Raw genomic sequence first — 57,671 nt, 5'->3', positions numbered from 1 at the left:
CCAGAGGTAGTGAGTAGAATACGAAAATGATGGACAATGACGTGTGCAGTGGGCGCACTTCATTGTCTTTTTGTTATGAACTAGGTTAGATATTCACATCCTGTGATCGTTCACTGATACATCGACACGATTGTTCAAATTCTGAATATATACAACATCGTCCCAAATTTTCTCCCCTACCCATTTGATTCTACAGTTGATAAATTAGCTGTGAAGCAGATTGTAATCGCTTTCTGTTTCGGGATATTGGAGATACCGTCCCGTTTCACCATTCTATGTTAAAGGAGCTTACACATGGGAAAAAGAAAAACATGGGGTATCGGTTTACTTACGGTTGGTCTGGTTGCCTCTATACTCGGACCGATCACACCAGCTCAGGCAGCAGCGGAGCAGCTTACAGTCGACGTTTCGCAAAACACGGGGGATATTAAGCACGGCGCTTCTGGTTTTCTGTACGGGATCGGTAGCCCTGGCGTGCCCAATCTCAATATGCTGGCACCGCTAAGCCCGCAGGCGATCGCGCAAAAGGCTCCCGATGGTTTACAGCATCCCAATGGAGACGCGTTAAAAGTTGCTCCAGAATTTGTTGAAGCTGGCGGTAAGGAAATTCAGATCTATATGCAGGATATTTATAAAAACTGGCCTTATGAAAATCTGGGAATGGACGATTACTTATCCAAAATTGATACGATGGTACCTAAAGTAGTTGCTGATCCGAACCATTCCAAATTTGTATATGTTCCTTTCAATGAGCCTGACGGCATCTGGTACCAGGGTTTATTCCAAACAGGAAGTGATGCACAAAAGAAATTTTTCGCTGACTGGAAAACTGCTTACCAGCGCATCAGATCTCTTGATCCTAATGCTCGCATTGGTGGCCCGACAACGTCTGTCTATAACGCTAAGTTTATGGAAGACTTCATGAACTTTGCCCAGCAGAACAATGTAGTACCAGACGAGATCATCTGGCATGAGCTGAACAATGATTTCTTCACTGACTGGTACAATCACTACAATCATTATAGAGGCGTAGAGCAGAAGCTGGGTATTAGCAAGCTTCCGATTGCGATCAATGAATATGCACGCCCATCTGATCTGGGAATACCAGGTGAGCTTGTTCAGTGGGTAACCCGTCTGGAAAATAGCAAGGTCAACGGTATGCTCGCGTACTGGTCAGCCGCAGGCACATTGAATGATCTGGTCACGCAAAATAACAAGCCGACCGGCGGCTGGTGGCTGTACAAATGGTATGGCGAAATGACCGGACATACCGTAGCGACCACACCAACAGCAACAACAGGCTCGTTCCAGGGTCTGGCTACAGTCGATGACGCGAAAAAGCAAGTACGCGTGCTGTTCGGTGGCTCCTATCCTGACGATACGTACAGCACCAATATTGCTGTAAAGGGTCTGTCCGCCAATACGTACGGTCAGCGTGTACACGCAACGGTATGGGGTGTGGACAGCACAGGAACCTCACCTTCGAGTGGCCCTTATGTCGTGCAGGAAGGCGACTATAATATCTCTAATGGGCAGATTAATGTACCGCTGAGTAACTTGAAGGCAAAGTCTGCTTATCAGCTTATCATTACACCGGATACAAGCCAGTCAACCGTGAACAATGCGGGTCGCTACGAAGCGGAATATGCTAAAGTAGATGGTGCAGCAACCGTAGATTATGGTAATCGCACGGGTTATTCCGGTACAGGTTATGTAACACTTCCAGGATCACAGCAAGCTTCGACGCAATATGTTGTTCAGGTGCCTACGGATGGCTATTACAATCTGGATCTTCGTTATGCTGCAACAGGCAGTAATCAGGCGGATATTACGGTAAATGGAGAAGACTTAACGACCGTATCGCTACTGCCTACAGCGACATGGAACACGGAAAGTCTGACTGTGTACTTGCAGGCAGGAATTAACCGTATTGGCTATAGCCATGCAAGTGGCAATTCAGGCTCCACCGTGCTGGATTATCTAAATGTGTCCCAGGGCACAGGCGATGTGAGCTCCTATCAAGCTGAAGCAAGTGATAATACCTTATCCGGTACGGCAAAAGTGGAAAGCTCGTCCAGTGCATCCGGTGGACAATATGTAGGCTGGATTGGTAGCGGTACCAATAATACGCTTCAATTCAATAATATCAATGTACCGACAGCAGGTACGTATCGTATGGTGGTAACCTTTGCGAATGCTGAGGTGGAAGGTAATCACCAGTACAATACGAATGTGGTGGATCGTCTTGCGAACATTACAGTTAATGGTGATCAAACGCAGTCGCGTTATTTCCACAATACACGTAGCTGGAGTAGCTTCCAGACGACGACATTCGATGTACAGCTAAAGGCTGGCGCCAATACGATCAAGTTTGGCAATGCCGATGGCTATGTACCTAATATCGATCTGATTCAGATCGCTGCCCCATTTGTAACACCTGCACCAGTCGCTAGCAGTGTGACTGGCGATACGTATCCATCTGAAAATCAATAAATTACAGCTTGCTTTGCACCGATATAAAGCTATAAAGCGAGCAAATTGAATAGTACAGGGATGGATGCACAGCGTATACGGGTGCATCCATTTCCCGTAGGAATACATTATACATTCTGGCTGTACAATTCGAACGAGCGGGTGAAGCGAAATGAAGACGAGAAGGATACGCACAAAAATCGCACTGGCTATGCTACTCACGACGATCTGTCCATTATTACTCACATCGATCGTCATTTTATGGCAGGTATCTCAAAATATCGAACAAAATCGTCTGTTTGCACAAACCCGAATCTCGGAGGATTTACAGCTACAAATCCAGCAATATATGAATGAGATGCAGGAAACATCGTATCAAATTTATACCAATTATACGATGGTGCATAAGCTGTATAAGAGCGTACAGGAGCATCCCGGTGAGACGCCGAATTATGATGTGACCTTTCAGTTGAAGGAGTTTTATTTGAATACGTATAGTCGTCTGGAGGAAAAGGACATTAAGGGCATGTACATTCTCGATTTTGATGGTCATGTGTATGCTGACTTTTTCCCTTACTACTACTTACGGCTGAATCAGCAATATAACAAGGAGACAATCGCTCCCTTACAGGCACCTTATCAAAAGCCTACCTTTACGATTCATCAGGACAGCATCTACGGACAGCCCATTTTGCGTTATTTATATCCGATTAAAATGATCGGTCGCCCATTCGCGGTACTCGTCATTGATATGGATGAAAAGCCATTTGCTGAGCTAGTGGAGCGTTACAATATTTTTGAAAATGGGCAAATTACAATCTGGAGCCCTCAGCATGAGCTGATCTATCGTACGGCACAAACCAAGCCCTCCGCTGACTATTCCGAAACGATTCAGATTGATCTGCCAACGGGTGGCAATCAGCTGCGCTATGAATTCAATATTGCCCCGCATTTGCTATTTTTCCGTAGCTTTGCGATTGGGATTATCGCCTTCTCGGTGCTGCTAAGCATTATTTTAGCGACCTGGTTGAGTCATAATCTTACCCGACCGATTATCGAGCTATGCAGCAAAATGAATGATATTCGGCGTGGCAAATACAATGTGCGGGTACGTCTGTCCACAACGGACGAGATCGCTTTTCTCGGTAAGCAATTCAACGAAATGGCTCATCGTATTGAGCAGCATGTCGATCATGAATTAAAGCTACAGCTCAAAAATCAAGAGTCTCAGATCAAGGCACTACAATCGCAGATCTCACCTCATTTTCTATTCAATACCTTACAATTGATCTCGAATATTGCGATGGTGAATCAGGTGCCGGAAATGCGTTTTATATGCCAGTCGTTAAGCAATATGTATCGTTACAATATCGATATCAATCGCGAATGGGTGCAGGTCAAGGATGAAATCTCCCATGTGCGCAATTATATGCTAATCATCAACAAGCGTCTGCCAGATGGTATCAAAATCTCGATTCATCTGGAGCCGTCGATTCGTAATCTGTGGATTCCCAAGCTCATCCTGCAACCTGTCGTTGAGAACGCAGTCGAGCATGGACTACTACCATTACTACACGGGAAAAAACTGATGCGAATTAGCGCCTCAGCCGATTGGGAGCAGCGCACCCTCACTTTCCATGTGCTTGATAATGGCGTAGGTATTGATGAGGATGCGCTACAGAAGCTACGGCATTCGCTCAATCACGATGAGATTTTCTCACAGGCGACAGGTGCTTCGATCGGGCTGCTTAATATTCAGACGAGAATCAAGCTAATCTGTGGGACTAGCTATGGAATTGAGATTAGCAGTAAGCCGAATACAGGTACACTACTCACATTCAGACTACCATTGAAGGAGGTTGATCAGGCATGAAGGTATTAATTGTTGATGATGAAGTGACCATACACAGACAGCTGGAGCAATGCCTTGATTGGGCGCAATATGGATGGGAGATTGTCGGTCACGCCTACAATGGCGAGGAAGCCTGTCAGATCGTGGAGCAGCAGCAACCGGATGTGATTTTAACCGATATTCGGATGCCGCATATGGATGGATTGCAGTTTTTGACGTGGCTCAAGCAATCGCCGAGTCATGCGAAGGTTGTGGTGCTGAGTGGCTATGGCGATTATGAATACTCACGGGCTGCCTTTTTACTACAGGTGACCGATTATTTGCTCAAGCCAGTCAATGAGGCAGAGCTCCTGCATCTGCTCAGTCGGCTGGAGGTAGAATTGCTACAGGAATCGCAATCCCGATATCAGCATCGTGAGCAGCAGGTCGCGTTATATCAGGGCTTACAGCTGATGCAGGATGAATGGATCAGCCATCTACTGAATACGCACACACGGAATGAAAATGAGATTATCGTTGAAGCGGAACAGCTGAAAATTACAGTACCCGAGGAAGCTTATCATATCGTGATGATCAAGCTGCTGGATGTGAATTCTAGCATTGTCAGTCGCTATCAAAGTGATAAGGGCTCGTTTTATTTTGCCGTGCGCAATATCGTAAGAGAAAGTATGGCTGTCTATGATGAGCAGACAGATATTTTCCGCAATCTGAATGGGTATCATGAATTTCTATTTTTTCAGCCTGCGGAGAAGGATCGCCTGACCCTACAGCATATGCTGAAAAAGATACAGGTAGCGTTATCCTCGTATTTGCGCGTAAGCGTGAAGCTGGGGATCAGCGCGCGGAAAAAGCGTATTATTGCGATGGAAAGCGCGTATCAGGAGGCAAGACATGCAGTGAAGCAACTACGTCTAGGGGATCGGGATACGATTGCCTTTTATGATGAGCTGGCAGGGCCAGCAGCCGTATATCCTCATGCGGCGGCATGGGAAGAAGTACACGAATGGCTGCATATGATGCTCACTACCGGAGCGCTGCATAGCCAGATGTCATTAATCGATAAGCTGGACCAGCTATTAGAAAATAGCCAGCTGGAGCAGATGACGATCAATGAACTACAGACGAATATTACGCGATTACTCCAGCGCCTGGAATCCGAGCAAAAGGATGAGCATACACTCATGCTACTCGCACAGATTCGTTCCAGTATGCAGGAGCTTGATCTGGAACAGATGAAGCATCGTCTATATGAGCTGATCACGTATCATATGAACCAATCGTCCGAGCAAACTAAATCGAAAACGGCGCGTCAGTTAATTTCACAGATTAAACGCTATGCCAGCGAGCATTATTGCACAGTGACACTAGAGGAGATTTCACGTCGCTTTTTCATTAATAAAAATTATTTCTGTACCCTGTTCAAGGAGGAAAACGAGGAAAGCTTTCTGGAGTTTTTAACACGCATTCGGATGGAGCAGGCGAAAAAGCTACTGCTCAATACCGATCTGAAAACATACGAGGTGGCCGCCCGGGTTGGATATGCGGATGCACGCTATTTTAGTCAGGTGTTCAAAAGGGCAACCGGCATACAGCCAAGTCAATTCAAGCAGGAGCAGCTTGGGGGCAAGGATGGCGAAGTGTTGAATAATTTCAGAAGTGTTGAATAATTTCAACTATAATCTGAATTTCACCTTATCGGCATTGAAGCCTGTCCTGCATACAATAGAACTAGGCTAATAAGCCCGATCATGATGACGGCAATCAGAGAAAGGACGAAAACAATGAAACTAACCAAAGCGTGGAAGCTAACCATTGTTGCTGGAGTCGTACTCAGCCTGCTAGCGGGCTGTAGTAGCGGAAGCAGTTCATCGAACGGAGCAAGCAGCAGTAGCAATGAGAGTGCAGTAACAACACTGAACTTCTGGGCGGCACTTGATCCAAGCACGGATCAGGGCAAAGAAATTCAGCAACAGATTACACAGTTCAACAATGAACATAAAGACGTGCAGGTGAATATGCAGGTCATCTCCTATGATGTCATGCATCAGAAGCTGATTGCCGCTGTAACGGCAGGCGATGCACCGGATATGACATGGGGGCTGGGCGAATGGTTCGGTGAGCTGAATCAGATGGATGCACTGGCAGACCTGACCCCTTATGTAGACAAATGGACAGATAAAGATAAGCTGTACCCAAACATCATGCAAGGGCTTACCATTGATGGAAAAGTGAAAGCGCTTCCTAATTACATCGGTATCCGTGCATTACTCTACCATGACAATCTGCTCAAGCAAGCTGGCTATAATGCACCACCCAAAACATGGGATGAACTATTAAAAATGGGCCCGGTAATCAAGCAGAAAACAGGTAAATACGCCTTCGGCATTTCAGCGAGCGGCGTACGCTCCTCGCAGGAGCTGATGACGTATCTGGCGCAAAACGATGTGCAGCTTGTGAAGGATGAGGGTGGCGGCAAGTACAAAAACACCTGGCAGGAAGACTCGGATCAAATGAAAAAAGCGACGCAGGTATTCCAATTTTATAAAGACCTGCTCAGCAGCAATACGATTGATCCGAATGGAAAGACATGGGGCTGGGAAGAAGAGGATCAGAACTTCGTGCTCGCTCAGTATGCAATGGTTGTGAACGGTTCATGGATTGAGGGTCGTACGAATGAGAATCCAGAAGGCATGAAGGATGTCAAAATCGCACCACCACCATATGGCAGCAAGCCTGCTACATTCCTGGAAATTGCGCCACTGTATCTGTACAAATCCGATCATCTGGATAAAACATGGGAATTCGCTTCCTTCCTGATGAGTAAGGAATATCAATCCAAAGTTAATCCATCGTCTGCGCCACGTAGTGATGCTATTACAGGCGCATGGGGCAAGCAGTTCATGGAGCTGACTTCTCAAGGTGTGAACTTCCCACCGATCTCCCTTGGAGGCATAACACAGGCGATGCAGGATTCACTGGCACGTCTGATGCTACAAAACGATTCACCAGAGGCAGTAGCAGCATGGCTCGGTCAGGCGATTAACGATAGCTTGAAGGCAAGCGGGCAATTAAGCGGTAGCTAAACAATGGCTAAATGATAGCTGTAAAAGTAGCTAAACCATGTACCCATAGAATAGTGCAACAGATAGCTTCATTAGCGATATGGTCATAAATAGCTTCAGCACAAATCAACAAAGCTTAACAATGAACGAGAAAGACGATAGCAGTGTAGCTTTATGAAGGACGAAGAAACAGAAATAGAATAGAGCTAATAAAGCAGGCGGAGCTAGAGGATACTTGTTTTCGCTAAAGGACATTTGGCTCCGCTTGCTTTCATTACTCAGAAAAAGTGGTGAGTGGTGTGACTCTACGTGAGAAACGAATTCGAATGGTCGCTTATTATTTCGTTATTCCAGCGCTATTGTTTTTTATATTACTTAATGCGTACCCACTCATTACCGTGGTGTGGGACAGCTTTCAGCTCATCAATATGCTGAATAAAGCATTATCCGGCTTTGCAGGATTATCCAACTATGTAGCCGTCCTGCAAAATGAGAACTTTCAGGCGGCGCTGCGGCATACATTCGTATGGACGCTCCTATCTGTTGCTGGTGAATATGTATTTGGATTAATGACAGCGTTAGCCCTTAATCAGAATATTCGCTGTCGGGCATTGTTCCGCGGCATTATTATTATTCCGTGGGTCGTACCGATCGTGATCGCAGGTATGACATGGACATGGATGCTTGACCCGAACTATGGCATTATCAATTACTGGCTTGTAAAAATGGGCATCATTGCACAGCCGTACAACTGGTTGGGCGAGATGAATACCGCATTGTATACTGTCATTTTCGTGAACATCTGGCGCAGCTTCCCGTTCTATACGATCAGCTTACTGGCAGGCTTACAATCGGTATCCAAGGATATACTGGAAGCGGCTGCAATTGATGGAGCGGGTGTACGCGTGCGCTTCTTCCAGGTCGTATTGCCGCAATTGAAAAGTATATCGCTAACGATCATCTTCATTCACCTGATCTGGACAGCGATCAACTTTGACTTTATATGGGTGATGACCGAGGGCGGCCCACTGTACGCCACCGAAACACTACCGATCCAAATTTTCCGGTATGCGATGCAAACGTATAACTTTGGCTATGCGTCTGCGTTAGCATCAATGATGCTCGGGTTTATGATGACAGCGTTCTTGCTGTATTACTTTATGTCTGTTCGTAAAATGAATCGCTAATAGAGAGAAAGGAGAGCGCGCCATGCTGATGAGCAAGCAAAAACAGCTGTTTTTTCAAATCTTAACGTACGTCGTTTTACTCGGCTTTTCATTCTATTGTTTGTTCCCTTTTCTGTGGATGGTAGTTACCGCGCTGAAGCCAACCGATCAGATTCGCACGATCACGCCTAGCTTTATTGTGGCACATCCGACGATGGAGCATTTTATCAATGTGATTACGCAGTCGAAGTTTTTGACCTATTTTCGTAATAGTATATTCGTCTCGGTCGTTGTGACCGCATTATCCTTAATGATCTCGATTTTTGCTGGTTATGCGCTCAGCCGTTTCATTCGCTTCCGCGGAGTGAAATTATTCAGTGTAGCGATGCTACTATCACAGATGATTCCGGGCGTATTATTACTGATTCCACTGTACTTAACGATGAAGGATCTCGGACTTATTAATACGTACACTTCGCTTATATTGGCGTACACGACATTCACAGTGCCGCTATGTACATTTATGATGAAAGGCTTTTTCGATTCGATACCGATGGATATGGAGGAGGCGGCAGAGATCGATGGATGCTCGCGTGTATCCTTGATCTTTCGCATTCTGTTGCCTGTGTCGCTACCGAGTATGATTGCAGCAGGAATGTTTGCCTTTTTGAATTCGTGGAATGAATTTATGTTTGGATTTGTATTTATTAATGATGATGAGCATCGGACATTAACGCCGGGAATCTATCTGTTCAAAGGATTGTTTCAGACGGACTGGGGTAGCCTGATGGCGTCATCGGTGCTCAGTGTATTGCCAGTCGTGCTAATGTTTGTATTCATGCAACGATTCCTTGTAGAAGGAATGACGGCGGGATCGGTCAAGGGATAGGAGAAAGTACAACAGAAAGATGAGCACAAACTGGGGGATGTGCTCATCTCTGATACATATATAAAATAAATTTTAGTTCAGAGAACTTTTTCCATGATCATTACATCAATTAATTTCCCATCTAAAACGCCTTGCTTCTCAAAGGTACCTACTACACGATATCCTTGCTTTCGATATAAGCCTTGCCCGGCATAATTAAAAGGAAAGGTGAATAATATAATTTTGCGAAATTTATTTTCTTGAGCTACTTGTTCTAATGAGGCAAGGAGTTGACTACCAACTCCTGTTCCTCTAGCATCACGTGTAACATAAATAGATAAATCCGCTACTGCATCATAAGCGCATCGGTGCGAATATCGATTTATAGCAGCCCAGCCTACTGTCGTTCCATGACGCTGTGCGATTAATGCAGTATATCTATCCTGGTGCTCTTCAAACCATGCTTCTATATAAGATTGATCTTTCGTTTCCGATTCTAGCGTAGCAATACGATCTTCTATTCCTTGGTTATAAATAGTCAATATCGCAGGAAGGTCTTCTCTTTGTACGGCTCGAATATCTAAATTTATCGTGTGATCAATATGTGTCATCTTGATAAACCACCCTTCATTATGCCTTAACAGCCTGTATTACAGCAGATACGATATAATCTTCTATTGGTGTGTTAGGGAGCCATTCTTTTAAAAATTCCTTTGAGTCTTCTTTTGGTTGAATAAGGATATTCGTAAACCCACTCTGTTTCATCATAGTTGTAAGTTCTTCTATAGATGACGCCCCTGAAATACATCCACTGTACAAATCTTGAGTATCATTTTTGATAGCAAACGGCAATTCAGCTGTCGTTACAATATCAGAAATGGCTAATCGTCCACCAGAACGTAATACACGATATGCTTCCTGAAAGACTTGCTTTTTGTCTGGAGAAAGGTTAATCACGCAATTCGAAATAATTACATCAATGGTTTCATCAGCAACAGGCAAATGTTCGATCTCACCTAACCGAAAATCAACGATTGTATTTCCAGAATTTTCGGCATGTGTACGAGCTGCACTTACCATAGCCGGTGTCATATCTACACCAATAACTCTTCCATTTTCGCCAACTTGTCGTGCAGCAAGAAAGCAATCAAAACCAGCACCGCTCCCTAAATCAAGTACATTTTCACCAGGCTGTAAGCTAGCAATAGCTTGGGGATTGCCACATCCAAGTCCTAGATTCGCTCCTGAAGGTACAGATTGAAGTTCATCTTTAGAATATCCAAGTTGCGCTGAAACGTGAGCCACATCCTTAACTGGGTCATAGGATACTTTGGTTTGACAGCAAGAGCTAGTTAACTGACTCTGAGTAACAACTCCTTCATAATGTTCTCGAACATTTCGACGAATTTGATCATAGGTTGGTGTATTCAATGTTCTCCACTCCTTGAAATAGATAATATAAATATGCTTTTATAGTATTTGTTATTTGCAAGTAAATTAGTTCATTCTTCTCGGATAGGTGAACAGCAACGATCAGATTTTGCCATAGCTTCATTAAGTAACTGGATAGAATGAATAATCGTTTGTTGCTCAAACGGTGTTAAATAAGAAAAGACCTCGTCTAGATAGCTATTCATTTGTTGATTGATCGTGTTTGCTATATATTGTCCATCAGATGTCAAAATAAGCAGAGAAACTCGACGATCATTTGGATCAGCTTGCTTCGTCAAAAGCCCCATTTTAATCAAATTTTGTGCTTGTCGACTGAATGTCGTAATATCAGTTCCTAATATATCTGCAATTTGTTGCATGGAAGGATGATCACGCTGATCAATCTCGTATAAGATATGACTTTGTGCCACAGATATATCATGACCACCGATACTACAACAATTTTTATTTAATAAACCAAAACGCCGTGTCATGACTTGGAATAATTCTCTTTTGTTTTGCATTACCGATCACCTCTACTCTTTTATAAATGATTAATTTGCATATTGCAAGTTTTTTTATGGATAAATTACTTGATTATTGCACAAATATTCGCTAGCATATAAGCGTACAGTTATATAGAGACGAAGTTTATTATGGATCAACTTTATGAAGTAGCTCACTATCTTAAATTATTAGGGAATAAGACTCATCTAACAATGTTAGTACTATTAAAGGATCATTGCATTTTACATAATGATACGCTTAAATGCTGATCCTCAAAGGAGAGAATATAAATGTCTAAAAAAACGCTCTATTTTCTATGTACGGGCAATTCCTGTCGAAGCCAGATAGCTGAAGGCTGGGGAAAGAAATACTTGGGTGAAGAATGGAATGTATATAGTGCAGGAATTGAAGCACACGGATTAAATCCCAATGCTGTAAAAGCTATGAAGGAAGTCGGAATCGACATTTCGAAGCAAACTTCTGATATTATTGATCCTCAGATTTTGAACAATGCAGATTTTGTCGTTACATTATGTGGAGATGCCGCAGACAAATGTCCAATGACACCACCTCATGTCCGTCGTGAACACTGGGGGTTTGAAGATCCAGCCAAAGCACAAGGTACAGAAGAAGAAAAATGGGCTTTTTTCCAGCGTGTACGTGATGAGATTGAAGAGCGAATTAAGTATTTTGCCGAAACGGGAAAATAAAGAAAATGGAGCAGATACCTTCTGCTCCATTTTCTTTTAGTTAGAAATATAATATAGACGATGTAAACGAGATTAAAGTTGGTTGTAAAGGTACTAACATGTGTTTTCTTCATAATATAGTTATGAAGCATGTATTCATCTTGCTTCATTATAACTTGTATCTATCTCATACAATCGAGCCATTTTATTTTGCTTAAAGTTGAAATGGATCGTATTGCCGTGTACGTGATACGATGTATTTTCATCTTCTGCTGGATTCGGATAGAGCTGGGCAACGCTTTGGATCGATTGGGCAGAGCAGCTTGCGCTAAAATGATCATTCAAGCTATGTGTACGCCAGACAGCAAGATACAGACGGTCAGCTGTTTCGATGCCGAAGCTGAACCATTCGTCATCGATAAGTGGAATACCGGTCAGCCATACAGGGCGTCCCATTGGAATATAGGAACGAATATCCTTGTATACGTCAATCGCCTGTTTGACGAGCAGCAGACGGTCTTCCGTCAGCTCGCTCAGATGTCCGCTCTGGTGGATGCGCAGCAGCATCGTGTTCACCATATTGAAAATCACTTCCTCACGATCACCTTCACGTAGTGGATACGACCAGATAGCCGCTTGCTCTGGTGTGACATTGGCGGCACAGGCAGCGGCAATAGCGCCATTGCGTACATATTCGGTCTGATCGGTAATGGACTGAATGCTATGTCTGGCGAGCATCTGGTAATCATGGCGCATACCGCCGCTACCGCAATTTTCGATAACGAGTTCTGGATAAGCTGCAAAAATATCATCCAGCCATTGTAGATATGCTCGATTATGCTCTAGCAAGCCGTCGCCCATGCTGTCACTATACTGATCCGTGCCAATGCCAGTGGTGATATTGTAGTCCATTTTGATATAACCGATACCATATTCCTGCACAAGGCGATGAATAACAGATGTTGCATAGTCACGTACCTGCGGATTCCGGAAATCAAGATGATAGCGACTATGATCGATTATGCGTTTACCATGACGCATAAAAAACCAATCATCCGGTAAGCTCGCTGCCAGCTTGCTGTTAATACCCATCACTTCAATTTCCAGCCACAGACCAGCGATCATGCCTTTGGATTTGATGTACTGGATGACTTCAATCAATCCGCCTGGAAAACGCTGCTCGGATGGCTGCCATTCGCCTACATTGTCCCACCAGTAGCCATCGGAATACCAGCCGCAATCAATCACAAAATATTCACAGCCAGCAGTAGCAGCTGCATCGATAAGAGGAAGCTCCTTCTCCGTGGTTGGATCACCGGACAGACAATTCATATAATCATTAAAAATGATCGGCAAATACCGATTATCTTCATTCGGACGACGGATGGCGCGACGATAGCGAGTGAGCTCCCAGACCGCTTCCTGCCAGCTACCAGGTATAGCACCGAACGCTACCGGAATAGTGCTAAAGGAGGCGCCAGCTTGCAGTTTTTTCCACCAGTGATTGTGTAGCTCGGTAGGCCCACTGAGCCGTAGCGCGAGCTCTTTGCCAAGAGCAGCATCGCTAAGCTCCCAATGCCATGCGCCATTGCTTTCCAATTGCCAAAAGCTGGTCATGCCCGTGTAGTCATTTTCCAGAATACCGATCGGGGCGAATTGTGAGCAAGACCAGGAGGAATGGTTAGAGACCGAGATAACCTTGGTGGAATCCTGCAATTTCTCACCGTCCAATGCATAGAGCAGGCCTAATTCGGGTAGACTGTATTTCTGCCATTGATTTTCTCCTGTCCATGAATTGTGAGGGAGATAGAGATGATTCGCTGTGTAAGGAAGTGAGGAACCTGTGCTATTTACCCCTACAATATGAAGAGAAGAGATATACTCAATCCCAAATGGCTCTGTACCTGTATTCGTAACCTCATTCCATACGTTAACGATACGTATGCCGGGAAAAAACTGTATATGTGTCGTAACTGTAAGCGAGCAGGCTTTTGTATACGTTTGCGTGATCGACAACCGATCCTCCTGCTGCTCGATATGCTGGAATGTCAATGCTGCACCTGGCATCGTGTTGGATAATCGTGTTCCTTTATGACCGGGTTGATTGAATCCGGTAAGCTGAAGCTCAACCAGTACACTGGCATGCTTGCGCTGTTCAGAAATATCTTCAGCTTCAGGCAGGGGAGCGCTGGATAAGTGTAGTAAGCGGATGCGTTGCTGATCGTCGAGCTCGAATAAAGTATTAACACCATATATTTGATATTCATACAGGCGAGTCATTTTGTTTCTTCCTCCTTTGTTTGGATCCAATCAAGGCGCACTGGCTATCTCTGTATTCTGTATAAGCGAGCAGCTAGCGCTACCCTCATTGTATTCCTTTGCTATCGCTTTCCTATAGCTATACCAAATGAAAACTATACCATTTCCCATATATTGAACTACCAGCACATAACACAAATAGCACCCTCTGATCAAAACAGAGGATGCGATCTGAAACACAAACGATATACTGCGAGTCATCGGTGTGCTTATTGCTTATGCGATTCTGATCTATAGTAACAAGAATAGACAGCAGTATTCGCAATTGGAACATATACCTAATCCAAACGACGATGCCGCTTGCTATAAAAGCCGGGAGCCACACCAAATAAACGTTTAAATGCTCGTGCAAAGGATAGTGGGTTGGTGTAACCTACCGCATGAGCTACCTTTTCCACAGTATAATCTGTATTTTCTAGCAAAAACTTGCCGCGTAGCATACGATAGCTGGTCAAATATTGCAGCGACGTTTGCTGTAGCTCAGCACCTGTCAGCTGTGTTAAATAAGTAGGGTGGATGCCGATTTGTCGGGCAATGCTATTCACCGTTAATTCTGGATTTCCATAGGAAGTACGTACATGAGCAATGAACAGATCGACATAGTGCTTCGGACTACGAGGATTCGAATTCATCTGGTGCGTACTTTGATCCATATGAAAATAAGACAATATCCGAAAAAAGTCTCCTTGAACCCTTAATATCGGATGCCGCTGCTCCAGATGATCTGTAATGAGTGAGTGAATATAACTTTCTGCCTCAGATCGATTATGTAGCTCCCCTACCTGCACATGAGCATGAAAACCAAGCTGCTGCAATATTGCTGCCGTGCGTTCCCCCTGAAAGCCGATCCACACATATTCCCACGGTTCCTGCTCATCTGCTTCATATACCGCGTATACATCATTAGGTTCGATTAGAAAGAAATTCCCTGCTTTTAAATGATACGTTGTAGCTCGTGATCGAAATGTGCCCTTACCACTCAAAATATAGTGCAACACATAATACTCTCGAATTTGCGGCCCAAAGCTGTGACGAGGTAAGCACTTCTCATACCCTACATTCATTACATATAATTCATTCAAAAGCGGCTCTGTAAAAAAGATTTCCTTCCGTTCATCACTTTCCATAAACATGGCGAATACCCTCGCTTTATCTAATATGCCGATCGAATGGGGAGGAAGACGATGAAGAATGAGATGAATCTGTTCATTGCGTAATATGTAAAATCGTAAGCGTAGCTCATCACAAGCCGTGCGAGAATCGACCTATGCTATATCGTCTATCCTGTACGTTCAATGTAACAGATTGGATAAGAATGTTGAAGCGTTGAAGCTGTTTGGAGTGGGATCAAGGAATAGCTAGAATTAGAATGTATGTCTTCAATAAAATAGCACAAAAAAAGAACGAACCTCCTACATCAAGGTTCGTTCTTCAACATTCCATCTAGCTTCAGCTCGCCGAGTCCCTTTGAAGCATCATCAGCAATAAGCCAGAGTCTTCATAAAACTTACATTGCAATATCGTACATATCATCGACATCATATGACGTCGATTCATAGCACTAGCATGAGAGACAATATCTTTCCGATCAACCAACAAGTGCTTGCTCACGGCAAGCATCCGAGCAATAATGCTCATGCTCATCTTCGCAGCTATCACAAACGATATGCTGCAAGTTGCAAACTGGACAATTGACATAATGATCTGTTGTGTCTTCACAGTGGAAGCATTTACCGACCACCACATCTTCATCAGTATGGTTGATTTTCACCGAAATGCGCTCATCGAATACATAACATTTACCATCAAACAGACGACCTTGCACCTCAGGGTCTTTGCTGTACGTCACAATACCGCCATCCAGCTGAGCCACATCGTTGAAGCCCTCGTTCATCAGGAAGCCGGACAGCTTTTCACAGCGTACGCCGCCTGTGCAGTACGTTAGAATCTTTTTATCCTTGTACTGACTCAGATTCTCACGAATCCATTCTGGGAACTCACGGGAAGATTCCACGCCTGGACGAATCGCACCACGGAAATGACCAATATCATATTCATAATCATTGCGACCGTCGATCACGATCACATCTTCTTGCTGTAATTGCTCATAAAATTCCTTTGGAGACAGGTGTTTACCTGTTGTCACATTCGGATCGACATCCTGCTCTAAGCGGAATGTAACCAGCTCTTGCTTATGACGAACGAATATTTTTTTGAACGCATGACCTTCCGATTCGTCAATCTTGAACACGACATCAGCAAAGCGAGCATCGGCGCGCAGATCATTCATGTACTGCTCGGTTTGCTCCCATGTGCCTGACAATGTGCCGTTGATGCCTTCTGGCGAGATCAGAATGCGACCTTTAACGCCCAGGTCTTTGCAATATTGCAAATGCTCGGCAGTTAGCGTCTCTGAATCTTCAAGTGCGACGAATTTATAAAACAATAAAATCCGGTATGGATGTGTGGACATTAATATCACCTTTAATCATATAATGTAGAAAAGCCTGTATTTATCGAATTCCGTATTTCATCAAACAATGAACGCAATTTCAAATTTTACGCCTGTTCACAAGCTTAGTCAACGGATATGCTGAAAAAGTCATGAAAATGCAATTTATTTGCGGATATTTCGCTATTATGCTCGATATATGATCGCTGATGACTGACAAATGATGCAAATTGCTCGCATATTAGCTTTAATTATCGTCCTGTTTTGAAATATGAAAAGAATATTATATTTTTATGCTTGGGTTTTCAAGGGAGCATATCATATAATGGAAAAGATGCAGATATAGCGATGCATGTATAGATGTGTAGGCTATTGTCCGTGAGAGGTGTACATGAACCGGATTGTGAATCATCAGGATGATATCAGGGTACATGATGAATTGAATGAGCATACAGTCAAGCACACCGACAATAAGCATACAAGCATGCGATGACCGTCTTGTACGGGAACAACTTACACTTATAAAATGAGAGAATACAAGGTAGAGCAGAGGGGTTACGATGAATTTGAATACGCTACAGTTTGATGAATTATGCCAGTTGAATGCGAGTCTGGCGCCTTACTCGACCTATGAGATTGGTGGTACAGCACGTCATCTTGGTCTTCCAGCAACAACAGCAGAGCTTGCTGTGCTGCTTGAAGGAAGTAAGCATAAGGGATTAGATGTAAAATGGTTCGGCATGGGCTCGAACATCCTGTTTCCAGATCAGCCGCAGGACGATACACTGTTTCTGTCGCTCAAGCGTCATGTAGAGCTGACCTTTAACGAAGATCGTCTATTCGTATCGGCAGGTGTGCCGATGACCTGGCTGGCGCTGATTGGTGTAATGACCGGGATGAAAGGGATGGAATTCACGTATTTGCTGCCTGGCACGATGGGGGCAGGTATTTATATGAATGCAAAATATTTCAATTATGATATTAGCGGCTTGCTGGATCGTGTATATTATATCGATGTCACGCGCCCGGAGCAGGGCATGCAGCATATTGGTGTGGCTGAATGCCAGTATGCGTACAAGCAATCCATTTTCCAGCAAAATCCATGGGTGATCGTAGGAGCAGACCTGCATATAGGTGAATATACATTGCCTGAGACAGAGCGTTGGGCAGCTCTGATGCAAGAGATGAAGGTATCCAGTGCAGCTTCGTCGAGTCTGCCTGAATATTTCCGTTATTACCAGAATTGGATCGGTCGTCTATCTGCCGAAGGCTATGACGTACCACAGGAGTTCCATGATGTGATCGCGGATCGCGGCGGTAAGCACCATTTTGACCATGCCTGCTGTGGCTCGGTATTTAAAAACAATTATGAATTTGGTCAACCGACAGGTAAGCTAGTGGATGAATTGGGGCTGCGTGGAACACAGCGCGGCAATGCACGTATCTCACCATATCATGGCAACTTTATTCAAAATGTTGGTGGTGCAACAGCGGAGGACGTGCTGTATCTGATTCGTCTTGTGCAGGATGGTGTACACACACGTTTCGGCTTTGTGCCAGAGCCAGAGGTTGTTATTTTGTAATTTATCCTTGAATTTGGTCAATTTGATCGCAAATGGATAGGTGCTATGTCAGGGAACTTGTTAAACTTTTCAAAGCCTGGTATATGCGTGCGTTCAGATCATTAATATCATCAGGATATGCCAAACAGGTCCGAGTATTCGGGCCTGTTTTTGTTATGCTGTCTGTTTTGTACGAGTGAATATTGTGAGACTTTGTATGGGGTATGATTTTAGATAAAGCTTAGCCTTCGAATACAGTGTTCGGTATAGTTTTCGGTATTTAGAATAGATTCTACTACACAATCTTCATTTACATTTTGCGTAGTAGAAGGTTTTCTATTGGATAAAACAATATAGGAGTATAGCCTTTTATAGCTTCACTGTATGATGAGCTACAGCTTTGTGATCTTACAGGTTATAGCTTCACCGTATGATGAGCTACAGCTTTGTGATCTTACAGGTTATTGCTTCATCGTATGATGAACAACAGCTTCGTGATCTTATACGTTATAGATTTATCATAATGTAAGGGGTATATCTCTATAGATCATCTGAAAATCAACCCCAAAGTACGCAGCTTAGTACGTTCGCTTCAATCACGAAGCAGCTCGATACACCTTGCGATACAGCACGATAGCAGCAATACCGATTAGAATCACACCCATCCATGCTGGAGCAGCGTGACCGAGCGAGACATACAGATGTCCTCCAATCAGCGGCCCGAGTACACGTGCGAGAGATTGGATCGACTGGCTACCACCTTGTACGCGTCCCTGTTGACTTGCATCGGCAGACGTAGACAGCAATCCGTTAAACGAGGGGCCGAAAATCGAGTCACCAAAGCCGAATACAAACATCCCTGCAAGAAATAAGCCATAGGAAGAAAATGCCACCGATTCAGCGATCAATCCGTAGCCACACAGCTCAGCGACCATACCCAGAATAGCGATTGACACGCTGCTCATCCTTGTTAACAGACGAGGCATGATGAGGCTCTGGGACAAAATATCCTGAATACCGATAATTGAGAAGACCAGACCAATCCATACGGGCTGCCAGTGGAACATATCGAGTGTAAATTGTGCGAGCACCGCTTGCATTGCGCCATTAGGTAACCATAGCAGAAAGGCAACGAATAATAATCGTTGTAATGATTTGACCGATAAGATGTTAGCCAGTTGAAGAAATGGATTCAATCGACTTAGCGGAATATGCTTGACACGAAGCTGAGGCGCCAGACTTTCTGGCATGTAGCGCCAGCCATAGAGCATATTAAGTAATGTAATCGCAGCGCCAAAATACAGGGGAGCGGTATAGCTGATGCCGGCAAGTATTCCGCCGAGCGATGGGCCAATGATCGTACCTGCACCAGCCGCCGCACCAATCCAGCCAAAGTAACGTGTACGCTGCTCCGCAGATGTAATATCAGCAAAATAAGCAAACAGCGTGGCAATCGTGCCGCCTGTAATACCTTCAATGATCCGTCCAACAAATAAAATCCACAATGCACTACCAATACCGAATAACAAATAACCAGCGACCGAGCCAAGCAAGCAAAGCAGTAGCACCGGACGTCGTCCGTATCGATCACTGAGCGCACCAAGTGCAGGGGAAGCGATAAAGACACAGATTGCATATACCGACGTTAACCAGGCAACAATCACTGCCTGTTGCGAAGCATCCTGTACATAGGGCTGCACAAGAAAAGGTACCACTGGTATAACGATACCAAAGCCAATCGCGCATAAAAACACAGAGATAAAGCCAAACACCAATGCCTTACGAGTAATACCGAGATGAGATGGAGACGGAGAGGAAGAATGAACAGTCAAGGGTAGTTCTCCTTTCAGAATGGGGTAGAGTTGGATGAAGTTTTTTTGTTTCCTAGTTGACAATAATATAAGGTTATTTTGTTTCCTTGTCAACAAAAAAACCTACTCTACCGAAACGATCTCGGATTAGAGCAGGTTTTAACAGGAACTGTATATTTTACTGGAGCGGTATATTTTACCGGAGCCGTATATGTTACTAGAGATGTATATCTTAGAACCACATATAATTAGAACTCATACATATGGAAGCAGCGTCAGAGCACAGCTAAAGTAAAATAAAAGCAACACAAAAGCAAAACTCATAAGCAATTTGATCAAAATTTAATACAATAGGCTATTAGACTACGATTCCATTCATACACCATTTGAATAAAAACGCACGACTTTATCCATGTGCTTCATCCCGATTCACAGGCTGGATATACTGATCCAGATGCTGGCTATAGTTATGAATAAAGGCAAGCATGCTATCGTACTGCTCATCCGTAATGTGCTCAAATACAGCCGCATCACGCTCCTGGAATTCCCGATGGAGCCGTTCATGAATATGCTCGATATCTTTTCCTTTTTCCGTAAGCTTAAAATAAATTTCCTTCTTGTTATCCGGCTTCTGGTAGCTTTCGATCAAGCCTTTTTCCATCAGCTTTTTAGTCATTTTGCTGATCGCACTACGGGTCATATAAAAGTTCTCAGCGAGCCGGGTGACATTACAATCCGGGTGTTTACCAATATATTCGATGCAATGCACCTCAGATGGCTTATGATCACGAAGCTGATCCTCCATTTTGATACGATTCAGCCACGCCATTTTCGTAAACAATTGTCTGAACTCCAGCATCACTTGCTCCTGTTTGTTCATCATCATTCTCCTTTACCGTACAGGTTCGATTGCTTTCAGTATAAAACTCTTTTGTGTCCGTTTCAACAATCGTATTCGCGGCTAAGGCTGTAGCCAGCATGAACTTAGGATGACATACAAAAATGCTCCATCTGTCCATATAGACGGAATGATCGTCTACTGAACAGATGGAGCATAGAATGTACAGATGAAATTACAATAAAGCGTAATAAGTAATAGATCAAACTATCTTCACACAAGAGCGGTCAAAAACATATGAAGCAAAAGCTAAAGGTAGCTATTCGATGGTGGTAATCTGCTCTAATCGCTAGCGATACACTAAAAGTCCCATTTGTACAATCAATCTGCTATCGAACAATCCACCTGCTACTAGAAGATATAGCTTCCCGTTTTGACCTAAGCCCGATGCTTGTGCTTGCTGTTTTGCTTGCTGTTTTGCTTGCTCATTTTACTGATCGTTTTCCACTTTTGCTTCTCCTGGCGCTGAAGTTGGCTATTTTGCTTGCGCTCGTTAAAAGCGATCTCGCGTTTGAGCTTTTGCCAGTTGATGTAGTGCTTACGTGATAATGTACCATTTTCCAGCGCTTGCTGTACGGCACAGCCCGGTTCATCCTCATGCGTACAGTCTGCGAATCGGCAGTGCTCGCCAATCTCATCGATATCGCTGAACGTCTCATCCAATCCATCCGAGGCTGTACCTACACCAAGCCCACGCATACCAGGCGTATCGATCACGATCACACCATTAGGCAGCAGATGTAGCTCGCGATGCGTAGTCGTATGGCGACCGCGCGCGTCATCCTCACGGATTCCACCCGTACGCATACGCTCTTCACCAGCAAGTGCATTCACCAGGGATGATTTACCTACACCGGATGAGCCGAGCAATACAATTGTCTGCCCCGGCTGAATCAACTCTCGTAGCTCTGCCAGACCGTTACCGCTAATGCTATCGACTGCGAAGAAGGGAACGCCAAAGCCGGCTGCTTCCAGCTCACTGCGATAGGCTTCTAGCTGATCGGTCAGGTCTGCCTTGGTCAGCACAATGACAGGCATTGCGCCGCTATTCCAGGCGACGGTCAGATACCGTTCAATCCGATTGATATTAAAGTCGTCGTTGGCCGAACTCACGAGAAAGCAATAGTCAAAGTTAGCTGCAACGACCTGCTGACCTGCATTCGGGTCTGGATCATCACGTACAAACAGGCTGGTGCGCTCCAGTACCGCATGAATAAGTGAAGTATCGCCCGGATGACTTTCCAGTGCGACAAAGTCGCCAATTGCTGGTCGCTCCATACGATCTACATCACGGAAGGAGGACGTTTTTGGACGTGCCAGTCCTTCTCCATCGGCTGAGACAACACGTAACACATGCTTGAATACAGCAGTTACGCGTGCAGGAATAAGATGCGAGGGCAGCTCCAGTTCAGCGAAGCGCCCTGCAAAATGATCATTATATCCGTATTTATTAAGTTCCAATTCGGTTAGCTCCTTTTATGACGGGAGCTTATGAATCTTTATCCGTTCATTGCTCCCGATTTTGAAATGGTCACGAGTGTCAGACGGCTGCGAAAAAACGTATAGATTCTCATATTCATCATCCTTTCTTGTCGGGATTTCATGTACAGCATACCAGAAGCAGGAAAAAAAGTCATGAATAATTTCTCTGACCTAACAACGTAAACGCTATGTTAGCCAAATGTGATCAAAAAGTACCAAATTTAACGAATCTGCAAACTTAACCCTTCTCAGATAGCGAAAATAAGCTACAATTGATGTGATCATGTTCTCATTTTGTAAAATCATCTGTTGTATGATGGATAAAATAACAGCAGGATGACTACCATTTTTGATCAACATCCTCATGATCGCTTGTCATGTGATCCATTTTAATAAAATCGATTTCACTGTTAATCTATCTTATTTCTTCCTCGGTGAAATAGCATGAATCTCTGTTGCTTTCGCAAAATTAATATTCATTGAACGACGTTAAAGAAGATTAGCACGGCTTTATAATTACGTTGTTACGTGTTCCATAATTCATAAGCAGCGATAGAAAAGGCTGTCGTACGCAGTGGTGCAGAATGTAGCGCTTTATAATAAGCAGAGTTGCTTATTCCGCTTCTGACCCTCTCTATACAGGTGTTCTGCTAGCACTCAGCTGTCCTTTTGAAAAGGCATGAGCGATCTGACACAGGCATCTGACTTTAGGTACGACCTGGCTGGCGATTATCGTTATGCGTGAGGAGGAAACGGATGATATTCAAGCGTAGGGGCTCAAGATTACAGCGAAGCTATATGGTGTCGTATTTGTTGATTTTTCTTATTCCGTTGATCGTGATTACGATCTTTATTTATCAGAGCGCGGTAAAAAGTCTGCGTACTGAGATTGAGCAATCCAATGTAAACCAGCTCAATCAGGTGCGTATGACGATCGATGGACGTATGACGGAGTTACGTGATATTGCGATTCGTATGAGCTATGACAATAGCCTGACGCGTTACATGGTTAAGCATCCATACTACAGTAGCGAAGCGATCCGCCGTTTGGATCAATATCGGGCGAATAGTGCGATTATCGACGATCTGCTATTATATTTTCATAATGATTCGGTTATTTATTCGTCGGAAGGATTAAGTGGTCTGAATGTTGTGTTCGGTAAAACATACAAATTCAATAGCTGGGATCAGCAGCAAATTAAGCGTGATCTGAATGAAATTAAGTATCCGCTTACAAGACCGGCGGATGGGGTGACCGTGAACTCGCGTCAGTCGTCGATGCTGGTACACATGGTGCCGATCAAGCCGACCGATGCGTATCCGTATGCAACTGTCGTCTATTTGATTAATGAATCCAGATTAACGGGGATGATGGATTCGGTACTGAGTGACTTTACAGGCAATAGCTATATTTTCGATAATAATGGTCATGTGCTAACGGCAAATAGTCATGATGCACCGGCTACACCACTGGAGCTGGGTACCCTGGCAGAGCTCAAATCAGGCATTCACAGTATGGAGCTTGGTGGCAAGCAGCAATCGGTTGTAGCGGTTGAGTCGCAGGAAAATGGCTGGACATACGTGACGACGATGCCAAGCGATCAATTTTTCAGTCGTATTTTCCATGTGCAGACGCTTATTGTGTTAATCTTTGCACTTGTTGCACTGGCAGGTATTCCAGTGGCGCTAATGCTGGCGCGTCGTCAATACGGGCCATTGCGTGATCTGGTTGAATTTGCACAATCTCGTAATACAGGGGCAGGCTCATCGCCTGTACGTCAACCTGTAGCCGATCCGTCTATGCACAATGAATGGGCATGGATTCGAGAAACATTGCTGCACTATCGGGATCAGGTGGGCTTGCAGCAGCCCTATGTACGGCATCAATGTTTATTGATGCTCATGAAGCATGGACAGCCAGATGATCCAGAAACTATTCGTCTGATCGATGGACTTGGACTTCGGGGTGAAGGGCTACAATATTTTGTCATGATCGTATCTGGCGATGCCTTAGCGACTCGTGCTGCGAATACGACAGCTGCCAGCAATGTAGAGCTGCTAGATGAGACCGTGAGTCCTTATCTTAGCTTACCCGATGTATTAAGCGAGGTGGCATTGCCAGAGCTTGGTGCGCATCTATATGGGGTGGAATATTCCTCGAGTAACCGACTGGCACTTGCAGTGTGCTGGCAACCTCAAAAGGATCCGGAACAGGAGACGAGCATGTGTAGCATTGTAGAGGCAGTGCGTGAGCTGGTACGCCAGCATTATGGCACTGTACCTACTGTTGGTGTAGGCACAAGCTATGCGCAGCTGGAGATGATCAACCAATCATTTATTGAAGCCGCTACGGCGATGGAGTATCGTGTGATCGGAGAGACGTCCAGTGTAACGTACTTTAATCAGCCTCATCAGGAAGAGGAGCGCTCAGGCAGCAGTCAGTTCTGGATTAGCAATGAATCGCTACTGAAGCTGTCTCAGAGTCTCAAGCAGGGCAATATTCAGGTTGCAAGCCATATGATTCATACGATTACCGCAGGTGTGCATGCGCAGTCCCTGCCTTTACCGCTGATGCGATGTATTTTGTTCGATCTGTTGAATACGGTGCTGCGTGCAGCGTCTGATGCAGGCTTGCTGGGCAGTCTGCGCGATATGCCACAGGTATCTGCCTTCGAGACGGCAGAAGAGCTGGAAGGACAGCTGCAAATGCTGGCTATTCGGATTTGCGAATGTGCGGAGCATAAGCAGGAGACCGAGCAGGTATCACTAATGGATCAGATTGTCGCGTATGTAGAGGAGCAGTATGCTGATTATGCACTCAGTCTGGAAGGAATGGCACAGCAATTTTCCATTTCCAGCTCGTATTTGAGTCGTACATTTAAGGAGAAAACAGGCGTAACCTTCTCCCAGTATATCTGGCAGCTACGGCGAGACGAGGTGATTCGGCAGATTACAGAAACCGATCATCCACTCAAGGATATTATTGTGCGGGTCGGTTATCTGGATACAGCTAATTTTATTCGCAAGTTTAAAAAGGAAATGGGCTGTACACCAGGGCAGTACCGCAAGCTTCATCATGGGGAAGAGGAGCAGTCAGCACTGGAGATTCGAGATTCGATCTCATAACAATGAACAGAATAAATACAAAAACCACCTTCAAGAGATCAACGTCAGCAGTGAATATGCTGGATTGTCTCGAAGGTGGTTTTTGTTAACGTGCTTTTCGCTTATACGATGTTACTTTATTTCAGTGAGTAGGAGTTCGAAGCTTCCATAATGTCGGCATACGCCCAGTGGCTGGATGGTACATCCTTCCACGGTGTTGGACGAGCTGACAGGACAGCTGTTTTCTCCAAAATCTTATTGAGGATCGTTACGGCCTGAGCACGAGTCAGTGGTGCATTCGGCTGGAAGCTGGATGGGCTAATGCCCTGCATCAGACCTGCTGTCAGCACAAGCTTGATCTCACGCTCTGCCCAGTGACCGTTGATATCCGTTGCGAATGTTGTACCACCCTGACCGCTAAGACCTTGCCAGCGGCTCAAAATGATCGCCATTTCAGCGCGTGTGATCGGCTTGGATGGAGCGAAGGTGCCGTTTGGCAAACCGCTCATTAGTCCAGCAGACTGCATCGATTGAATCGCTTGATTCGCCCAGAAGCTAGAAGATACATCCTTGAAGCTTTTTACTGCTCCTGTATTACTGCTTGTTGCTTGCAGACGATAGAGCAGGGAAGCGAGCTCAGCACGAGTCAGGCTGTTGTTTGGACGGAAGGTTCCATCTGGATAGCCTTCGATATAAGCAGGTTTGACGATACCACCTGTGTTAGCAGGGTTCGTACCCGTTACAGGTGTTGTACCTGCATTGGTTGTTGTGCCGCTCACTTGCATAACGGTAAACGTACTGAATTTGCTTGTGTTAATTTGCAAAACTTGATTGCCGGAATCATCTGTAATCAAGGTAGGCTTGATAAATTCCTCGCTACCATCACTATGATTCACATAGACATACAGATCCTTCACGACGGAAAGGCTCGGTATTTTAACCGTATCCAGTGGGATTAACACATCAACAGGCTTGTTCTGGAAATTTGTAATGATGTCGATCGGATTGCTAACAACAGAAAGATCAGCATTACCAACAATTTGTTTTACAATCGACATGTTGGAGGCGCGTACTTTCTCTTTTAACATGTCCTGATACTTATCGAGTACATTGATTTTGAAATTGATATCTTGATTGACATTAAGCATTGAACTGGTTGGGATGGCAAGCTGAATCTTGCTGGTGTTGATGTTCAAGTTCATGTCATTGCTGCTGATGGAATTAGATACACTCAGCGGCAGGTTAATATCAGTATTCGAAGTTACATTGTCGATTGCTGGAACGTTTAAGCGAACCGTAGATTCTTTCATGCTTTTGAGCAAATTGATGGCACCTGACATTTTGTTTGGATCAAACGTAATGGTGCGCAGTACACTGCCATCGAATTGAGTGGAGCGCGATTCGCTAGCTGTAGAAGGCACGTACGTTTTACCTGCGCCACCATCTACACCCAGTGTTAGAGAGCTATCGGTTTTCTTTTTGTCGTCTTTTACAATAACAGGGTCCACGATAACAGGTTTAGCATTTACAGTAATCGTCGCTGTATCGGATGCATCCTGCTGGTTAGCTACATAGACGGTGATCGATGCCGTTCCTTGGCCAACTGGAGTCACGATACCATTTTGAACCGTAGCAACCTGCTCATTGCTGCTTTTCCAAACCAATTGCGTATCTGTAGCATTATCTGGCAAAATGCTGGCAGTGAGCAGAGCAGGAGCATCGCCTTCGGTGAATGTCAGTGTTGATTTGTCCAGCTTAACACTCTTTGCCGCAAGGGAGTCGAGGAAGCTAAGCTTGTTCAGTGTATTGGTTGTAGATTGTACAGAGCTAGTATAGCCTGTACGATCGGGCAGGAATACGACACCATATCCCATGCTAACATTGCTCATTAATTTGAACTGAGTGTACGCAATCGGAACATTATCCAGTAAAGACGCATCCGCTTTATACAGACCATTCAAGCCTACATTCACATACAGATTACCCAGAGGACTAATCGTCAGACCGTATGCTCGTGTTGGATACGTAGCTACTACCTCAGGAGCAGTTGCAGAGTCTGTAGAGAAACGCATGATGTTGGAGATAGCTTGCATTTCATTATCCATTTGTAAAGTGAAATACAGACGATCATTTCCATCAAAAGCTAAGCCAGCAATGGCCATGTCAAACGAATTATTGGACGTATCTAACGGTGCTTGATAATACAATTTGCTATAATCTGCAAGGTCTTCGTCATAATACGGGAAGTTTTCTGAATCGCTCAAATAGGAATGATCCAGCTTATAAATTTTGCTTTGACCGCTAATCACGTAGAATAGATCGCCATTTTTATTAAGCGCAACTGCGACTATATTCGTATCATAGCTTTTAATAATACGTGTGATTTTAAATGTTTTCGTCGAAATTCTAGAAAGACCGTAACTATAATCAGCATAATAGACGTCGCCATTATAATACGCCAGTCCGAATGGACGATTCAATTGCACATCGCTCACTTGTGTTGGGCCAGGCTTAACGATAACGCTACGAGTCACTTCTTTGGCTACATATTGTGATGTGATCGAAGCATTATAATGAATGGTATACGTACCAGCTACACTTGTATCGATACCTGGAACAGAAGCCCCATTCAATGTATACGTGGTGTTTTTTTGAAGACCGGTATATTTATTTGGCGTAACAGTCACACCTGGATCATAGAAGGTATCATATTGAGTTATCGTAATTGGTGAAACTCCATTCAGCGTAATGACTGGAGTCAACGTCGATTGTTGATTCTTTCCAAAAGAGGAACCCATATACGATGTACCATCTGGCGTAAAGAACATGCCATAACCGCCACTGAATTGGCCGTTGCTAATATTTACGAGACTATTCGTAGTTAGAGGGAGGGATTGAAGTGAACTAGAATCAATTCGGTACACATTCCCATCTCTGCCGCTCGTATATAAATTTCCTAGCGGATCAAAGGTGAAGCTAGTAAATTTAACAGAAAAGCCGCTTATTACTACCTGTGGCGTGAGTGAATTCGTAGGCAGCTTTATAATAGATTTGGAACTGTAATCTGTGAAGTAGATGTTATCATTGCCGTCAATCGCTAAACCATAAAAGAAGGTGTATTGGTTGGAAGAGAAATACACGCTCTTTTTAGCATTAAAATTACTTTCGCTCATTGGAAGATTGTTCAGCTCATTATGATCCAATTTATAGATCGTCGAATCGCTGTCTATCGTGAAGAAAAGATTACCAGCAGAATCAAGCGCGACTGCCATAAAGGATTGGTTGGAGCTGACGATCTGTTCGACCTTGCCGCTATAGAGATTAACACGTGCTAATCCTTTGTCGCGTTGTGCAACATACACATAATCTCCGTGATACGCCATTCCATAGGCATTGTCTACATGGATACCGGACAGGTTAACATAGTCGCCAACATTGACAATAGTTACGGTACGTGTAGCTTCATCGGCGACACGGTTGTCTGATGTGGTCACATTGTAATGAATAACGTAAGTGCCAGTTGCATTGGTGTTAATCGAATTAACTGGCTGGTCATTCAGTGTATACGTCACCGTTGCGGAAAGGTCATTGTATACATCGTCCTGTACCGTTGTGCCTGGATCAGCAAACGGTGTACCAATCTTCATGCGAACATTTCTGTCGCCGATCAGGTTGATGACTGGTTTGTTAGTTGTAGCGGTTGTTGTAACTGTACCGCCGCCACCAGAAGTCGTAGTGCTAGTGTTCGTAGTGGACGTTGAAGAATTGTCTGTAGAGTACGTATCGGATGATACCGTACTATTGTTGCTGGATGATTCATTACTGCTTGTATTACTGCTTGTATTGCTGTTTGTCGTACTTGCCGTATTATCATCGGCATAGACAGGTGTAGCCGCTGCGCTTGGCAAAGCAATCATAATCGCCAGGCACCAGATCATCCATTTTTTCATGTGATGTCCCCTTTATTGTATATTTAATCTTATTTCCGCAATATTATTATCGGTAGCTAGCCGGCTTTTAATTAACCAAATAAACTGTTTTTTGCAAAATAGGTGTTTCATTTCGCTGATAAGGGTGTAAATCTGTTATTTTGCTGTTATTTTGCTGTTATTTTGCTGATGTAATTACAGCGATAGTGTAATGATCAATCAATAGTTATAAGTAGTTAGTAACAAGTAATCAATAATACAAAAGGCAGCCCTTAAAGGGCTGCCCCTAGCTCGTTATGCACGGAAAATGCTACGGATAGCTTCACGAAATACTATAAAAAATATCGTTGATCATTCATAAAGTGAACTTGTATTTTTATTCAAATGTATAAAATATTCGATTGCGATAAATCAGCTGTTTTTCCAACGATCATACGCCGCCTGATAAATTTCGATAATCCGATCACTGCCCATTTGCTTAACGGTAGCGAGATAATTATCCCAGCCGCTCAGTGGCTCCTGTCCAGTAACGAACTTCGCTTCCATCTGCTGAATGTACGTATCCATATCCGCACGCAGACTGGAAATCTCCGACTGCTCCTCTGGTGTCAGATACAGGATTGGGAATGGAGGCTGTGGATCATAGGCGAGAATCTTTTCTTCATTTTGCTTATCAACCCACAGATCGAAGTCTTCCTTCAAGCCTTTTTGTAGGTCAGGGCTGAGCAGAGTAGGAGCAGGCGTACCATAGTTCGGTGTCAATGTACCGCGGTAGTCCTCACGGCTATTGTATTCGCTTGGTAGCGGCTTCCATTTCTTCGTATGATCCTCTTTGTTAACCGTCTCATAGATCAGACCCTCCGGCCCTTTGTCGAATAGCATTGCACCATCATAGCTGTACATATAATCGACCCAGCGCAGGGAGGCTTCCGGTGCTGGATTGCTCTCTGTAATGGCGAAGGCACCGGTAGATAGACCCGGGTGAATCGCTACAGCAGGCTTGTCGACAGCATCGCTTTTAACAGGAATGAACATCGGGTCTTTGGTTGTCGGCTTGCCGCCATGGGTGAAGTAAGCATGCCAATCCTGGAATAGACCGAGCTGATTGCTCGCGCCTTTTGCCTTTTTCTGATCCGGGGTTTGGGAGAAGGTTTCATGATCTAATAGCTTCTCGCTCCACAGGCGATTCATATAGGTCAGGAATTCACGATAGCCATCCTCGGTACGAGCGAAATGGACTTTGCCGTTGGCATCATTGTAGATATCCTCGCCATAGATGCCCCAAGCACCGAGCAGCCAGGAGCGAACGTCATCCAGCTTAACGGAGGCGAGTGGAATTTCATCCTTTTTCCCGTTGCCATTCGGATCTTCGTCACGGAAGCGCACGAGCAGATCATACAGCTCCTCTGTCGTCTTTGGTAGATCGGCTTCTTTGACATTCAACGCTTCAAGGAAGTCACCGTTATACCACATTGGACTGCGATACCAGATGCTTTGCTGATTAATAACAGGCAGTGAATAGATATGTCCATCCGGTGTGGTGATCGATTTGCGAATGGCTGGATTTTCATCAAGCACCTTTTTCAGATTAGGAGCATAGCCGTTATCGATCAGATCCTCCAGCGGCAGTAGAATGCCCTGACTGCCGTAATTGACCTCATCTGCCTGTGTTAGCGAGGAGGCGTAGAAGATGTCAGGATATTCACCGCTCGCGAACACCAGATTCTTTTTCGTTTCAAAGCTATCCAGTGGTGGATTCTCGAATTTGAATGAGATATTGCTCAGCTTTTCCATTTCCTGAAAAGCAGGCATGTCCTTCCAGTTCTGCATCCCCACATCAGGGCCCATCATGCTGAGTGTGATCTTTTCCTTGACGATCGGGAAGCCTTCCTTGTTCACATTAGCAGCCGATTCCGCACTGCCTACCTGTGGCTCACTAGAGCCTGAGGAACAGCCTGCTAGAAGCGAGGTACCCAGTACAATAGACAGGACGAGTGTTGCTGTACGCGGCGCTTTGAAGCGCTGGAAAAATGAAGTGGACGAGCCAGAATGGGTACGAAATGAACCTTTCATAGTATGCCTCCTTCAAATTAGGAAAATAAGGGATTAACCTTTTACCGAGCCGATCATGACACCCTGTACAAAATAGCGCTGTAAAAATGGATAGACAGCAATAATCGGCAGTGTTGATACGATGATAACCGCGTACTTCAGCAGTGCCGCCGAATCAGCGCGTTGATTCATTGCCATCGCTGCTTCGCCACTCGTGGCGGCGCCAATACCGCTACCCGTCATCTCCTGCAAGACGAGAATCTGACGCAATACCATTTGCAGGGGATATTTGGATTCATCATTTAAATAGACCAATGCGTTAAAATAACTATTCCAGTGTCCAACACCGTAAAAGAGTGCCATCACGGCAATGATCGGAGCTGACAGTGGAATGACGATTTTCCAGAATAGACGCAGATTCGTACAGCCATCAATATGAGCGGCTTCCTGTAACTCTTTCGGAATTGTAGATTGGAAGAAGGTACGTGCTACGATAATGTTCCAGACCGAAGCCGCACCTGGTAAAATTAGCGCCCACATCGTATTGACTAGACCGAGGTTTTTCACAAGCAAATATGTTGGAATCAAGCCACCACTGAAGAACATCGTGACAAGAAACATCGCCATAAAAAATCCACGTCCTACAAAGTCCGATCGACTGAGCGCATAGGCCGCTGGAATCGTCACGAGCAGATTCACAAGCGTACCGACAACCGTATATAGGATCGTATTGGCATAGCCCTGCCAGATGGACTGATTTTCAAATACACGCTGATAGCCCTCAAAAGTAATGCCCTTGGGGAAAAGCCACATTTCACCGGAGTTCACATACGTTGGTGAACTGATCGAGGCACTTACGATATAGACCAGCGGATAGAGTACACAGATAAGCGCAATGGCCAGATACACATAATTCAGTAGCAAAAAGATGCGATCCGATCGACTTTCCTTAATCACAGCAGCCATGCATCCATCTCCTTCCTAACATGTATTATGACGAAAATACATACAATATTATGGACGATCCAGAAATCAGGTCGAAATCATGGGCAATCCAGCAATCCGATCGAGTAGGAGATCCATAATGCTGGAGGCATAGACCTATCCAGCTGATATCCATGCCAGTAATGCAAATCTAATGGTGTTATTGTGTTCGTTATAACTTGAACATAGCCTTAATCCCTTTAGCTTCGGCGCACGGATTCTACGCTCTACCAGAGACTATGCTCACTCGTTTTACGTGCGACCTGATTGACCGCAATGAGCAGCAAAGCATTCACAACCGAGTTAAATAGACCAACAGCGGTGGAGAAGCTGTACTGTACATTGAGTAGACCTGTTCGATAGACAAAAGTATCGATAACATCCGAAGAGCTCATATTGAGCGGATTTTGTAGCAGTAGTATCTTTTCAAAGCCGACACCCAGAATGCTGCCCACATTCAAAATAAGCAGGATCGTAATCGTCGGAATGATCGTCGGGATATTGATGCTCCAGATGCGCCGCCAGCGACTTGCACCGTCTACAATCGCCGCTTCATGTAGCTGCGGATCAACAGCCGATAAGGCGGCAAGATAGATGATTGTTCCCCAGCCTGTGCTCTGCCAGACGCCGGATAATACATACATCGTTTTGAACCATGCCGGGTCAGTCAAAAAGGCAGGCGAGCTAAAGCCCATCCATTCGATCATTTTAACGATAATACCAGTAGAGGGTGACAGGAAGGTCACGATAATCCCTGCCATAACGACAACCGAGATAAAATGAGGTGCATACGTAACCGTCTGTACGGTGCGCTTAAACCAGCCATTGCGAATTTCATTAAAGGCAAGTGCTAGCAGAATCGGCAATGGAAAGCCGACGATAAGCTGATAGAGGGAGATGGTCAGTGTATTACGTATGAGATCCCAGAAATAATAAGAATTAAAAAATCGAATAAAGTGATCGAAGCCGACCCAGGGGCTGTCGGTAATACCACGAGCGGGTAGGAAATTTTTAAACGCGATTTGAATGCCATACATAGGTCCATAATGGAAGATTAAGAAGTACAGGAATGCGGGAGCGATCAGCAGATACAGTTCCCAGTTACGTGAGATTCGTTTCCAAAACGTATGTCGTTTATCCTGGGCTGATGCTTGTGATCGCCCTTTCACTTGCACGGTATCGGACATATTCTTTTGCATCCTATTCCTCCTTCAGTGTTCCTCTTATCGTCCACTTCCCTTCATAGAAGAGTCGCTTGGATAAGGATGGGGATTCATTCGTCATACCTGTACGCTCGCTTGCAGCGATGATCATCTAAGATCAATGGATAAGGAGTGAAAAAGAAGAAGCGATGGACTCTTCGCTGCAAGAGATCGTCTTATCGCGATGTTTGTATTGTAAAAAGGGATGACCAGCGCGTAAATATGTCGAATGTGCTTCATGAATGTGAGTAGGAAAATAACAGCTATATAGCTATTCCGTCTAAATCGGGGTAGATGTGAGCTTATAGGCATAGAAATCGTCAGCTTTTGCCTTATTTCAACTGGAATATGTCAAATATGAGGTCATAATTGGCTTATTATGAACAGCTTAGGTAGGTAGATGATAGGTAATAATGGAATGATAACGCTATCATAATTGGCATATTTATAGTCGTGTAAGTTGTATGCGTTTACATATGTGAGGTTTAGTGATTGTCTATAGCTGATTTTAAAAATATCTACGCTTCCGTTTAAGCAAGTAGGCATTACGTCTAAGTATAGTCTATATATCCATGTTACACATGCAACGAGTAAAAGCTGTTACAACGATGACATAACAGAAAAGGTGAGTAGATCCTATGAACGATCCATATAACAAAGTAATGGAAAAGATTATTGGTGTGTTTGTAAACGAAGAGCAGGCATTGCAGGCAGTTCGTGATTTGCGACAGGCAGGCTTTGAAGATCGAGATATCTCGGTACTGGCGCAAAATCCAGGCGATGCAAAAGCGATTGAACAAGAGACAGGGGTAGACATTCAGGCACAGCGTCAGGCAGGCATGTCAGAAACGACCGTATTCGGTGGATTGGCAGGAATGTTAGCCGGGTTTGCGACTTTTGCTATTCCAGGTGTAGGCCCTATGCTAGCGATTGGCTCAATCGCCAGTATGTTTACAGGAGCCTTAGTCGGAGCCGGTGCAGGTGGTCTGATCGGTGCTTTAATCGGATATGGTTTATCTGAAGAAGAAGCCGGACATTATGAGGAGCAGCTTGGCAAAGGCAATATTCTGATTCTTGTGTCAGAGGCTAGCGGACGTACGGAAGAAATTTACGATATTCTTCGCCGTAATGAGGCGGTTAATGTGAACAATCCGTGGAGCGAGGGTGCAGAGCGGAATTAATAGGGTATGGACATCAGGGTGTGAATACTGGGAGACTGGAGGCTTTTATACGTAATCGATAAATCCCTAAAATCCTTCTATATTCAACACGTATCAAACACTTCAATACGTCAAACACTTCAATACGCATATCCAGTCGTAGGAATGAGCATCTTGAAAAATACTTTTTTGAGTGACTTATATAGCGAAATAATAATGTATGATGTTTGGAATTTACATCTAAGGTTAATAATGTAACAAGAAAGTGCAGAACATTATTAGATTATGCGAAGGAGGAAACATCATGTTTAACAACGGGCACAATCGTAATGAACTGGATAATGAGACACGTAAAATCGTAGGGGTATTCACAACCGAGCAGGAAGCGAGTAAGGCAATACGCGATCTGAAAGACGCAGGCTTTGCTTCAGACGACATCTCTATCGTAGGGAATAACAAAGCGGAAATGCGTCATCTCGGCGATGAGACAGGCACCAAAGCACCTGAAGGTGTAGCGACAGGCGCAACCACAGGCGGCGTTATTGGCGGTGTAGCTGGATTACTCGCAGGGCTTGGGATTGCAGCCATTCCTGTATTTGGTCCCATTATGGCAGCGGGTCCAATCGCAGTAACGCTGGCTGGTGCCGCAGCAGGTGCGGGTGCAGGCGGTTTAGTCGGCGGTCTGATCGGTATGGGCATCCCAGAGGAAGAAGCCAAAGAATATGAAGCCAACGTGAACGAAGGCAATATTCTTGTCATGGTAGACAGTGCCGCTGGTAATCGCCAGCGCATCTATGATGTATTCCGCGCTAATGGGGCAACGAACAGCCGTTACTATGATGCTCCACTGAATACAACGGTGAATAATGACATTCCACAACAGGGCACGGAGCGTGTGAATGGTGTGATCACAACAGAGGAATCTCAGCAGCGTATGGTGAATCGTGAAGAACGTATCGTCGCTGATGAGGATGCTGGTGCACTAGGTACGACTCGTACGGATGCAACCTTGCCAGAGCGCGATGTACGCACAGAGCAAGAGCTTGGTGTTACTAATGATGAGCAACGTCTGGATCGCACGGGTCAGCCAACGATGGGGGACGATTCGATACAGCGTGCGAGCATGGGAACGACTGGCGCTATGGGCAACAATATGGCAAATACCGGTTCGATGGATCCAATGGATCGTGATCGCAGACGTACGGACGATACGCACGATGAGTCGTTAAAGGATAAAGGCAAGGATCTAGTCGATAAAGGACGCGAGCAGATCGAGCGCATGCGTCGCTAAACTTCTTCCAACTTGTACACGGTTGATAGCAGGATGAATTAGAGCTAGGGATAGGTGATAGTGTTAGTAGATCATTACTATTTCGGCTAACCACAGTGTAGATAAGGCAAGAAAATGGGAGTTCATTCGATATATGTTTGTCGTTCATTACAAGCATATCGATCAAATAATATATCGTCCATGAGGATATACAGGCAAGCCAGAAGCGGAATGTTCCAATCATCCGCAGATGGCTTGCCTTTTTTATTGGAGTTGTCGTTTACCTACTCTACACATGTCGATTCTAAATGAATAGAGGGATTGAAGGGAATATAAGGAAATTAAAGCGAGTCATACCCATATTTCATGTCTGCTGGGTAAGTGGATAAAAGGTTGGGTAATAGCAGATTAGCAGTCAACAATGAGCCGGGGGGCGAACTATGATAACTTTTACAGGTGTGTCAAAGCAATATGAAGACGGCACCGTGGCTGTACAGCCGATGGATTTACATATTGAACAGGGTGAATTTTTTGTACTCGTTGGACCAAGTGGATGTGGCAAAACGACCACACTCAAAATGATTAATCGCCTGATTGAGCCGAGCAGTGGAACGATTGAAGTGAACGACAGTATCGTTCAGGATATGCAGCCTTATGAGCTACGGCGTGGCATTGGCTATGTGCTGCAACAGATCGCTCTGTTTCCACATATGACGGTAGAGCAAAATATTGCGATCACGCCTGAATTAAGTGGATGGGAGCGAGCGCGCATTGATAAGCGTATTGATGAGCTGCTGCATATGGTAGGGCTTGATCCTGCGGTATTTCGTACACGCAAGCCATCCGAGTTATCTGGCGGACAGCAGCAGCGTATCGGTGTGCTACGTGCGCTCGCAGCCGATCCACCTGTTATTTTAATGGACGAGCCATTTAGCGCATTGGACCCGATCGCCCGTGAGCGATTGCGAAATGATCTGCTTGAATTGCAGGCGACGATTCGTAAAACGATCGTTTTTGTTACGCATGATATTCAGGAGGCGATCAAGCTTGGGGATCGCATCGGATTAATGCAGGAAGGACGTATGCTTCAGGTGGATACACCGGATATGCTGATGAACCGTCCAGCGAATGATTTTGTACGTGAATTTTTTCAGGCGGCTGCACCTGTAGTCCATTCAGCTGTCCACTCCAATAGGAACAGCAATGATCCATCTCAGCACAATGCCGTTGTATCCAGTCAATCAGTTGACTCATTAGAGCAGTCTCCTTCTGCACATCCTCAGTTGGATCGTGAAGGGAGACGGAGCGAGTGAATATGTGGAACAATCTAGTCAATGTGTGGGTACAGCGTCAGGATCAATGGGTAGAGGCGCTCACACAGCACATTCTGATCTCCTTTATCGCACTATTATGTGCGCTCATTATTGCAATTCCGCTCGGCATTTATATTTCCCGACATCTGAAAATATCAGAGGGTGTACTCGGTGTTGCGGCAGTGCTCCAGACGATTCCGTCACTGGCACTACTGGGCTTACTGATTCCCTTGCTTGGTATCGGGATTATACCGGCTATCGTAGCCATTGTAATTTACGCACTGTTGCCTATTTTACGGAATACGTATACCGGGATTCGCCGTGTTGATCCATCCCTGCTGGAGGCAGCAGATGCGATGGGAATGACGCGCGGACAGCGCTTGTTCAAGGTAGAGTTGCCGCTTGCATTACCTGTGATTATGGCAGGTATTCGCACTGCAATGGTGCTTATCATCGGAACGACAACGCTGGCAGCATTGATCGGTGCAGGTGGACTCGGGGATATTATTTTGCTCGGGATTGACCGTAACGATAGTGCCTTGATTCTACTGGGTGCGATTCCTGCGGCACTGCTGGCGATTGTATTCGACTTGCTACTGCGTGTTGTTGAGCGCGCTAGCTTCAAGCGTGCCCTATGGATGCTGGCGCTTGCCGCTGTTGTGGTGGTGTCGGCAACCGTGCTACCACTCATTAATCAATCGCAAAAGGATCTGGTCATCGCAGGTAAGCTGGGTGCAGAACCTGAAATTCTCATTAATATGTATAAAGAGCTGATCGAGCAGGATACGAATCTGCACGTCTCGCTCAAGCCAGGACTGGGTAAAACCTCGTTCCTGTTCAATGCCCTGCAAAATAACAGCATCGACATCTATCCTGAATTTACAGGCACGGCGATTGCTGAATTTCTGCGCGAAGATGCGAGTAGTACCAATAGCGGCAAGGTGTATGAACAAGCACGAGACGGTATGAAGCAGAAGTTCCAGATGGAGCTATTGCCACCGATGAAATACAACAATACGTATGCACTGGCTGTACCAGAAGCCTATGCCGAGCAAAATGGGCTAAAAACGATCTCTGATCTGCAAAAGGTCGCCTCTACGATTAAGGTTGGCTTTACACGTGAATTTGCGGATCGTAATGACGGCTATATAGGTATGCAAAAGTTATACGGCTTGCAGCTGCCCAATCTGACCACAATGGAGCCCAAGCTACGCTACAGTGCAATCGAAGCAGGTGATATTCAACTGATCGATGCGTACTCCACCGATAGTGAGCTGGCACAGTACAAGTTGCGCGTGCTGGAGGATGATCGCGGTCTATTCCCACCTTATCAGGGAGCACCTCTCATGCGGGAAGAAACGTATCAAAAGCATCCCGAGGTCGTACAGGCACTGGATAAGCTTTCCGGTCAAATTACGGATGATGAGATGCGACAAATGAATTATCGCGTCAATGTGGGCGGTGAATCGGCAGCCGAGGTCGCACGTAGCTTCCTACAGCAAAAGGGCTTGCTGAAATAAGCTAGCTATGATAAATCATTTCTTTTAAAATCTATTTCCTTACCTGTCCTCTATCCGTTATAATATAATGATGCCAATCGTACGAAAAGCAGGTCCGTGTGTATATAGCTTGGATGACGATATTATTTAGCGGGTGGGGGAATTACAGGCTTGAGCACATATCCATTTACATTTGATCCATCGCGTCCATTTGTTCAGCAGGCTGGCGAATGGATTGCTGATGTGTTTTATGACATTTTACCTGAGGCGGGCTTGGAGCTACGGGATGAACAGATTTATATGGCATTCCAGCTTGAAAAGGCTTATGCCGAGAAGAAGACGATTTTTGCCGAAGCAGGTGTCGGAACGGGAAAGACACTCGTTTATTTGTTATATGCGATCGCCTATGCACGGTATACACGCAAGCCAGCGATTATCGCCTGTGCAGACGAATCGCTGATCGAGCAGCTGGTGAAGCCAGAAGGTGATATTAGCAAGCTAGCACAGTATCTGGATTTGCAGGTCGATGCTAGACTCGGGAAATCACCGGATCAATACATCTGTCTGAATAAGCTGGATGCTGTCCGTGTGGAGCCGCTGGAGGATAATCTGTATCGGGAGATTTATAGCGATCTGCCAGAGTTCGTGCATTACTCGGATACCCTTCAACGTTTTTACCCATACGGTAATCGTAAGGATTATCCAGAATTAAATGATGAACAATGGAATAAAATTGGCTGGGACGTCTTTCAGGATTGTCTCGTTTGCTCGCAGCGACATCGCTGTGGACAGACTTTATCGCGAGATTATTATCGCAAGGCGACCGATCTGATTATCTGTTCCCATGACTTTTATATGGAGCATGTGTGGACATATGAAGGACGTAAGCGCGAAGGTCAGCTTCCATTGCTACCTGAGCATAGCTCGGTCGTATTTGACGAAGGTCATCTACTGGAAACCGCAGCGCAAAATGCACTGACCTACAAGCTCAAGCAAGCATTATTCGAAAGCATTGTGACCCGTCTACTGGATGGAGAAGTGCGCGAAACGTTGGCGCTGGCTGTAGAGGAAGTTATTGTGCAAAGTGATCGGCTATTCCATATGCTCGGTCAGTATAGCCGTCCGGTGTCAGGCTCGGATCGTCGTGATATCGAATGGAGCGATGAACTGCTGAAGCAGATTGCAGATGTGAAGCGGCATATCGATCTGATCGAGGAAGAGCTTGTATTTGAGAGCGGTCTGTTCACGCTTGATGATTATCAGCTCAAAATCGTCGAGGAGCATCTGGAGATGATTCAGCTCGCTCTTGGTCTATGCCGTCAGCAGGATCAGCTGATCTCGTGGGTAGAAGGCGAGGGCGATGATCTGACGCTCGTCATTATGCCGAAAAAGGTAAAAGAGGTACTGGGCGAAATGGTATTCGATAAGCAGATGCCCGTTATTTTCTCCTCAGCTACGTTATCAGTGGACGGATCATTTGCTTACATTGCAGATAGTCTTGGCATTGAAAAGTATCTGTCCTTCTCCGTTGCTTCACCTTATGATTATGAGCAGCAGATGAAGGCAGAGCTATTCCAGGCGCCGCTTACAGCGAATGGAACAGTTACTACAGCAACGGTAGGCACTTCAGCATACGAGCTTGCTCAGACCGAGCAGGTGCTGTCGCTCATCGGGCAAAGTGGAGGACGTTCACTCCTTTTATTCTCTTCCATGCAGGAGCTGACAGCATTCCGCCAGACAGCAGAATCGCTCCTGGCTGACGCTGATCCATTGCCGTATCGGATGCTATACGAAGGAACAGCGGAGATTAGCCATCTAATCTCTGCCTTCCAGCAGGAGGAGACGAGTGTGCTCTGTGCGGTAACGTTGTGGGAAGGGCTGGATATACCGGGCCCATCGCTGTCCCGAGTGATCGTCTGGTCGTTACCATTTCCACCGAATGATCCTGTCTTTGCCTCTCGTCGTGCCGAATCCGAGGATGCATTCCACGATGTGGATATGCCGTATATGCTGCTACGCTTACGTCAGGGTATCGGTCGCTTGATTCGTTCGCGCGAGGATGCTGGACACGTATCGATCTTCGGACATGAGCTAGCTCGTGAGGAAGTACGCGAAGCGGTTACGCATTTGCTCCCTTAATACAATAGTGTGTCACTTTAATCGATTCCGGCTTCCTTACGTTGAGGAGCCGGAATTTTTATTTGAATCCCATATTTGAATCCAATCGTGGCTGATCCACGTATTGCCCTACAGGCTATTCAGCATTTATCCGAACTTGGTCTATCCTCATGGATTGTAGTATAGTGGAATCATAGCGTCATCGCTTATTTTCAGCTATTCTATAGCTGTGCGTTATTCCAATCCATGCATAATTGAAGGGAACGAATAAACCTATGCGTTTAACTAAAATTTTAACAAATGCTTGCCTGCTTGGTGCTATGGTTACCGTTACTTTATACGGACATACGGGCGCTGCATCTGCGCAAGCGATCACTCCCGTACTGCTTCCGGCAGGGAAGCCAGCTTCCCAGGCCGCGGCACCTGCGCCGTCTCAGGGTACAAGCAATGCTGCAACACCATCTCAGGCTGCACCATCTACGAATGCGCCATCCACAGCACCAGCGACAACGACGCCTTCCACGACTCCATCGGTGACAATTACCGAGGAATGGGGCGGCGTGACCAAGCTCAATAGCACCAATGCGATTCCGTTAATGGTCGAAGCGCAGAAGCGCTATGCGTATGTGCTGGCAGGTGGAGAAGTAGGAGCCAATGCAGGAACATTTCAGCTGAATGGACAGACTTATCGCTATCTGTCACAGGATATCGGCACCAGTGTTAAGCTGAGCAGCTATTTACAGCAGACCTTCACACGTCAGGCAAGTGATGCGCTGATTGGAAAATATTTTATCCAGTATAATGGACGTATGGCACAATTAGAGTCAGACGGTGGAAGTATGCTGGATTGGACGCGTTCCACAGCGAAGATGCTGAGCATGACCGATACAGCGCGCGTCTATCGTCTAACTGTACCGTATGCGAACAATGCACATCCTGTAGAACGCATCGTCGTGAAGTTCAGTCTGGTCGATGGACTATGGAAAATTAATACCGCTCCGCATCTGATCTTTTAACAATTAACCGTCTTTTCGAACGGCATCTGGTCGTTCGGTGGATTGGCATGAATGCGATGAGGGTAAATTGTGGTAGAGACTATTTCAAGGAGGGTCACCAACATGGCAATAACACTCAAAAAACTTAAGGACCAGGTTATCGTAATTACCGGTGCATCAAGCGGTATCGGTCTGGTGACAGCAAGAATGGCAGCAGCCAAAGGTGCAAAGGTTGTACTGGCTGCACGCAATGAAGAAGCTATTATTCAACTGGCTGCCGAGCTTCGCGGCAAAGGCTACCCTGCAACATGGGTAACTGCCGATGTGGGCAAGGAAGAGGATGTGAAACGAGTAGCTGAGACAGCGATTCGTACATTTGGTCGCTTTGATACATGGGTAAACAATGCCGGTGTATCGATTTTCGGCAAATCCACTGAGGTCAGCATTGATGATATGAAGCGGATGTTTGATACGGTATACTGGGGCGTCGTCTACGGCTCCCGCGTAGCGGTACAGCATTTTACCGAGCGTGGTGTGCCGGGTGCACTGATTAATGTAGGTAGTGTATTCGGAGATCGTGGCGTTGTGCTTCAATCGACGTACTCCTCTGCCAAATATGCAGTGCATGGCTGGACAGAGAATCTGCGGATGGAGCTGGAGAAGGATAAAGCGCCTGTGTCGGTTACACTTGTGCATCCCGGTCGCATCGATACACCATATAATGAGCATGCTCATAGCTATCTGGATAAGCAGCCAGCTCATCGTGGCATGATCTATCCGCCAGAATCGGTAGCTCGCGCTATTCTATATGCAGCAGAGCATCCGAAGCGTGATATGTTTGTCGGCTCGCAGGCACGTCTGGGTGCGATGTTCGGCAATGCGGCACCTCGTCTGACTGATGTATTGTTCGAATCACTCATGTTCCGCGGTCAGCAGTCCAAGGATCGTCCATCTATCCCACAGGAAAAGAGCGCACTCTACAATCCGGGCTATGGCCTCCATGAGCGTGGTAGTCAGGAAGGACATATCCGCAAGGGAAGCCTGTACGTAGAGGCCAGTCGTCATCCGATTATTACGACACTTGCACTGGCAGGACTGGCGACACTCGCTTTCGCGGTTGCCAAAAATAAGTGTGATCATCATAGCGAAACGACAGTACGTTTGCCACTGGAAACGATTGATCACGATGCACCGCAATAAATCAATCAGGGTATAGGGATACTTATTCTAGGGTCTGCATCTACATGAGCGAGTCATTCTACAAACGCAATAGTGTAAATGTTAGCAGATTATAGTATGGCAATTGCGGATAACTGGCTGATCAATAGATCCTCTGAGCGAATGTTGCAGAGAAGCAAGATGAGTAGCCTGTGCATGGAATAGACTTTACAAGTTGACTAGAGTCTACTTTTGCGATCAAGCAGAAGTAGGCTCTATTTAATGATAAGCATGTCAATCGTTCATCTGGCGAACAAGGCAGCGATGCACTAGCATTCCTTTTCGATAAACTAATGAGCGATGAGGGGGATTGGCTTAAAAGGGCATCCGACCTTCATTATCTTCATTAGATATACATAGGCAGAACACAAAGCATAGAAATAGTACAATGAGCAGAGAAGGGCTGGTACATAGGATGTATAGAAAAATAGCTGGCGCAATATTATGTTTGAGTGGTGTGTTGCTGTATATTACTTATTTCATTTGTGGTGCACTGGCGGGAGCTGGCAAGTTGTATGTATTTTACGATAGCTCTATTCAACATTTGACTACGTTTGGCGTCGTATTGTTCATTGTCGGATTGCTGTATATGATATGGGACGAAATACTGGATTACCAAAAAAACAGGAAAGCCTAGTGCTCTCCTGTTTTTTGATATAGTCTGCAATTCGCTCTAATTTATTGCTTCACCAGCTCAAATGTTTCCCAAGCACCACCTACACTGCTACGGCTGGCGATCAGTGATCCATTGCCGCCGTTCTCAGCAGTAACATACAGATTATTCGCCAGCGACTTCAATGTACGCTTACCATCTGCGGTCGTACCCAGTTCAAATGTCTCCCAGGTGCCGATTGCCGTTTTGTTGGCAATGAGTGGACTGGCACCGGTATTGTCGGCAGTAACATACTTGCCGTTGATTAGCGAACGCAGAGCGATGCGGTTGTTGCCCAGATCAATCTGTTCAAAGCGCTCCCATGTGCTCACAGTATCCGAGCGAGCAATCAACGCGTCGTTGCCATAGTTTTCAGCGGATACGTATTTGTTATTTGCGCCTGCTTTCAGTGCTACAATATTGTAGCCATTTTGACGCTGGAACACATGTACATAATCAATCTGATATTTTTGTGGGAAGGTAGTGCTGGCATCCGGGTTGCCCGGCCAGTTGCCACCGACTGCCAGATTGAGTAGCAGGAAGAATGGCTTGTCAAAAGCCCATGTATTATCGCCTGCATCCACTGGCGTGCGCGTATGATACAGATTACCATCGACATACCAGCGAATGGCTCCCGGTTCCCATTCCACCGTATAGGTATGGAAGGCATTACTGAATCGTTCGCCGATCGTATAGCCTGCGGACAATCCGTTAGAGCCGGAATAACCTGGGCCGTGGATCGTGCCATATACAGTGTTCGGTGCAACAGGGCCTACATATTCCATAATATCGATCTCGCCGCTACCCGGCCATGGATTGCTGCCAATATCGCTGCCAAGCATCCATGCGGCAGGCCAGATGCCTTTTCCATAGGGAACTTTGGCGCGAATCTCGATTTTGCCGTATTTAACATTGAATTTGTTAGCGGTGGTCAGGCGCGCAGATGTGTAGGATGAGCCCTGCATATTTTCCTTGTTTGCCTGAAGAACAAGACTTCCATTTTCCATATATGCGTTTTTGGTGCTGTTGGTATAATACTGCAACTCATTGTTGCCCCAGCCGTTATTGTTGCCGATTTCCTGATTCCATTTGGAAGTATCAACCCCGGTGCCGTTGGCGCCGTTAAAATCGTCTGCCCAAATCTGCACCCACGGACTGGAGGAGGAGGCGGATGCCGTAGAGGAGCTTGCGCTCCATGGAACAATGAGTGCTGCCGAGCAGATCAAGGATAGTAGAGACAAGCCTATCTTTTTGCCGTTCATTCGTAAATACACTCCTTTTCAAGATGAGAGTAGCGAAGCAGATTGCGATCCAGCAAGCAAGCATAGAACAAGGGTGAATACATGATATTTATAATGTATATTTAAGAAATTTATTCCAGATAAGTGTAATATAAAAACGCTTACAAAAGTACTTGTTTACGCAAATTTCCTTAATATGATATCCGGTTGGAATGATCGGGCTAAAGCTTAATAAAAGGGATGGATGAAGAATAGACAGATCACATATGAGTGAAAATTGGATTTATTTTTATATAAACGGGTAAAAACAGAAATTATATCTTTATTTATGTTTGAATATGTCTGTTTTATATTGACTGTATGCAATTAAAAGCGTATGCTGGGCATATAGAAGTAGCGTACCATCTGGCAGAGCAAGAGCAGCTTATACGGTTCTTTCCTTCATTTCAGTTGCATCCGCCATTGATCTAATTAGAGTTATCAATATCCCATTTCCTTAATGCCCTTGCCACGACTCGCTATTTATTGTGAAAAAAATTACATTTAGGAGTGATTATCATGAGTCCATCGTCGGTCAATGAATACGTAGCACAGCCTCAGCCACTGGATATTCCTTTTGTTCATGAGATGGCGAAAATTACACTATGCATGTGGCGTTCGGGCTGGGATGAGCGCAATGGTGGCAATATTAGCTGTATTTTGGAGGAGCAGGAGGTTGCTCGTTATCTTGATATTACGCAGGTACAACGGACGCTTGAGCCCACCTTTCCAGTTGCAGAGCTGGCAGGCATGTATTTTATCGTAACAGGCTCAGGCAAATATTTTAAAAATGTGATGGATGATCCTGAAAGTAATCTGGGTGTGCTGCGTGTATCGGCAGATGGACAACGGCTTGAGGTGCTTTGGGGATTGAGCAATGGAGCGGTGCCAACGAGCGAGCTGCCTGCCCATTTTATGACACATATCGAACGACTGCATGTTGATCCGCAGCATCGGGTCGTTATTCATAATCATGCGACCCATACGCTGGCCATGACGTTTGTGCATGAGCTGGATGAGCGGCAATTTACTCGCACCTTATGGCAAATGTGTACCGAATGTATCGTTGTATTTCCCGATGGCATTGGAATCGTACCGTGGATGATTCCCGGCACAAGCGAGATCGGACGCGCGACAGCCGATAAAATGAAGCAATATCGAGCGGTTATCTGGCCCCAGCATGGCATTTTCGGTACAGGCAATTCGATTGATGAAGCCTTTGGCTTGATCGAAACGATTGAAAAGGCAGCGCAAATTTATATGCTTATCGCGCATTTACCTTTATGCCAGAAGATTACCGATCCGCAGCTGGCAGAGCTGGCAAAAGCATTTGGTGTGACGCCAAGAACAGGAATTTTGCAGCTATAACGATGTTGAATGAAGCGAGCAGACAAGTGATCAAGAAAGCCAGTAATCCAGTTATCAAGAATAGATGACCTTGGAGCAACGATAATGGTATTCATTTGGACGAATAGAGTAGACACGCAAAATGTAGACTAGCGTCTTCTACTAGCTGTAATAAAATACCCCGATCCATTCCTGTACTGAAAATTCCGTTACAAGAATAGATCGGGGTATGAGTTTGCACATTGTCTAAAGTCAATTGCTAAAGTTAATCCGTTATATCCATTTGGCTAATTTAAATACAGAGATGAATGCTCCAGCATGCTACTATATTAATCTGTAAAAACACAGCCAGGCTATTCAAGTATCCCCATCCTCGCATCGTTAACATCGATCGAATGCACACTATCACTCCGGCAATCGCACTGTAAACGTACTTCCCTCACCGAGTACACTTTCCACCTGAATCGAGCCTCCATGAGCCTCTGTAATCCAGCGTGCAATCGATAATCCAAGCCCATAGCCTTCGATCTGGCGCGTACGCGATTTATCCACACGATAGAAGCGGTCAAACACATGGGGCTGATCCTCTGTCGGGATGCCTATTCCTGTATCACGCACCTTGATCAGCACACCATGCGGCTTTTCGTGGATCGATTCAAGCGTTAGCGCAACCTGCCCACCCTCTGGCGTATATTTAACTGCATTATCCAGCAAAATGATAAGCAATTGGCGGATGCGCTCCACATCACAACAAATCGTAAATGAAGCATGGGGATCATACTCATAATGCAGCTGAATATCCTTTGCTTCAGCAAGCGGACGAATAGATTCCATCGTGCGCGCCGCTTCTGCTTCGAGCCGATGCTCATGCAGATTCAGCTCGCTATGCCCCGAATCAGAACGCGCCAGCGTGAGCAGACTACCCGATAGCTGAATCATCCGCCGAATTTCTTCCTTCATATTATTCACGACTTTAGCGGCAAATGGATTCTGCTCCACCGAGTCCTCCATTTGAAGTGTATCGATCGAAGACAGTAGTACACTGAGCGGTGTACGTAGCTCGTGGGAAGCATCGGCAGTGAATTTACGCTGCTGCTCATACGATGCCAGAATCGGCACCATCGCCTTAGCCGCCATACGATAGCTAAAATATACAGCCAGTGCACAAAAGAGTAGAAATGCCGCTCCCAGCCACATCATCAGATTGAAAAATTGATGATACGAACCCGTTACATCCTTACCGACATATAGCGTACCAATCGGTTGCCCTTTATTGTAAATCGGCTCTCCGGTAATGATCATCCGAATCGGCTGCGGGGTTAACGCATTCTTTGATAACGATTGCTGCTTTGTTTTCGGAGCATCCTTATCCGGCCGCTGCTCTGGTAAACGAATAGCACTACCTTCAAGCACTATATGCTGACTGCGATTCACAGGAAGTGTTATTCCATTGGCTCGTGCCTTTTGGATCAGCGTCTTCAAGCTAGCAGAGTAGATCGACGTTCCCGTCTTGATCTCACCGCTCGGCTCGATCAGCACATTGCCCATCGCATACGTATCATACAGCGTATAGTATTCGATATATTCGTCCAGCGAATCGTCGGAGTCGTCCTCACGATCCTGCATCAAGCCATGTATTTTCTGCTCCATCGTTTCATGCACATCAATCGTTGGACTAAAGATAAGCAGATAGTAGAGCAGGGCATACAAAATGATGACGAATAGCAGCAGGAAGGCGATCAGGATCATACTGTATTTCCAGGTCAGGCTACGCTGCGTTTGCTTGAAAATATTATCGTTCGGACGGCGGCGAAGCAGCCACTTATTTGTCCACTTTATAACCGAGCCCTCTTGCACTCTGAATCAGCTCCTTGTTGTCTAACTCGGCAAGCTTGCGTCGTAGCAGCTTGATGGTGGCATCAATCGTTTTTGGCCCCACATCGCTTTCCATTCCCCATACTCGATCCAGAATAACCTCACGTGTCAGCACCACACCACGATTTTGTACAAGTAGATCGAATAATTGAAATTCCCTTGGCGTCAGCTGTACCGAACGCGAGTCCAGCGAGACACATTGCTCGTTGCGATTCAGCACAAGCTCACCGAATTTCATTTCTTCTGTCTGAATCGGTGCATAATTACGGCGGGATAGCGCGCGTAACCGAGCGAGTAGCTCTCCAATCTCAAAGGGCTTCACCAGATAATCGTCTGCACCAGCATCCAGACCATCGATCCGATCCTGTAGCGCATCGCGTGCCGTCAGCATGAGAATAGCGCCCGTATAGCTTTCCTTACGAAGTCGTGTACACAGACTGAGTCCATCACCCTCAGGCATCATCCAATCGAGAATCAAAATATCATAAGAGCCATACTCCACATGAGCATAGGCATCATTGCCAGTCGTTACCCAGTCTACTGTGTAGCCTGCCTTTTTTTGTAGCATGTGTACAATCAATTCACCCAGACGCGTATCGTCTTCAGCCAGTAGCACGTGCATCGCATTCCCTCTTCTCTCTATAACGTAATTCATACTAGTTCCAGCATATCATGTTTGAGTGAAAATTGAATGAAATTCAGCTACATGCTCAGCGCAATCGGCGTCATGATCACGTTTTTATCATAGCAGCTAAAAAAAAGATATAAACCGTCACATTTTCACCATAATTTCACCATTGCCTATTACACTCAGTACCATCAAGCAGCGATAACCTTCGTACAGTCCGCTTTCCATCCTACAATAAAGGAATGTGATCCTTATGAAAAATCAAACATTAATCAAATGGGCGACTGGTGTCTCCAGTGCACTCGTATTTACAGGCTTTGTCGGTTTTATCGGATATACAGGTAAGGCTACAACTTCCGCCTCGGCAGCTACCGATACAACAACAGGCACCAATACGGCTGCCGCAGCAGCGACGGATAATGATCAGCAGGTGGCTGCTTCATTAAAGGATCAGTGGCAAAAAGAAACCGATCAAACGAATGAGCAAAATGGCAGCTATGTAGAAGCGACGGCAGCAGCCCCAACCTTCACGGCAGCGAAGCATCGCGATTCGATTGCCCATAACGCTACTCATAGCGGTACAACAACGAAAAAGTCGACTATAAGCAAGCATAGCTCGACAGGTACATCCTCATCTGCGTCGAGCAGCTCTTCAAGCACTGCGACTAAAAAGCAGACAACCGTTGCACCCGAAACATCAACCTCCACTTCGACAGAGACAACCGTTCGTCCACGTACACATGCGTCCTGATGGACATCATGCTGCTGACGAGCAATGCAGGTAAATGTATAAGCATTCGCCTATGACATGGAATAGAAATCGAATCACGCTTATAACCCTAATCGAAATAAGTAAGGATCATCCTTATACATCAGCGGTTAAGACAGGAGGGAACGGTATGCATCATTTTCAAGCAATGAATTCGAGCTTTCATACCGCAGGCTTATCGACAGCGCATGAGCTACAGGCGGAATCATGGTTTGCGTTTGTGGAGCGACATTTAAGTCGTTTTCAATCGGACAGTGAGCTGTCTCAGCTTAATGCACAGATAGGATATCCCTTCTATGCTTCCGCGCTTCTATACCAGTCTGTACGTGAAGCACTGCATTTTTACGAGGTGACAGATGGTATTTTTAATCCGTTTATGGGACAGCTCTTATGTCAGCTGGGCTATGATCAGACGCTGGATTGGGATGCTGCTGACACGCGAATTCTAGCGAACAAGCAACAGCGCGGGAATAGAGCAGGTATGGATTATACAGCTCATAGAGCTACCAGACCCAAACAATATACGCTTGACCCGATCCTGAAAACGATCCATCTGCATACAGACGTGCAGCTTGATCTGGGCGGCATTGCCAAGGGCTGGAGTGCAGCACAGCTGGCGAATATGCTACAAGAGCAGGGAGAAAAGAGCGGTATGATTGATGCAGGTGGCGATCTGGTTGTGTGGGGCAGTCAACAGCGAGACTACCATGTAGAGATTGCTGATCCGTGGCAGGATAACCGGACAGCAGCGACGATAGAGCTAACTGCGGATGTCGGTATCGCCACTAGCAGCGTGCTGCGTCGAAGCTGGCAGGGGAGCGACCAGCGGCATTATCATCATTTAATCGATCCACGCAGCGGAACGTCCGCACAATCGGAATGGGTGCAAATGACCGTGCTCAGTCCATCGCTAACCTGCTCTGAGGTGTATGCGAAGTGTGTACTCATTCTCGGAGTCGAAGAAGGAGCGAGCTGGCTACGGCGACAATGTAGTGATGCAGCGATGATCGGAATACGTAGCGATGGCATGTGTGTAATTGACGGCCCATTGCAGCAATATGGACAATGGAAGAGACAGGGAGAGTGGATTGCTTATGAGCAGCTTATGGCATGAGATCGGACAATATTTAAGTGTATGGTATACATCGCGCGCAGCAGGCTTAACTGCGTATTTACTATTATTCGTAGCCGTCAGCGCAGGTCTGCTGCAAGGCAGTAGCTTTGCCAAAGGAAAACGGAAAGCCGTCATCAGCTTGATTCATCAATGGTGCGGCTGGTTCGGGTTATTATTTGGGATGGTGCATGGACTGGTGCTTGTGTTTGATGATTATATTCATTATTCGATCTGGAATATACTCATTCCCTTTACAGCTCCATACAAGCCTGTATTGACCGGGCTAGGAACGATTACACTGTATCTGTTCCTGATCATTATGCTCAGCTCTGATATGATGAAAAAGGTAGGTAAAAAGGTCTGGCGTGCGATTCATTTTCTAGCGTTGCCTACGTATGGCATGGCACTGATGCATGGTATGCTGCTCGGTACCGATGTGAAGTCTACACCGATTTTCTGGATGTATATCGTTACCGCTACAATCACTTTTGTACTGCTATTCGCACGTATCTTTTTATTCAAAAAGCCAGCCGCACGTAAGCCGGCTGCATCTAAACCAACTGCTACAGCGTAATCGGTATCGATAGCGATGAGCGAGCATAGATGGATTCGATGGGACAGAGGCGACTCATATCATTACACACAAGGCACGATGTCGGTATCGACTATAGATAAACTGCACGGGCTCAAGGTAACCAATCAACGTCAAGAATTCAACGTAACCTCATTCTTCATTCACGTTATAACGTCGATATGAGCGCATAGATGCATGGAAGCTGCATGAGCAGCCCACGTGCCATCTATGCGTTTTTGCGTCCAAGTATGATATAATGCTACCAATGTTAAATTAGTATTAGAACCTGGTCTTAAGACGTGCTATACTATATGAAATACTTTTGGCTATCCATATACTTGGCCCATACAAAGGAGTAATGAAATTTGAATTATCAAGATTGGATTGCACCTGAACGTTATAACATCACCTCTGAAATGGAAAAACATCCAGCTGAGCGCCTTGCCCTGAAATGGCTTGATGAAGCAGGCAATCATGAGGATATCACATATGGCGCCTTATTGGAGCAGGCAAATCAGCTTGCTAATGGCTTGAAGCAGCTCGGCTTACAGCAGGGAGATAAGGTACTGGTCATGGTACCAAGACAGATTATCGCCTATGTTATTTATCTTGCCTGCCTGAAAAGCGGCATCATTATCATTCCATCCTCTGAAATGCTACGTGCTAAGGATCTGGCATATCGTCTGCGTAATTCGAGCGCACGAGCGGTTATTGCATGGTCGAGTGTCACCTCAGAAGTAGACAGCATCGACGAAGAACTGCCCGATTGGGCCTGGAAAATCAGTGTATTTGCTGATCAGACCGCAGCACCAGCAGAAGGCTGGCATGCACTGCATCAACTGATGGAACAGCAGCCTGGTAGCTTTACCGCTGCCGATACGCATCGTGATGATATGGCGATTCTGGCGTACACGTCAGGCACAACAGGGAATCCGAAGGGCGTAGTGCACAGTCATGGCTGGGGCTACGCTCATCTGCGTATTACTCGTCCGTGGCTGGATATTCGTGAGGGCGATATCGTCTGGGCTACCGCTGCACCAGGCTGGCAAAAATGGATCTGGAGCCCGTTCCTGTCTGTACTGGGCTGGGGCGTAACCGGACTGGCTTATAACGGTAGCTTCAAGCCGCATCGTTATCTGGAGCTGCTACAGGAGCATCGCATTAATGTGCTCTGCTGCACACCAACTGAATATCGCTTGATGGCAAAAACCGAAGGTCTGGAGCAATACGATCTGTCTCAGCTTCGTAGCGCAGTATCCGCAGGCGAGCCGCTGAATCAGGAAGTCATTCATACATTTGAGCGTCATTTTAATATTACGATTCGCGATGGCTACGGACAGACGGAAAGTACACTCATTATCGGTAACCTGAAGGATGCACCGATTCGTCTGGGAGCGATGGGACAATCGATCTCACCTGGACTGGTAGAGGTAATTGATGAGGATGGGAAGCCGCTTCCAGCTGGCGAAGTAGGCGATATCGCAGTACGTACAGATATGCCTGCCCTATTCCATGGGTATTATCTTAACCCGGAGCGTAAGCAAGCAAGCGTTCGTGGTGATTATTTTGTCACAGGTGATCGTGCAAGTCGGGATGAGGAAGGCTACTTCTGGTTTGAAGGGCGCGGCGATGATATTATCATTAGCTCGGGCTACACGATTGGGCCATTCGAAGTAGAGGAAGCGCTGATGAAGCATGCTTCTGTCAAAGAATGTGCCGCTGTAGCAAGCCCGGACGAGATTCGCGGCAATGTAGTCAAAGCATTCATCGTACTGCGTGACGGTGTAGAAGGCAGTCCAGAGCTGGTCAAAGAGCTACAAAATCACGTCAAAAACTGGACAGCTCCATACAAATATCCACGCAAAATCGAATTTGTTACCGATCTTCCTAAAACAAGCTCTGGTAAAATTCGCCGAATTGAGCTACGCGATGCTGAAAAGCGTGCCTTTCGTGCTCAACACGGACAGGACTAATTCCTCACCATCGAGCTCATTCGGAAATGAAGTTGAGATGGATAGACGATGAATTAGATATATCGATATACCATTATCTAGATACCATGTGTGATCTTTTTCAATATACTGGCATACTGCTCCAATGTTGATTAGAATGATGAAATAGAATCCGCAATATACAGAATATATAGAATAGCCCTCCAGTTAGCGATATTTACAATAGCTACCTGGAGGGCTATTTATGATATTACTTATAAACCGTAGAAGTTGGTCTAATTTAATATGAATATAAAAATACATGTAATGAAAAATTCATAATAGTTAAAATATACAGCATTATCCTACATAATCCATATTCGTCCATATTTGTTCTCGCCAAATAAGCCTGTCACAAACAATATAGGCTTCATTAAAAAAGAATTCATATAAGTAAGCCTATTAGATATACATTTTAATACGATTTTGTTCGATAACTATCTTAGGTTGTGTATGTTGTTGTTGGAGGACGAGCTTATGTATGTGTTTTTAAATTCTTTATTATTGTCTTTTGTTCCCTTTGTTCTGCTCGGCTTTCTGGCTGTGGAAATACTACTACGCCACCCAGATAATCCATTGCATCAGTTGACTATGGTGTTGATTAGCAGCGTGTCGCTTATATTTTTATGTGATTTTTTGACTCAAGTATTAGATTATGACATTGTTCAATTATTTAACCCTCAAGCTACGTATATATTTAGCTTTATAGCAATGAGTCTACTTATTTACTTTTTTACCTTGTTGAGCCGAATCCGCTTTCCGCGAATCCTATTGCATATAGCAGCGTCACCTCCGCTAGTTGCTATTCTATTGATATTATTGAAGCCGAATATGTTTTACCTCGATCTGACTCAGGGGCAACATTGGAGAGTAGAGGTTCATACGATAGGCTTTGATACGCTATTCCTCTGCATATCGGGGTACGCGCTGAGCTATCTCTTGTTGATTATGATCACCGGTTACAGGAAGCTGAAGCGTCGACGCATGTATCAGCGTGAGCAGCAGATGATGCTGACCATTATGCGTGGAAGCAGCCTTGCTTCTGTTTGGCTAGTATTTGCCTTTATCGCGAGCGAGATGACGGGAGAGAGCTCGATTATACCTCTGGATAGCTTGCCGACATATGCTGGGCTCATACTTGCTTGCACACTACGCGTAGCTATGAGCAAGCATCAGTTTCTTGCTGTGGCGGAACAACGATACAAGCTGTTGTTCACATTGTCCAGCAGTGGAATCGCATTAATCAATTCAGAGGGTAAAACGGTAGAAACGAATCCAGCATTCAATCAGCTGGCTGGTATATCAAATGGAGAGGATATTGATCTGTTAGAAATCATCCCACCTGATAAGCATGCGAGCTACAAAGAGACGATTCGTCAGGCATTTCAGAATAGTAAAATGCAACAGGATTTGCAGGTGCAAATTATTAATCGTCAAGGAATACCCTATACTGTAGAAGTGAATAGTGACTTTTTGGAAATTGAAGGTGTCATGCATTGTTATCTGCTGGTCAGAGATATTACGCAGCAACAACAAAATGAAGCACGGCTGATCGAGCTAGCCTACACCGATTCACTGACCGGTCTGGCTAATCGTTATCAATTCAATCTACGCTTGCAAGAGGCACTGGAACGTTCTCGTGACTATAATACGCGTGTAGTGGTGATGCAGATGGATCTGGATCATTTTAAATGGATTAATGATACGATGGGTCATTCTGCTGGTGATCTATTACTGATCGATGTTGCACAGTTAATCCGTCTACAGGCGCCGCAGAATAGTATAGTTGCACGTATGGGCGGAGATGAGTTTGCTTTGTTAGTTGAGCTTGCTCCTGGTCAGGGGGATGCAGTGGCTACCAATATTGCCAACCGGATTCTGCATGGCTTCGAACGGCAGATTGTGTTGCGAGATAAGCATTATCATGTTTCCTGTAGTATTGGAATCTGCATAGCACCGGAAGATGGACGGGATACAGAAATACTGCTCCGTAATGCAGATACAGCAATGTATGCTGCTAAGCGCATGGGACGCAATCAATATCATCTATTCAATGAAACGTTAAAAAATGCAGCTGAGCAATATCTGCTTATGCAACAGGGCTTAGAAACAGCCTTGCTGCGTGATGAGTTTTCGCTAGTGTACCAGCCACAAGTGGATAGCCGTAGTGGTGCAGTTATTGGTGCTGAGGCGTTATTACGCTGGAATTCGGCTGAGCTAGGTTTTGTCTCCCCCCAGGATTTTATTCCGATCGCGGAGCAGAGTGGAATGATTCGTCAGATTGGCGAATGGGTGATGCTGGAAGCGGCACGACAAGCTGTTAAATGGGTGAAGGATGGATGCTGTGACAAAATGCAGATTTCGGTAAATGTTTCTGCAAGTCAGCTCAGCGATCCTGCATTCTCACATAAGGTCGCAACCGTGCTTCAAACTACCGGATTACTGCCAAGACAGCTATGCTTGGAGTTTACTGAAAGTGCAGCGATTCGTGAAGAAGAGCATGTGATAGCAATGTGCGATGAGCTAGTTAGCATGGGGGTAACCCTTGCTGTTGATGATTTTGGAACCGGCTATTCCTCTATGCGTACAGTAACAGCATTTCCATTTCAATTTATCAAAATTGATCGCTCGCTTATTTTTGATATTGATCGTAATCCTCGTAATGAAGCGGTGGTACGCTCTGTATTAGAGCTTGCAGATCGACTGCATATGAATGTGCTTGCAGAAGGAGTCGAGACACTGGAGCATGTGGATATGCTCCAGCAGCTGGGTTGCTATTATATTCAAGGATACTATTATGGGCGTCCAATGGCAGTCGAAGCTTTTGAGCAGTGGATGCTTAATCGTAAAATTCATATGAAGCGCCCTTCCTAAAGAATCGCGAAAAGCAAGTCAGGCATGAGCCTGTTGGGAAAGGCTTTGAATAGACAGCGAGCGAAGTTTTTTATTAAAATTACAGTATATTTTATAATATAAAAATATAAAGTTGCGCAGTCTCTAGCTCCAGCTTAATTGCTTTAAATTGATTTATAATAAAAGAATCACATCCACCTTAAAAAGGAACCGGTTTGCATTATGCAAATCGGTTTTTACATAGTACGATGATTTCCTTTAGATTAGATGAAGTTAGATCATATAGATACGGAATGCAAATAAAGTATTCCTCACCGTGTGTTAATCACTTGGAAGCTGATAGAGACGAGTAAACTTTTCTAGGTGAGGGCTTGGATTGTATAGTGCATCTATGCTACGATAACTCCGTGTTACGATAGAATGGGTCTGCCCTGGACGTGAACGGGCAGGCTGCCAAGTCAAAGGGGGAACGGCATTGACACTCCAGCAGCTCCGCTATGCGATCGAAATCGCAAATTGCGGCTCGATGAACGAGGCCGCCAAGCGGCTCTTTATTTCCCAGCCGAGCCTGTCCAATGCAATCAAGGAATTGGAAAATGAATTGGGAATCTCCATCTTCGACCGAACGAATCGGGGAATCAGCATTTCGGTGGAAGGGATGGAATTTCTCGGCTATGCGCGCCAGATTATCGAACAGGCTGAGCTGATCGAGAATCGCTATCATGGTAGCAAGCGTAACCTGATTCATTTCTCTGTATCCACACAGCATTATGCATTCGTAGTCGATGCGTTTGTGAAGCTAATGGAACAGAGTGATATTAACGAGTACAATCTGCATGTGCGTGAGACGCAGACGTACAATATTATCGAAGATGTGAAAACATTGCGCAGTGATATCGGCATTTTGTACATTAATGAGCGTAACTTCAAGGTGATGAACAAGCTGTTTAGCGATGGGAATCTGATGTTTACGCCACTATTTAACACCAGCCCGCATATTTTCGTGCGTTCTGGTCATCCGCTGGCGCAGAAGGAATATGTGACAACTCAGGATGTAAGCGCGTATCCGTACATTACTTTTGATCAGGGTGCGAATAACTCGCTCCATTTTTCCGAGGAAATGGTTAGCTTCTCTAATGTGGTGAAGAGTATTAAGGTGAACGATCGTGCCT

At 45.3% G+C, this 57,671-nt stretch carries 40 protein-coding genes (1 of these 40 cut by a window edge); 23 read left to right on the top strand and 17 right to left on the bottom strand.

The genetic code is table 11. From position 1 onward, the window contains the following. The first annotated feature begins 294 nt into the window (after positions 1–294). From IEX62_RS07505 to IEX62_RS07480, 6 genes are all read left to right on the top strand, one after another. Positions 295–2,493, top strand: a complete 2,199-nt coding sequence (locus IEX62_RS07505) for a CBM35 domain-containing protein (protein ID WP_188774810.1) — start codon at positions 295–297, stop codon at positions 2,491–2,493. Between the two features lie 151 nt (positions 2,494–2,644). Next, complete coding sequence (locus IEX62_RS07500; RefSeq protein WP_188774809.1) at positions 2,645–4,345, top strand: sensor histidine kinase; 1,701 nt, start codon at positions 2,645–2,647, stop codon at positions 4,343–4,345. Further along, positions 4,342–5,991 carry a response regulator transcription factor gene (locus IEX62_RS07495; protein WP_188774808.1) on the top strand — a complete coding sequence of 550 codons (1,650 nt, stop codon included), beginning with the start codon at positions 4,342–4,344 and terminating at the stop codon, positions 5,989–5,991. The genes IEX62_RS07500 and IEX62_RS07495 overlap by 4 nt, the downstream gene beginning before the upstream one ends. A gap of 114 nt (positions 5,992–6,105) precedes the next feature. After that, positions 6,106–7,407 carry an ABC transporter substrate-binding protein gene (locus IEX62_RS07490; RefSeq protein ID WP_188774807.1) on the top strand — a complete coding sequence of 434 codons (1,302 nt, stop codon included), beginning with the start codon at positions 6,106–6,108 and terminating at the stop codon, positions 7,405–7,407. Between the two features lie 278 nt (positions 7,408–7,685). After that, a complete protein-coding gene (locus IEX62_RS07485) occupies positions 7,686–8,573 on the top strand; it encodes a carbohydrate ABC transporter permease (protein WP_229685671.1) in 888 nt (295 codons plus the stop codon). A gap of 22 nt (positions 8,574–8,595) precedes the next feature. After that, complete coding sequence (locus tag IEX62_RS07480; RefSeq protein WP_188774806.1) at positions 8,596–9,441, top strand: carbohydrate ABC transporter permease; 846 nt, start codon at positions 8,596–8,598, stop codon at positions 9,439–9,441. Positions 9,442–9,518: 77 nt separating this feature from the next. Here the strand turns inward: IEX62_RS07480 and IEX62_RS07475 are convergent, their stop codons facing one another. The 3 genes from IEX62_RS07475 to IEX62_RS07465 all read right to left on the bottom strand — a co-directional run bounded on the left by IEX62_RS07475 (position 9,519) and on the right by IEX62_RS07465 (position 11,375). Then, positions 9,519–10,031, bottom strand: a complete 513-nt coding sequence (locus tag IEX62_RS07475) for an arsinothricin resistance N-acetyltransferase ArsN1 family A (protein ID WP_188774805.1) — start codon at positions 10,029–10,031, stop codon at positions 9,519–9,521. Between the two features lie 19 nt (positions 10,032–10,050). Further along, the gene (locus IEX62_RS07470; RefSeq protein WP_188774804.1) at positions 10,051–10,851 is read right to left on the bottom strand and encodes an arsenite methyltransferase; all 801 of its coding nucleotides are present in this window, start codon (positions 10,849–10,851) and stop codon (positions 10,051–10,053) included. Between the two features lie 71 nt (positions 10,852–10,922). Continuing rightward, positions 10,923–11,375 (bottom strand): MarR family winged helix-turn-helix transcriptional regulator, encoded by a 453-nt coding sequence (locus tag IEX62_RS07465; RefSeq protein ID WP_188774803.1) that lies wholly within the window; start codon positions 11,373–11,375, stop codon positions 10,923–10,925. 273 nt (positions 11,376–11,648) lie between these two features. On the opposite strand from IEX62_RS07465, the gene arsC reads away from it, so the two are divergent. After that, positions 11,649–12,068, top strand: a complete 420-nt coding sequence (gene arsC, locus IEX62_RS07460) for an arsenate reductase (thioredoxin) (RefSeq protein ID WP_188774802.1) — start codon at positions 11,649–11,651, stop codon at positions 12,066–12,068. Positions 12,069–12,203: 135 nt separating this feature from the next. Here arsC and IEX62_RS07455 read toward each other — a convergent pair whose 3' ends face one another. The 4 genes from IEX62_RS07455 to IEX62_RS24090 all read right to left on the bottom strand — a co-directional run bounded on the left by IEX62_RS07455 (position 12,204) and on the right by IEX62_RS24090 (position 17,341). Beyond that, positions 12,204–14,327: a glycoside hydrolase family 36 protein gene (locus IEX62_RS07455; protein WP_188774801.1), complete on the bottom strand. Its 2,124-nt coding sequence runs from the start codon at positions 14,325–14,327 to the stop codon at positions 12,204–12,206. A 317-nt stretch (positions 14,328–14,644) separates the two neighbouring features. Then, complete coding sequence (locus IEX62_RS07450) at positions 14,645–15,499, bottom strand: AraC family transcriptional regulator (RefSeq protein ID WP_188774800.1); 855 nt, start codon at positions 15,497–15,499, stop codon at positions 14,645–14,647. 455 nt (positions 15,500–15,954) lie between these two features. Further along, positions 15,955–16,839 carry an oxygen-dependent tRNA uridine(34) hydroxylase TrhO gene (gene trhO / locus IEX62_RS07445; RefSeq protein WP_188774799.1) on the bottom strand — a complete coding sequence of 295 codons (885 nt, stop codon included), beginning with the start codon at positions 16,837–16,839 and terminating at the stop codon, positions 15,955–15,957. 262 nt (positions 16,840–17,101) lie between these two features. Next, positions 17,102–17,341 carry a hypothetical protein gene (locus IEX62_RS24090; protein ID WP_373289109.1) on the bottom strand — a complete coding sequence of 80 codons (240 nt, stop codon included), beginning with the start codon at positions 17,339–17,341 and terminating at the stop codon, positions 17,102–17,104. A gap of 37 nt (positions 17,342–17,378) precedes the next feature. On the opposite strand from IEX62_RS24090, the gene IEX62_RS07435 reads away from it, so the two are divergent. Then, entirely contained in the window at positions 17,379–18,401 is a 1,023-nt protein-coding gene (locus IEX62_RS07435) for a UDP-N-acetylmuramate dehydrogenase (RefSeq protein WP_188774798.1), read from the top strand. 575 nt (positions 18,402–18,976) lie between these two features. Here IEX62_RS07435 and IEX62_RS07430 read toward each other — a convergent pair. The 3 genes from IEX62_RS07430 to rsgA all read right to left on the bottom strand — a co-directional run bounded on the left by IEX62_RS07430 (position 18,977) and on the right by rsgA (position 22,550). Next, the gene (locus tag IEX62_RS07430) at positions 18,977–20,212 is read right to left on the bottom strand and encodes an MFS transporter (RefSeq protein WP_188774797.1); all 1,236 of its coding nucleotides are present in this window, start codon (positions 20,210–20,212) and stop codon (positions 18,977–18,979) included. Between the two features lie 385 nt (positions 20,213–20,597). After that, positions 20,598–21,071: a MarR family transcriptional regulator gene (locus IEX62_RS07425; protein WP_188775055.1), complete on the bottom strand. Its 474-nt coding sequence runs from the start codon at positions 21,069–21,071 to the stop codon at positions 20,598–20,600. 396 nt (positions 21,072–21,467) lie between these two features. Continuing rightward, a complete protein-coding gene (rsgA, locus tag IEX62_RS07420; protein WP_188774796.1) occupies positions 21,468–22,550 on the bottom strand; it encodes a ribosome small subunit-dependent GTPase A in 1,083 nt (360 codons plus the stop codon). 777 nt (positions 22,551–23,327) lie between these two features. Between rsgA and IEX62_RS07415 the strand changes: the two genes are divergently transcribed. Further along, positions 23,328–25,697, top strand: a complete 2,370-nt coding sequence (locus IEX62_RS07415; protein ID WP_188774795.1) for an AraC family transcriptional regulator — start codon at positions 23,328–23,330, stop codon at positions 25,695–25,697. Positions 25,698–25,813: 116 nt separating this feature from the next. On the opposite strand, the gene IEX62_RS07410 is transcribed toward IEX62_RS07415, so the two are convergent. From IEX62_RS07410 to IEX62_RS07395, 4 genes are all read right to left on the bottom strand, one after another. Further along, positions 25,814–29,626: an S-layer homology domain-containing protein gene (locus tag IEX62_RS07410; protein WP_188774794.1), complete on the bottom strand. Its 3,813-nt coding sequence runs from the start codon at positions 29,624–29,626 to the stop codon at positions 25,814–25,816. A gap of 390 nt (positions 29,627–30,016) precedes the next feature. After that, a complete protein-coding gene (locus IEX62_RS07405; RefSeq protein WP_188774793.1) occupies positions 30,017–31,678 on the bottom strand; it encodes a type 2 periplasmic-binding domain-containing protein in 1,662 nt (553 codons plus the stop codon). A 33-nt stretch (positions 31,679–31,711) separates the two neighbouring features. Further along, positions 31,712–32,623, bottom strand: coding sequence for a carbohydrate ABC transporter permease (locus tag IEX62_RS07400; RefSeq protein WP_188774792.1), 912 nt, complete (start codon positions 32,621–32,623; stop codon positions 31,712–31,714). Between the two features lie 245 nt (positions 32,624–32,868). Then, positions 32,869–33,828, bottom strand: coding sequence for an ABC transporter permease (locus IEX62_RS07395; protein WP_188775054.1), 960 nt, complete (start codon positions 33,826–33,828; stop codon positions 32,869–32,871). 653 nt (positions 33,829–34,481) lie between these two features. Here IEX62_RS07395 and IEX62_RS07390 point away from each other — a divergent pair. The 7 genes from IEX62_RS07390 (at position 34,482) to IEX62_RS07360 (ending at position 43,398) form a co-directional block, all read left to right on the top strand. Next, positions 34,482–35,024, top strand: a complete 543-nt coding sequence (locus IEX62_RS07390) for a general stress protein (protein ID WP_188774791.1) — start codon at positions 34,482–34,484, stop codon at positions 35,022–35,024. Between the two features lie 283 nt (positions 35,025–35,307). Next, a complete protein-coding gene (locus IEX62_RS24085) occupies positions 35,308–36,294 on the top strand; it encodes a YflT domain-containing protein (protein ID WP_188774790.1) in 987 nt (328 codons plus the stop codon). A 419-nt stretch (positions 36,295–36,713) separates the two neighbouring features. After that, positions 36,714–37,586 carry an ABC transporter ATP-binding protein gene (locus tag IEX62_RS07380; RefSeq protein ID WP_188774789.1) on the top strand — a complete coding sequence of 291 codons (873 nt, stop codon included), beginning with the start codon at positions 36,714–36,716 and terminating at the stop codon, positions 37,584–37,586. A gap of 2 nt (positions 37,587–37,588) precedes the next feature. Continuing rightward, positions 37,589–39,106, top strand: coding sequence for an ABC transporter permease/substrate-binding protein (locus IEX62_RS07375; RefSeq protein WP_188775053.1), 1,518 nt, complete (start codon positions 37,589–37,591; stop codon positions 39,104–39,106). A gap of 150 nt (positions 39,107–39,256) precedes the next feature. Beyond that, positions 39,257–41,224 (top strand): ATP-dependent DNA helicase, encoded by a 1,968-nt coding sequence (locus IEX62_RS07370; protein ID WP_188774788.1) that lies wholly within the window; start codon positions 39,257–39,259, stop codon positions 41,222–41,224. 254 nt (positions 41,225–41,478) lie between these two features. After that, positions 41,479–42,219, top strand: coding sequence for a DL-endopeptidase inhibitor IseA family protein (locus IEX62_RS07365; RefSeq protein WP_188774787.1), 741 nt, complete (start codon positions 41,479–41,481; stop codon positions 42,217–42,219). Positions 42,220–42,321: 102 nt separating this feature from the next. Further along, positions 42,322–43,398 (top strand): SDR family oxidoreductase, encoded by a 1,077-nt coding sequence (locus tag IEX62_RS07360; RefSeq protein ID WP_188774786.1) that lies wholly within the window; start codon positions 42,322–42,324, stop codon positions 43,396–43,398. 696 nt (positions 43,399–44,094) lie between these two features. Here the strand turns inward: IEX62_RS07360 and IEX62_RS07355 are convergent. Next, positions 44,095–45,330, bottom strand: coding sequence for a family 16 glycosylhydrolase (locus tag IEX62_RS07355; protein ID WP_188774785.1), 1,236 nt, complete (start codon positions 45,328–45,330; stop codon positions 44,095–44,097). A gap of 537 nt (positions 45,331–45,867) precedes the next feature. Here IEX62_RS07355 and rhaD point away from each other — a divergent pair. Then, positions 45,868–46,716 carry a rhamnulose-1-phosphate aldolase gene (gene rhaD, locus IEX62_RS07350; protein WP_188774784.1) on the top strand — a complete coding sequence of 283 codons (849 nt, stop codon included), beginning with the start codon at positions 45,868–45,870 and terminating at the stop codon, positions 46,714–46,716. A 384-nt stretch (positions 46,717–47,100) separates the two neighbouring features. On the opposite strand, the gene IEX62_RS07345 is transcribed toward rhaD, so the two are convergent. Both IEX62_RS07345 and IEX62_RS07340 read right to left on the bottom strand, forming a co-directional pair. After that, complete coding sequence (locus IEX62_RS07345) at positions 47,101–48,552, bottom strand: sensor histidine kinase (RefSeq protein WP_188774783.1); 1,452 nt, start codon at positions 48,550–48,552, stop codon at positions 47,101–47,103. Then, positions 48,518–49,192 (bottom strand): response regulator transcription factor, encoded by a 675-nt coding sequence (locus IEX62_RS07340; protein WP_188774782.1) that lies wholly within the window; start codon positions 49,190–49,192, stop codon positions 48,518–48,520. Before IEX62_RS07340 ends, IEX62_RS07345 begins: the two co-directional genes overlap by 35 nt. 259 nt (positions 49,193–49,451) lie before the next feature. On the opposite strand from IEX62_RS07340, the gene IEX62_RS07335 reads away from it, so the two are divergent. The 6 genes from IEX62_RS07335 to IEX62_RS07310 form a co-directional block, all read left to right on the top strand. Further along, on the top strand, positions 49,452–49,949 hold the full coding sequence (locus IEX62_RS07335) for a hypothetical protein (RefSeq protein WP_188774781.1): 498 nt from the start codon (positions 49,452–49,454) through the stop codon (positions 49,947–49,949). Between the two features lie 148 nt (positions 49,950–50,097). Further along, entirely contained in the window at positions 50,098–51,081 is a 984-nt protein-coding gene (locus IEX62_RS07330) for an FAD:protein FMN transferase (protein WP_188774780.1), read from the top strand. Beyond that, positions 51,062–51,655 (top strand): ferric reductase-like transmembrane domain-containing protein, encoded by a 594-nt coding sequence (locus IEX62_RS07325; RefSeq protein WP_188774779.1) that lies wholly within the window; start codon positions 51,062–51,064, stop codon positions 51,653–51,655. The genes IEX62_RS07330 and IEX62_RS07325 overlap by 20 nt, the downstream gene beginning before the upstream one ends. 416 nt (positions 51,656–52,071) lie before the next feature. Next, positions 52,072–53,628, top strand: coding sequence for an acetate--CoA ligase (locus tag IEX62_RS07320; RefSeq protein ID WP_188775052.1), 1,557 nt, complete (start codon positions 52,072–52,074; stop codon positions 53,626–53,628). A gap of 966 nt (positions 53,629–54,594) precedes the next feature. After that, positions 54,595–56,520 (top strand): sensor domain-containing protein, encoded by a 1,926-nt coding sequence (locus IEX62_RS07315; protein WP_229685690.1) that lies wholly within the window; start codon positions 54,595–54,597, stop codon positions 56,518–56,520. 454 nt (positions 56,521–56,974) lie between these two features. Then, on the top strand, positions 56,975–57,671 hold the 5' portion of the coding sequence (locus tag IEX62_RS07310; RefSeq protein WP_188774777.1) for a LysR family transcriptional regulator. The gene runs 236 nt beyond the window's last position; the window shows 697 of its 933 coding nt (coding positions 1–697); the start codon lies at positions 56,975–56,977; the stop codon falls past the right edge of the window.

The organism is Paenibacillus hunanensis (assembly GCF_014645615.1).
Taxonomy (GTDB): Bacteria; Bacillota; Bacilli; order Paenibacillales; family Paenibacillaceae; genus Saccharibacillus; species Saccharibacillus hunanensis.
The sequence above is the reverse complement of the archived record's forward strand: the minus strand, read 5'-3'. Positions and strand labels throughout refer to the sequence as shown.

Excerpts from the sequence above, each read along its gene's own strand:
- IEX62_RS07505 (WP_188774810.1), top strand. The coding sequence starts at position 295 with ATGGGAAAAAGAAAAACATGGGGTATCGGTTTACTTACGGTTGGTCTG.
- IEX62_RS07500 (WP_188774809.1), top strand. The coding sequence starts at position 2,645 with ATGAAGACGAGAAGGATACGCACAAAAATCGCACTGGCTATGCTACTC.
- IEX62_RS07495 (WP_188774808.1), top strand. The coding sequence starts at position 4,342 with ATGAAGGTATTAATTGTTGATGATGAAGTGACCATACACAGACAGCTG.
- IEX62_RS07490 (WP_188774807.1), top strand. The coding sequence starts at position 6,106 with ATGAAACTAACCAAAGCGTGGAAGCTAACCATTGTTGCTGGAGTCGTA.
- IEX62_RS07480 (WP_188774806.1), top strand. The coding sequence starts at position 8,596 with ATGCTGATGAGCAAGCAAAAACAGCTGTTTTTTCAAATCTTAACGTAC.
- IEX62_RS07475 (WP_188774805.1), bottom strand. The coding sequence starts at position 10,031 with ATGACACATATTGATCACACGATAAATTTAGATATTCGAGCCGTACAA.
- IEX62_RS07465 (WP_188774803.1), bottom strand. The coding sequence starts at position 11,375 with ATGCAAAACAAAAGAGAATTATTCCAAGTCATGACACGGCGTTTTGGT.
- arsC (WP_188774802.1), top strand. The coding sequence starts at position 11,649 with ATGTCTAAAAAAACGCTCTATTTTCTATGTACGGGCAATTCCTGTCGA.
- IEX62_RS07455 (WP_188774801.1), bottom strand. The coding sequence starts at position 14,327 with ATGACTCGCCTGTATGAATATCAAATATATGGTGTTAATACTTTATTC.
- IEX62_RS07450 (WP_188774800.1), bottom strand. The coding sequence starts at position 15,499 with ATGTTTATGGAAAGTGATGAACGGAAGGAAATCTTTTTTACAGAGCCG.
- trhO (WP_188774799.1), bottom strand. The coding sequence starts at position 16,839 with ATGTCCACACATCCATACCGGATTTTATTGTTTTATAAATTCGTCGCA.
- IEX62_RS07435 (WP_188774798.1), top strand. The coding sequence starts at position 17,379 with ATGAATTTGAATACGCTACAGTTTGATGAATTATGCCAGTTGAATGCG.
- IEX62_RS07425 (WP_188775055.1), bottom strand. The coding sequence starts at position 21,071 with ATGAACAAACAGGAGCAAGTGATGCTGGAGTTCAGACAATTGTTTACG.
- IEX62_RS07415 (WP_188774795.1), top strand. The coding sequence starts at position 23,328 with ATGATATTCAAGCGTAGGGGCTCAAGATTACAGCGAAGCTATATGGTG.
- IEX62_RS07410 (WP_188774794.1), bottom strand. The coding sequence starts at position 29,626 with ATGAAAAAATGGATGATCTGGTGCCTGGCGATTATGATTGCTTTGCCA.
- IEX62_RS07405 (WP_188774793.1), bottom strand. The coding sequence starts at position 31,678 with ATGAAAGGTTCATTTCGTACCCATTCTGGCTCGTCCACTTCATTTTTC.
- IEX62_RS07400 (WP_188774792.1), bottom strand. The coding sequence starts at position 32,623 with ATGGCTGCTGTGATTAAGGAAAGTCGATCGGATCGCATCTTTTTGCTA.
- IEX62_RS07395 (WP_188775054.1), bottom strand. The coding sequence starts at position 33,828 with ATGTCCGATACCGTGCAAGTGAAAGGGCGATCACAAGCATCAGCCCAG.
- IEX62_RS07390 (WP_188774791.1), top strand. The coding sequence starts at position 34,482 with ATGAACGATCCATATAACAAAGTAATGGAAAAGATTATTGGTGTGTTT.
- IEX62_RS24085 (WP_188774790.1), top strand. The coding sequence starts at position 35,308 with ATGTTTAACAACGGGCACAATCGTAATGAACTGGATAATGAGACACGT.
- IEX62_RS07380 (WP_188774789.1), top strand. The coding sequence starts at position 36,714 with ATGATAACTTTTACAGGTGTGTCAAAGCAATATGAAGACGGCACCGTG.
- IEX62_RS07375 (WP_188775053.1), top strand. The coding sequence starts at position 37,589 with ATGTGGAACAATCTAGTCAATGTGTGGGTACAGCGTCAGGATCAATGG.
- IEX62_RS07365 (WP_188774787.1), top strand. The coding sequence starts at position 41,479 with ATGCGTTTAACTAAAATTTTAACAAATGCTTGCCTGCTTGGTGCTATG.
- IEX62_RS07360 (WP_188774786.1), top strand. The coding sequence starts at position 42,322 with ATGGCAATAACACTCAAAAAACTTAAGGACCAGGTTATCGTAATTACC.
- IEX62_RS07355 (WP_188774785.1), bottom strand. The coding sequence starts at position 45,330 with ATGAACGGCAAAAAGATAGGCTTGTCTCTACTATCCTTGATCTGCTCG.
- rhaD (WP_188774784.1), top strand. The coding sequence starts at position 45,868 with ATGAGTCCATCGTCGGTCAATGAATACGTAGCACAGCCTCAGCCACTG.
- IEX62_RS07340 (WP_188774782.1), bottom strand. The coding sequence starts at position 49,192 with ATGCACGTGCTACTGGCTGAAGACGATACGCGTCTGGGTGAATTGATT.
- IEX62_RS07335 (WP_188774781.1), top strand. The coding sequence starts at position 49,452 with ATGAAAAATCAAACATTAATCAAATGGGCGACTGGTGTCTCCAGTGCA.
- IEX62_RS07330 (WP_188774780.1), top strand. The coding sequence starts at position 50,098 with ATGCATCATTTTCAAGCAATGAATTCGAGCTTTCATACCGCAGGCTTA.
- IEX62_RS07325 (WP_188774779.1), top strand. The coding sequence starts at position 51,062 with ATGAGCAGCTTATGGCATGAGATCGGACAATATTTAAGTGTATGGTAT.
- IEX62_RS07320 (WP_188775052.1), top strand. The coding sequence starts at position 52,072 with ATGGAAAAACATCCAGCTGAGCGCCTTGCCCTGAAATGGCTTGATGAA.
- IEX62_RS07315 (WP_229685690.1), top strand. The coding sequence starts at position 54,595 with ATGATCACCGGTTACAGGAAGCTGAAGCGTCGACGCATGTATCAGCGT.